This window comes from Amnibacterium sp., assembly GCF_036559085.1.
Taxonomy (GTDB): Bacteria; Actinomycetota; Actinomycetes; order Actinomycetales; family Microbacteriaceae; genus Amnibacterium.
This window is the reverse complement of the sequence record NZ_DATBTU010000019.1, coordinates 1-54,688: the sequence shown is the minus strand read 5'-3', so window position 1 is coordinate 54,688 and position 54,688 is coordinate 1. Positions and strand designations below refer to the sequence as shown.

Annotated in this window: 57 protein-coding genes, 1 tRNA gene and 1 pseudogene (1 of these 59 cut by a window edge); 28 read left to right on the top strand and 31 right to left on the bottom strand. The window is 71.3% G+C overall.

Annotated features, from left to right (window positions below; translation table 11 throughout):
- Window positions 1-789, bottom strand: partial view of an MFS transporter gene (locus VIG76_RS03290; RefSeq protein WP_331951014.1) — the 5' portion only. Its footprint begins 486 nt before the window's first position; the window shows 789 of its 1,275 coding nt (coding positions 1-789); it begins with the start codon at window positions 787-789; the stop codon falls past the left edge of the window.
- A gap of 357 nt (window positions 790-1,146) precedes the next feature.
- On the opposite strand from VIG76_RS03290, the gene VIG76_RS03285 reads away from it, so the two are divergent.
- Complete coding sequence (locus VIG76_RS03285) at window positions 1,147-2,868, top strand: alkaline phosphatase family protein (protein WP_331951012.1); 1,722 nt, start codon at window positions 1,147-1,149, stop codon at window positions 2,866-2,868.
- A gap of 274 nt (window positions 2,869-3,142) precedes the next feature.
- Here VIG76_RS03285 and VIG76_RS03280 read toward each other — a convergent pair whose 3' ends face one another.
- Together VIG76_RS03280 and VIG76_RS03275 are read right to left on the bottom strand one after the other, a co-directional pair.
- Window positions 3,143-5,827, bottom strand: a complete 2,685-nt coding sequence (locus VIG76_RS03280) for a molybdopterin-dependent oxidoreductase (RefSeq protein WP_331951010.1) — start codon at window positions 5,825-5,827, stop codon at window positions 3,143-3,145.
- A complete protein-coding gene (locus VIG76_RS03275; RefSeq protein WP_331951008.1) occupies window positions 5,824-6,627 on the bottom strand; it encodes an FAD binding domain-containing protein in 804 nt (267 codons plus the stop codon). Before VIG76_RS03275 ends, VIG76_RS03280 begins: the two co-directional genes overlap by 4 nt.
- Window positions 6,628-6,762: 135 nt before the next feature.
- Between VIG76_RS03275 and VIG76_RS03270 the strand changes: the two genes are divergently transcribed.
- Both VIG76_RS03270 and VIG76_RS03265 read left to right on the top strand, forming a co-directional pair.
- Window positions 6,763-7,077 carry a hypothetical protein gene (locus VIG76_RS03270; protein ID WP_331951006.1) on the top strand — a complete coding sequence of 105 codons (315 nt, stop codon included), beginning with the start codon at window positions 6,763-6,765 and terminating at the stop codon, window positions 7,075-7,077.
- A gap of 3 nt (window positions 7,078-7,080) precedes the next feature.
- Window positions 7,081-7,893, top strand: coding sequence for a nitroreductase family protein (locus VIG76_RS03265; protein ID WP_331951004.1), 813 nt, complete (start codon window positions 7,081-7,083; stop codon window positions 7,891-7,893).
- Window positions 7,894-7,897: 4 nt separating this feature from the next.
- Here VIG76_RS03265 and VIG76_RS03260 read toward each other — a convergent pair whose 3' ends face one another.
- On the bottom strand, window positions 7,898-8,209 hold the full coding sequence (locus VIG76_RS03260; protein ID WP_331951002.1) for a hypothetical protein: 312 nt from the start codon (window positions 8,207-8,209) through the stop codon (window positions 7,898-7,900).
- A gap of 191 nt (window positions 8,210-8,400) precedes the next feature.
- Here VIG76_RS03260 and VIG76_RS03255 point away from each other — a divergent pair, with 191 nt between their 5' ends.
- The 5 genes from VIG76_RS03255 to rplL all read left to right on the top strand — a co-directional run bounded on the left by VIG76_RS03255 (window position 8,401) and on the right by rplL (window position 11,743).
- Window positions 8,401-9,144 carry an endonuclease/exonuclease/phosphatase family protein gene (locus VIG76_RS03255; RefSeq protein WP_331951000.1) on the top strand — a complete coding sequence of 248 codons (744 nt, stop codon included), beginning with the start codon at window positions 8,401-8,403 and terminating at the stop codon, window positions 9,142-9,144.
- A 9-nt stretch (window positions 9,145-9,153) separates the two neighbouring features.
- Complete coding sequence (locus VIG76_RS03250) at window positions 9,154-10,005, top strand: aldo/keto reductase (RefSeq protein ID WP_331950998.1); 852 nt, start codon at window positions 9,154-9,156, stop codon at window positions 10,003-10,005.
- Window positions 10,006-10,094: 89 nt separating this feature from the next.
- Window positions 10,095-10,436, top strand: coding sequence for an avidin-fold protein (locus tag VIG76_RS03245; RefSeq protein WP_331950996.1), 342 nt, complete (start codon window positions 10,095-10,097; stop codon window positions 10,434-10,436).
- Window positions 10,437-10,747: 311 nt separating this feature from the next.
- A complete protein-coding gene (rplJ, locus tag VIG76_RS03240) occupies window positions 10,748-11,257 on the top strand; it encodes a 50S ribosomal protein L10 (RefSeq protein WP_331950994.1) in 510 nt (169 codons plus the stop codon).
- 99 nt (window positions 11,258-11,356) lie between these two features.
- Window positions 11,357-11,743, top strand: coding sequence for a 50S ribosomal protein L7/L12 (gene rplL, locus VIG76_RS03235; protein ID WP_331950992.1), 387 nt, complete (start codon window positions 11,357-11,359; stop codon window positions 11,741-11,743).
- Between the two features lie 334 nt (window positions 11,744-12,077).
- Here rplL and VIG76_RS03230 read toward each other — a convergent pair whose 3' ends face one another.
- The 5 genes from VIG76_RS03230 to VIG76_RS03210 form a co-directional block, all read right to left on the bottom strand.
- On the bottom strand, window positions 12,078-13,151 hold the full coding sequence (locus VIG76_RS03230) for a LacI family DNA-binding transcriptional regulator (protein WP_331950990.1): 1,074 nt from the start codon (window positions 13,149-13,151) through the stop codon (window positions 12,078-12,080).
- Window positions 13,152-13,173: 22 nt separating this feature from the next.
- A complete protein-coding gene (locus tag VIG76_RS03225) occupies window positions 13,174-13,401 on the bottom strand; it encodes a hypothetical protein (protein WP_331950988.1) in 228 nt (75 codons plus the stop codon).
- Window positions 13,401-14,321, bottom strand: a complete 921-nt coding sequence (locus tag VIG76_RS03220; protein ID WP_331950986.1) for a carbohydrate ABC transporter permease — start codon at window positions 14,319-14,321, stop codon at window positions 13,401-13,403. The genes VIG76_RS03225 and VIG76_RS03220 overlap by 1 nt, the downstream gene beginning before the upstream one ends.
- Window positions 14,318-15,364: a carbohydrate ABC transporter permease gene (locus tag VIG76_RS03215; RefSeq protein WP_331950984.1), complete on the bottom strand. Its 1,047-nt coding sequence runs from the start codon at window positions 15,362-15,364 to the stop codon at window positions 14,318-14,320. The genes VIG76_RS03220 and VIG76_RS03215 overlap by 4 nt, the downstream gene beginning before the upstream one ends.
- A gap of 92 nt (window positions 15,365-15,456) precedes the next feature.
- The gene (locus VIG76_RS03210) at window positions 15,457-16,734 is read right to left on the bottom strand and encodes an ABC transporter substrate-binding protein (RefSeq protein WP_331950982.1); all 1,278 of its coding nucleotides are present in this window, start codon (window positions 16,732-16,734) and stop codon (window positions 15,457-15,459) included.
- A 304-nt stretch (window positions 16,735-17,038) separates the two neighbouring features.
- Between VIG76_RS03210 and VIG76_RS03205 the strand changes: the two genes are divergently transcribed.
- From VIG76_RS03205 to VIG76_RS03185, 5 genes are all read left to right on the top strand, one after another.
- Window positions 17,039-18,937, top strand: coding sequence for an ABC transporter ATP-binding protein (locus VIG76_RS03205; protein WP_331951103.1), 1,899 nt, complete (start codon window positions 17,039-17,041; stop codon window positions 18,935-18,937).
- A gap of 83 nt (window positions 18,938-19,020) precedes the next feature.
- Window positions 19,021-20,292: a bifunctional glycosyltransferase family 2/GtrA family protein gene (locus VIG76_RS03200; protein WP_331950980.1), complete on the top strand. Its 1,272-nt coding sequence runs from the start codon at window positions 19,021-19,023 to the stop codon at window positions 20,290-20,292.
- Window positions 20,289-22,343, top strand: a complete 2,055-nt coding sequence (locus VIG76_RS03195; protein WP_331950978.1) for a glycosyltransferase family 39 protein — start codon at window positions 20,289-20,291, stop codon at window positions 22,341-22,343. The genes VIG76_RS03200 and VIG76_RS03195 overlap by 4 nt, the downstream gene beginning before the upstream one ends.
- Window positions 22,344-22,403: 60 nt before the next feature.
- Entirely contained in the window at window positions 22,404-23,519 is a 1,116-nt protein-coding gene (locus VIG76_RS03190) for a glycerate kinase (protein WP_331950976.1), read from the top strand.
- Window positions 23,520-23,637: 118 nt separating this feature from the next.
- A complete protein-coding gene (locus VIG76_RS03185) occupies window positions 23,638-24,924 on the top strand; it encodes a saccharopine dehydrogenase family protein (RefSeq protein WP_331950974.1) in 1,287 nt (428 codons plus the stop codon).
- On the opposite strand, the gene VIG76_RS03180 is transcribed toward VIG76_RS03185, so the two are convergent.
- Genes VIG76_RS03180 through VIG76_RS03170 form a run of 3 tightly spaced genes read right to left on the bottom strand, consistent with a single transcriptional unit; the run spans window position 24,911 to window position 26,238 of the window.
- Complete coding sequence (locus VIG76_RS03180; RefSeq protein WP_331950972.1) at window positions 24,911-25,543, bottom strand: hypothetical protein; 633 nt, start codon at window positions 25,541-25,543, stop codon at window positions 24,911-24,913. The genes VIG76_RS03185 and VIG76_RS03180 overlap by 14 nt on opposite strands.
- 60 nt (window positions 25,544-25,603) lie before the next feature.
- Window positions 25,604-25,825 carry a helix-turn-helix transcriptional regulator gene (locus tag VIG76_RS03175; RefSeq protein ID WP_331950970.1) on the bottom strand — a complete coding sequence of 74 codons (222 nt, stop codon included), beginning with the start codon at window positions 25,823-25,825 and terminating at the stop codon, window positions 25,604-25,606.
- Window positions 25,822-26,238 (bottom strand): hypothetical protein, encoded by a 417-nt coding sequence (locus tag VIG76_RS03170; RefSeq protein ID WP_331950968.1) that lies wholly within the window; start codon window positions 26,236-26,238, stop codon window positions 25,822-25,824. Before VIG76_RS03170 ends, VIG76_RS03175 begins: the two co-directional genes overlap by 4 nt.
- Window positions 26,239-26,367: 129 nt before the next feature.
- Between VIG76_RS03170 and VIG76_RS03165 the strand changes: the two genes are divergently transcribed.
- Window positions 26,368-26,541 (top strand): hypothetical protein, encoded by a 174-nt coding sequence (locus VIG76_RS03165; protein WP_331950966.1) that lies wholly within the window; start codon window positions 26,368-26,370, stop codon window positions 26,539-26,541.
- 39 nt (window positions 26,542-26,580) lie between these two features.
- Here VIG76_RS03165 and VIG76_RS03160 read toward each other — a convergent pair whose 3' ends face one another.
- From VIG76_RS03160 to VIG76_RS03150, 3 genes are read right to left on the bottom strand one after another with little or no spacing between them, the layout of a single operon-like run.
- The gene (locus VIG76_RS03160) at window positions 26,581-27,489 is read right to left on the bottom strand and encodes a cation diffusion facilitator family transporter (RefSeq protein ID WP_331950964.1); all 909 of its coding nucleotides are present in this window, start codon (window positions 27,487-27,489) and stop codon (window positions 26,581-26,583) included.
- A 53-nt stretch (window positions 27,490-27,542) separates the two neighbouring features.
- Window positions 27,543-28,124, bottom strand: a complete 582-nt coding sequence (locus VIG76_RS03155; protein WP_331950962.1) for a hypothetical protein — start codon at window positions 28,122-28,124, stop codon at window positions 27,543-27,545.
- 9 nt (window positions 28,125-28,133) lie between these two features.
- Window positions 28,134-29,282 (bottom strand): zinc-dependent alcohol dehydrogenase, encoded by a 1,149-nt coding sequence (locus VIG76_RS03150; RefSeq protein WP_331950960.1) that lies wholly within the window; start codon window positions 29,280-29,282, stop codon window positions 28,134-28,136.
- Window positions 29,283-29,427: 145 nt separating this feature from the next.
- Between VIG76_RS03150 and VIG76_RS03145 the strand changes: the two genes are divergently transcribed.
- The 5 genes from VIG76_RS03145 (at window position 29,428) to VIG76_RS03125 (ending at window position 32,634) form a co-directional block, all read left to right on the top strand.
- A complete protein-coding gene (locus VIG76_RS03145) occupies window positions 29,428-30,030 on the top strand; it encodes a helix-turn-helix domain-containing protein (protein WP_331950958.1) in 603 nt (200 codons plus the stop codon).
- A complete protein-coding gene (locus tag VIG76_RS03140; protein ID WP_331950956.1) occupies window positions 30,023-30,754 on the top strand; it encodes a B3/B4 domain-containing protein in 732 nt (243 codons plus the stop codon). Before VIG76_RS03145 ends, VIG76_RS03140 begins: the two co-directional genes overlap by 8 nt.
- A gap of 1 nt (window position 30,755) precedes the next feature.
- Window positions 30,756-31,421, top strand: coding sequence for an FMN-binding negative transcriptional regulator (locus tag VIG76_RS03135; protein WP_331950954.1), 666 nt, complete (start codon window positions 30,756-30,758; stop codon window positions 31,419-31,421).
- Window positions 31,418-32,308, top strand: a complete 891-nt coding sequence (locus tag VIG76_RS03130; protein WP_331950952.1) for an EamA family transporter — start codon at window positions 31,418-31,420, stop codon at window positions 32,306-32,308. Before VIG76_RS03135 ends, VIG76_RS03130 begins: the two co-directional genes overlap by 4 nt.
- 107 nt (window positions 32,309-32,415) lie before the next feature.
- On the top strand, window positions 32,416-32,634 hold the full coding sequence (locus VIG76_RS03125; RefSeq protein WP_331950950.1) for a hypothetical protein: 219 nt from the start codon (window positions 32,416-32,418) through the stop codon (window positions 32,632-32,634).
- Window positions 32,635-32,777: 143 nt separating this feature from the next.
- Here the strand turns inward: VIG76_RS03125 and VIG76_RS03120 are convergent, their stop codons facing one another.
- Genes VIG76_RS03120 through VIG76_RS03105 form a run of 4 tightly spaced genes read right to left on the bottom strand, consistent with a single transcriptional unit; the run spans window position 32,778 to window position 35,051 of the window.
- Window positions 32,778-33,542 carry an ABC transporter permease gene (locus VIG76_RS03120; RefSeq protein WP_331950948.1) on the bottom strand — a complete coding sequence of 255 codons (765 nt, stop codon included), beginning with the start codon at window positions 33,540-33,542 and terminating at the stop codon, window positions 32,778-32,780.
- Entirely contained in the window at window positions 33,539-34,333 is a 795-nt protein-coding gene (locus VIG76_RS03115) for an ABC transporter ATP-binding protein (protein ID WP_331950946.1), read from the bottom strand. The genes VIG76_RS03120 and VIG76_RS03115 overlap by 4 nt, the downstream gene beginning before the upstream one ends.
- Complete coding sequence (locus VIG76_RS03110; protein WP_331950944.1) at window positions 34,330-34,698, bottom strand: DUF1048 domain-containing protein; 369 nt, start codon at window positions 34,696-34,698, stop codon at window positions 34,330-34,332. The genes VIG76_RS03115 and VIG76_RS03110 overlap by 4 nt, the downstream gene beginning before the upstream one ends.
- 2 nt (window positions 34,699-34,700) lie before the next feature.
- Window positions 34,701-35,051, bottom strand: a complete 351-nt coding sequence (locus VIG76_RS03105; RefSeq protein ID WP_331950942.1) for a PadR family transcriptional regulator — start codon at window positions 35,049-35,051, stop codon at window positions 34,701-34,703.
- A 220-nt stretch (window positions 35,052-35,271) separates the two neighbouring features.
- Here VIG76_RS03105 and VIG76_RS03100 point away from each other — a divergent pair, with 220 nt between their 5' ends.
- From VIG76_RS03100 to VIG76_RS03085, 4 genes are all read left to right on the top strand, one after another.
- The gene (locus VIG76_RS03100) at window positions 35,272-35,697 is read left to right on the top strand and encodes a VOC family protein (protein WP_331950940.1); all 426 of its coding nucleotides are present in this window, start codon (window positions 35,272-35,274) and stop codon (window positions 35,695-35,697) included.
- 95 nt (window positions 35,698-35,792) lie between these two features.
- The gene (locus VIG76_RS03095) at window positions 35,793-36,026 is read left to right on the top strand and encodes a DUF4287 domain-containing protein (RefSeq protein ID WP_331950938.1); all 234 of its coding nucleotides are present in this window, start codon (window positions 35,793-35,795) and stop codon (window positions 36,024-36,026) included.
- Between the two features lie 228 nt (window positions 36,027-36,254).
- Entirely contained in the window at window positions 36,255-37,409 is a 1,155-nt protein-coding gene (locus VIG76_RS03090) for a fatty acid desaturase family protein (RefSeq protein WP_331950936.1), read from the top strand.
- A gap of 107 nt (window positions 37,410-37,516) precedes the next feature.
- Complete coding sequence (locus VIG76_RS03085; RefSeq protein WP_331950934.1) at window positions 37,517-37,720, top strand: hypothetical protein; 204 nt, start codon at window positions 37,517-37,519, stop codon at window positions 37,718-37,720.
- A 177-nt stretch (window positions 37,721-37,897) separates the two neighbouring features.
- On the opposite strand, the gene VIG76_RS03080 is transcribed toward VIG76_RS03085, so the two are convergent.
- From VIG76_RS03080 to VIG76_RS03070, 3 genes are all read right to left on the bottom strand, one after another.
- Window positions 37,898-38,668, bottom strand: a complete 771-nt coding sequence (locus tag VIG76_RS03080) for a DUF4386 family protein (RefSeq protein WP_331950932.1) — start codon at window positions 38,666-38,668, stop codon at window positions 37,898-37,900.
- Window positions 38,658-39,140 carry an SRPBCC family protein gene (locus tag VIG76_RS03075; RefSeq protein WP_331950930.1) on the bottom strand — a complete coding sequence of 161 codons (483 nt, stop codon included), beginning with the start codon at window positions 39,138-39,140 and terminating at the stop codon, window positions 38,658-38,660. Before VIG76_RS03075 ends, VIG76_RS03080 begins: the two co-directional genes overlap by 11 nt.
- A gap of 288 nt (window positions 39,141-39,428) precedes the next feature.
- Entirely contained in the window at window positions 39,429-39,659 is a 231-nt protein-coding gene (locus tag VIG76_RS03070; RefSeq protein ID WP_331950928.1) for a hypothetical protein, read from the bottom strand.
- Between the two features lie 226 nt (window positions 39,660-39,885).
- On the opposite strand from VIG76_RS03070, the gene VIG76_RS03065 reads away from it, so the two are divergent.
- Window positions 39,886-41,505: a glycosyltransferase family 39 protein gene (locus VIG76_RS03065; protein WP_331950926.1), complete on the top strand. Its 1,620-nt coding sequence runs from the start codon at window positions 39,886-39,888 to the stop codon at window positions 41,503-41,505.
- A gap of 179 nt (window positions 41,506-41,684) precedes the next feature.
- Here VIG76_RS03065 and VIG76_RS03060 read toward each other — a convergent pair whose 3' ends face one another.
- From VIG76_RS03060 to VIG76_RS03030, 7 genes are read right to left on the bottom strand one after another with little or no spacing between them, the layout of a single operon-like run.
- The gene (locus VIG76_RS03060) at window positions 41,685-43,022 is read right to left on the bottom strand and encodes a glycosyltransferase family 87 protein (protein WP_331950924.1); all 1,338 of its coding nucleotides are present in this window, start codon (window positions 43,020-43,022) and stop codon (window positions 41,685-41,687) included.
- Complete coding sequence (locus tag VIG76_RS03055) at window positions 43,015-44,373, bottom strand: polysialyltransferase family glycosyltransferase (protein ID WP_331950922.1); 1,359 nt, start codon at window positions 44,371-44,373, stop codon at window positions 43,015-43,017. The genes VIG76_RS03060 and VIG76_RS03055 overlap by 8 nt, the downstream gene beginning before the upstream one ends.
- Window positions 44,370-45,317, bottom strand: coding sequence for a glycosyltransferase family 2 protein (locus tag VIG76_RS03050; protein ID WP_331950920.1), 948 nt, complete (start codon window positions 45,315-45,317; stop codon window positions 44,370-44,372). Before VIG76_RS03050 ends, VIG76_RS03055 begins: the two co-directional genes overlap by 4 nt.
- A gap of 25 nt (window positions 45,318-45,342) precedes the next feature.
- Window positions 45,343-46,218, bottom strand: coding sequence for an N-acetylneuraminate synthase family protein (locus VIG76_RS03045; RefSeq protein WP_331950918.1), 876 nt, complete (start codon window positions 46,216-46,218; stop codon window positions 45,343-45,345).
- Window positions 46,215-47,402, bottom strand: coding sequence for an acylneuraminate cytidylyltransferase (locus VIG76_RS03040; protein ID WP_331950916.1), 1,188 nt, complete (start codon window positions 47,400-47,402; stop codon window positions 46,215-46,217). The genes VIG76_RS03045 and VIG76_RS03040 overlap by 4 nt, the downstream gene beginning before the upstream one ends.
- Window positions 47,399-47,788: a hypothetical protein gene (locus VIG76_RS03035; RefSeq protein WP_331950914.1), complete on the bottom strand. Its 390-nt coding sequence runs from the start codon at window positions 47,786-47,788 to the stop codon at window positions 47,399-47,401. The genes VIG76_RS03040 and VIG76_RS03035 overlap by 4 nt, the downstream gene beginning before the upstream one ends.
- Complete coding sequence (locus tag VIG76_RS03030) at window positions 47,785-48,450, bottom strand: hypothetical protein (RefSeq protein ID WP_331950912.1); 666 nt, start codon at window positions 48,448-48,450, stop codon at window positions 47,785-47,787. The genes VIG76_RS03035 and VIG76_RS03030 overlap by 4 nt, the downstream gene beginning before the upstream one ends.
- Between VIG76_RS03030 and VIG76_RS03025 the strand changes: the two genes are divergently transcribed.
- From VIG76_RS03025 to VIG76_RS03010, 4 genes and pseudogenes are all read left to right on the top strand, one after another.
- Window positions 48,449-50,506 carry a glycosyltransferase gene (locus VIG76_RS03025; protein ID WP_331950910.1) on the top strand — a complete coding sequence of 686 codons (2,058 nt, stop codon included), beginning with the start codon at window positions 48,449-48,451 and terminating at the stop codon, window positions 50,504-50,506. The genes VIG76_RS03030 and VIG76_RS03025 overlap by 2 nt on opposite strands.
- Window positions 50,507-50,638: 132 nt before the next feature.
- Window positions 50,639-50,743 (top strand): annotated as a pseudogene (locus tag VIG76_RS15230) (tyrosine-type recombinase/integrase); the annotation flags it as partial.
- A gap of 348 nt (window positions 50,744-51,091) precedes the next feature.
- Window positions 51,092-51,343, top strand: coding sequence for a FitA-like ribbon-helix-helix domain-containing protein (locus VIG76_RS03015; protein ID WP_331950907.1), 252 nt, complete (start codon window positions 51,092-51,094; stop codon window positions 51,341-51,343).
- A complete protein-coding gene (locus VIG76_RS03010; RefSeq protein ID WP_331950905.1) occupies window positions 51,340-51,762 on the top strand; it encodes a type II toxin-antitoxin system VapC family toxin in 423 nt (140 codons plus the stop codon). Before VIG76_RS03015 ends, VIG76_RS03010 begins: the two co-directional genes overlap by 4 nt.
- Before the next feature lie 1,010 nt (window positions 51,763-52,772).
- Here VIG76_RS03010 and VIG76_RS03000 read toward each other — a convergent pair.
- Both VIG76_RS03000 and VIG76_RS02995 read right to left on the bottom strand, forming a co-directional pair.
- Complete coding sequence (locus tag VIG76_RS03000) at window positions 52,773-53,771, bottom strand: SdrD B-like domain-containing protein (protein WP_331950903.1); 999 nt, start codon at window positions 53,769-53,771, stop codon at window positions 52,773-52,775.
- A 660-nt stretch (window positions 53,772-54,431) separates the two neighbouring features.
- Window positions 54,432-54,516, bottom strand: a tRNA-Ser gene (locus tag VIG76_RS02995).
- Window positions 54,517-54,688: the final 172 nt, after the last annotated feature.

The window sequence follows — 54,688 nt, the reverse complement described above, 5'->3', positions numbered from 1 at the left end:
GCCCGCGCCCAGCCGTCCGGCGAACGCCGGCATCACGGCCTGCAGCGAGGCGCCGACGAAGAAGGAGCCGAGTCCCGCCAGCGCCATCATCGACAGGAGCGTGCGGTCGCCGACCACGAACCGGGCGATGCGGCCCAGCTCGCGGAAGCCGAACCGCACGGTGTCGCCGACCACGTCGCGGGTGTGGCCCGTCGCGCGGGTGCGGAGCAGGAAGAGGATCAGCGGCACGTAGAAGAGCGCGTTGACGAAGATGCCCGCCTCGGGGCCGAGCCCGACGAGCAGCAGGCCGCCGACGACCGGGCCGAACAGGATCCCGAGGCTGCGGAACGTGGAGTTGAGGCGCACGGCGCTCGGCAGCTCGTCCGGCCCGACGAAGTCGTGCAGCATCAGCTGCTCCGCCGGTCCCCAGAGGGCGCCGGCCGTGCCGTGCAGCACGAGCAGCACGCACGCGGCCTGCACGGTCAGCGTGTTGGTCGCGAAGAGCACGCCCCAGGCGATCGACACGGCGGCGAAGAGCAGCTGGCCGGCCTGGATCACGCGGCGGCAGTCGAACCGGTCCGCGAGCGCCCCGAACGGGATCGACAGCAGCAGGAACGGCAGCCAGTGGCTGAACACCTCGAAGCCGGCCAGCACCGGCGAGTGGTAGCGCTGCCACAGCACCCAGTACGTGATGACGTGCTCGATGTTGTCCGCCATCATCGCGAGTGCCCCGCCGATGAGGTAGGTGCGGCAGTCGGCCACCCGCAGGGCCGCGAACCGCCGAGGGGCGGATGCGGCGGCAGCGGTCACCCGTCCATTCTCCCGCCCGAATTCGTTGCCGCCGACGACGAACCGGCCCGGCCGGGGGCCGCCCACCCGGGCCCGCGACCGCCCCCGGGGCCGCCCCGCGACCGCTGCCGAACCCCGCAGCCGCCGTCGCCACCCACGTCTGCTGTCCGCACGGACAACTGTTCGCGTTTCAGCGGCAGCAGTTGTCCGCACGGACAGCAGTCGGGCGGATGCGGGCATCCGCCGGGCGGCTCGGCGGGGCCGGGCGGCGCGACACCTCCCGTTCACCGGGCGGACACCGCCGCGCTCGGAACGCGTCCCGCGGCGCCCGTACAACCGGATTCGAGCATCCACCTGGGATGCCGGAAGGAGACGCTGATGCATCGGCGAAGGATCGTACTCACCAGCGGCGTCGCGTTCGGGCTCGTCGCGGCGCTGGCCGCGCAGGGCGCGCCCGCGATCGCCCACACGCGCCCCGCGCCGTCGAAGCACGTGCTCGTGCTGTCCGTCGACGGCATGCACCAGGCGGACCTCACCTGGTACGTGAAGCAGCATCCCCATTCGGCCCTCGCGGCCCTCACCCGCCACGGCCGCGACTACACGAACGCGGCCACGACGTTCCCGTCCGACTCCTTCCCAGGGATGGTCGCCCAGTTCACGGGCGCAGACCCCGGCACCAGCGGGGTGTTCTACGACGACACGTTCAACCACGCCCTGCTGCCCGCCGGCACGACGGACTGCCGCACGACGGCCAAGGGCGCGGAGGTCTCCTTCACCGAGGCGGCCGACGTCTCGCAGAACCCGATCACCCTCGACGCCGGTCAGGGCATCGGCTCCCCGGCGCTCGCCGCACTGCCGACGAACACGCTCGCGCAGACGCTCGCAGCGAAGAAGGCACTCACCGCCTCGATCCTGAAGCTCACCCCCAAGGCGGTCTCGCTGCTGAACCCGGCCGCGCTCCCGGTGAACCCGAAGACGTGCACCGCCGTGCTGCCCCACCAGTACATCCGGACGAACACCGTGTTCGAGGTCGCGAAGCAGGCTGGGCTGCGCACCGCGTGGTCGGACAAGCACCCCGCCTACGAGATCCTGAACGGGCCGTCCGGCACCGGCATCGAGGACCTCTTCACGCCCGAGATCAACAGCGTCGCCGACGCCGCGGGCGACGACTGGACGACCGACAACGCGCTGACCGCCGAGTACGACTCGTTCAAGGTCGCTGCGGTGCTCAACGAGATCAAGGGTCGTGACCACTCGGGCACGAAGTACGTGGGCACCCCTGCGGTCTTCGGGATGAACTTCCAGACCGTCTCCACCGCGGAGAAGCTGCCGACGTCCGACGGGCTGACGGGTGGCTACACGAAGGCCGGGACGCCGGGTCCGCTGCTCACGCGGGCGCTCGGCTTCGTGGACGCGCAGGTCGGCCGGATGCTGCAGGGGATCCACCAGCGCCACCTCGAGGGCAGCACCACGATCGTCCTGTCCGCCAAGCACGGCCAGTCACCGATCTCGCCGGCGGCTCTCCGCCGCGTCGACGACGGAGCGATCATCGACGCCCTGAACGCGGGATGGACGAGCGCCCACCCGGGTGCGAAGCCGCTCGTGGACTTCGCGGTCGATGACGACGGGATGCTGATGTGGCTCTCGAACCGGTCCGCTGCGGCACGCTCCTACGTCACGCACTACCTGCTGACGCACTCGGCGCCCGCGAACCTCATCACGGACCCCAAGGGCACCTTCTCGTCCACTGTGCAGTCCTCGGGGCTCACCCGGGTGCTGACCGGCGCGGCGGCGGACCGCTTCGTCGACGCGAAGCCCGGCGACCCGCACGCCCCCGACCTGATCGGGATCGGGCAGTACGGGGTCGTCTACACGGGCAAGGTCGGCAAGATCGCCGAGCACGGCGGCGACGCCACGGCGGACCGGCACGTGCCGCTCGTCGTGGCCGGCGCCGGTGTGCGGCACGGTGTCGTCGGAGCGCACGTCGCCACGACGCAGATCGCGCCGACGATCCTCCGCCTGCTGGGGCTCGACCCGAAGGCGCTCGCGGGCGTCCGGATCGACCACACCGCGGTGCTCCCCGGCGTGATCAAGCACTGACACCCATCCGTGTCTGCTGTCCGCACGGACAACTGTCGGCGTTTCGGCGGCAGCAGTTGTCCGTGCGGACAGCAATCAGCGGATGCGGCCGGGCCGCGCGGCCAGTGACGGCCAGTGACGGGCACTGACGCGCATCCGTGTCTGCTGTCCGCACGGACAACTGCTCGCGTTTCGGCGGCAGCAGTTGTCCGTGCGGACAGCAATCAGCGGATGCGGCCGGGATGCGCGGCAACTGACGCTGGCCTGACAGGTGGGGCGGGTGAGAGCGGCTCGGTCACTCCACGGGCTGCTGGAGGCGCCAGAGGCGGTCGCGGGTCATCGGCAGCTCGTGCGGCCGCACGCCGACCGCGTCCCGGATCGCGTTCGCCAGCGCGGGCGCGACCGGGTTGTACGGCGCCTCGCTCATCGACTTCGCGCCGAACGGCCCGTTCGGATCCGCGGTGTCGGTGAACAGCACCTCGGTCTCCGGCACGTCCGCCATCTGCGGCAGGTGGTAGTTGCGGAGGACGCGGGAAAGCACCTGGCCGCCGGACGTGCGCACCTCCTCGTAGAGGGCGCTGCCGATCGCCTGGGCGGTCCCGCCCTCGACCTGCCCGCGGAGCTGCTCCGGGTTGAGCACGCGCCCGGCGTCCACCGCCTGGACGGACTTGAGGATCCGCACCTCGCCCGTGACCGGCGAGACCGCCACCCGGAACGCGTGCACGTTGAAGGCGAGGCCACGAGGGGTGCCGTTCGCGGATCCGGGGGCCGTCAGCGGCGCGAACGCGGCGAGCGGCCGCACCGCGCCGTCCACCGAGACGGCGCCGCCGACCAGATGGGCGCCGGGACCGGCCGCGGCGAGCACCGCGTCGCGCAGCGCGAGCGCCGCTCGGTGCACCGCGGCTCCCGCCACCACGGTGCCGGCGGACCCGAACGCGCCGGTGTCGTAGCGCGCCGCATCCGTGTCGGACTGGCGGATGCGGATGGCGCCCATCGGCACGCCGAGCACCTCCGCGACGAGCTGCGCGTGCACCGTGGTCGTGCCGTTGCCGAACTCGGCGGTGCCGACCTCGAGCACGAGGGCCCCGCCGGCCTCGAGCGTGAGCCGCACGTCGCTGAAGTGGCCGCGGGGCGGCATGGTGGCGATCATCGAGGCGGCCATCCCCTCGCCGATCCGCCACGGGCCGCCATCCGCCGGCGCCGGGTCGCCGGGCTCGAGCATCGCATCCTCGGCGAGGTCGAGCGCCTGGTCGAGGCCGTAGCCGCCGTACTGCAGGTCGTTCACCTCGTCCGGGTCCGTGACGACGACCGGGTCGCCGGGCACGATCACGTTGCGTCGGCGCAGCTCGTACGGGTCGATGCCGAGGCGTCGCGCCAGCTCGTCCATCGCGGACTCCACCGCGAACATCACCTGCCCGAGGCCGTAGCCGCGGAATGCGCCCGACGGCGGGTTGTTCGTGTAGACCGACTCCGCCCGCACGCGCCGGTTCGGCACGCGGTAGACGCTGACCGACTCGTGGCTGCCGTGGAAGAGCACCCCGGGGGCGTGGTTGCCGTACGCGCCGGTGTCGGCGAGCACGTCGAGGTCCATCGCCGTGAGCACCCCGTCCGCGGTCGCGCCGAGCGCCACGGACACGCGCTTCGGATGCCGCATCGGCGCGACCGTGAACTCGTCCTCGCGGGTGAACTCGAGCTGCACGGGTCGCCCGGTCGCGAGCACCGCGAGGGTGACGAGGTCCTCCGTCAGCAGCTCCTGCTTGCCGCCGAAGCCCCCGCCGACGCGCGCGGTGATCACGCGGACGCGGTCCTCGCCGAGGCCGAAGATCCGGCAGATCTCGTCCCGCACCAGGTACGGCACCTGCGAGCTGGTGCGGAGCACGAGACGGCCGTCGGCGTCGAGCCAGCCGCGGGTGGCGTGGGTCTCGAGCGCCGCATGCGCGACGCGGCCCGTCCGCCAGGTGCCGGACACGACGACGTCCGCCGCCGCGAGGGCCGCGTCGACGTCGCCCATCTCGCCGTGCTTCAGCGCGGCGACGTTGCGCCCCGGCTCGGCGATGCGGCTGGCCGCGGCGTCCTTCTCCCCGTGCAGCAGCGGTGCGCCGGGGGAGCGGGCCGCCTCCGGGTCGAAGACCGCCGGCAGCACCTCGTAGTCGACCTCGATGGCTGCGGCCGCGGCCTGCGCCTCCGCAAGCGTCTCGGCGACGACCGCCGCGACCCGCTGCCCGGCGAAGCGCAGCACCGGATCGAGCACGAGGGTGTCGTCGGGGTCCTCGAGCCGGCTCTGGTGCCGGCCCGTCGAGAACAGCACCGCGGGCGCATCCGCCGCGGTCAGCACGGCGAGCACGCCCGGCATCGCGCGGGCCGCGGCCGTGTCGATGCGGCGGATGCGCGCGTGCGGATGCGGGCTGCCGAGCACCGCGAGGTGGGCGAGCCCGGTCGTGACGAGATCGAGGGTGTACGGCTCCGCGCCGGTGACGATCCGCTCGGCCGCCGGTGGCTGCACCGAGCGGCCGACTCCGGCGGCGCCGTCGCGCGGCACGGTCCGACGAACGCCGTGGACCGCGTCCCGGATGCTGCGGTAGCCGGTGCAGCGGCAGAGGCTGCCCTTGAAGAGGCGGGGCAGGTCCTCGTCGTCGGCCGCGGCGACCTCGTCCGTCGACGCCGTGACGACCATGCCCGCCGTGCAGAAGCCGCACTGGAAGGCCCCCGCGTCGACGAACCGCTGCTGCACATCCGCGAGGCCGCCCGCGTCGTCGCCGAGCCCGGCGACGGTGGTCACCTCGCGGCCCTCCGCGCGGTGGGCGGGCACGATGCAGGAGTGCACCGGCCGGCCGTCGAGCAGCACGGCGCATGCGCCGCAGTCACCCGCGTCGCAGCCCTTCTTCACGGCGAAGCGGCCGGCGTCGCGCAGCACGGTGCGCAGGCACTGCCCCGGGCCGGGATCGGCGTCGATCGCGCCGCCGTCGACGGTGAACCTCATGCGGCCAGCTCCTCGCGCACCGATTCCGCGAGCGTGCGGGTCATCGCGGCCCGCCAGTCGGCGGCGCCGTGCGCATCCGTGAACCACGAGCGGATGGAATCGATCGCCGCGAGCAGGTGCTCCGGTCCGGGCGGCTCGGGGAAGCGCAGCACCTCCGGCCGCGCGGTGCCACCGGTGATGCTGAGCACGGTGGTCCCGCCGGCGTCGCGGCGGCCTGCGACGACGGTCCCGGCGCGGCCGAGCGGCGAGAGCGCGATGCGGCGGAACGCCGTGCGGGCGGCGAGCGGCGCCGGTCCGATCTCGATGGACCGGAGCACCTCGCCGCGCGCGAGGGAGGTCGCCCGCTGGCCGAGCACGAACGCTTCGACGCGCTGCCGGCGCTCACCGCCGTCGGCGGTCCAGATCACGAGCTCGGCGTCGAGCGCCGCGGTGACCCCGATCAGGGCCCCCGCCGCGAGCGCCGTCACGATGTTGCCGCCGATGGTGGCGGTGTTCCAGACCTTGAAGGACTGCAGCAGCGACTCCGCGCCCTGCCGGAACAGGCGCACCGCCGGCCTGTCCGAGTCGGGGATGCGCACGAGGTCGACGACCGCGCAGGTCGCGCCGATCGAGAGCCCGCCGTCCACCCGCTCGGTCCAGTCCGGCCAGCCGAGCGTCGTCAGGTCGACCAGCCCGGTGAGGTGCGTCTGCGGCTCGGAGTACAGCCAGGTGCCGCCGGCGAGCGGCGCCTCACCCGCCGCGAGCGCGAGGTCGGATCGGTCCCGGGCGAGCCGCACGCCGGTCAGGTTCGGCAGGTCCATCCGCCCATTCTCCCCATCCCTGGGAACGCGCAGCCGTCCCACGGCGCACGGGGGCGTCCCTCCTGCACCTGAGCCCGACCGGAGGATGCCCTTGTCCTGAGGAGCGAGAATGCGTCCCCGACGGAAGGAGGGACCATGCGAGCGGACGCCCTGGTCGCCGCCGCGACCGGCGCCTACGCGGCCAACGTGGCCCTCGGGGTCGCGACCGCGACCCGCGTGGTCGACACGTCCCGCTTCCGCTGGGTGCATCACGCGCTCTACATCGTGACGGCGTCACTCACCGTCGTCGCCGTCGCCACGAACGTCCGCAGCGTGCCGGGCCGCCGCCTCGTCCCCGCCCTCGTGCCGCTCGCCGTCATCCCGTACGCCGGCACGCACAGCCGGCGGCACTACGCGGTGGCCGCCGCCGCCGCGCCGTTCTACGCGCTCGCCGCGCTCGCAAGGAGCTGACCGTTGGACCTGCTCGACGCCATCCGCCGCCGCCGCACGACGAACGGGCCCCTGCTGCCCGACCCCGTGTCGGAGGAGCACCAGCGGCTGCTCATGGAGGTCGCGGGCCGCGCGCCGTCCCAGCTGAACAGCCAGCCGTGGCGGTTCGTCATCGTCGAGCGGCGGGAGACGATCGAGGCGATCGCCGACATCAGCGGCGAGAGCATGACCGAGGCGATGAGCAACGGCACGTTCTTCGAGCGGTACAAGCCGTACTTCCGGTTCAGCAAGGCGGAGATGGAGCTGCAGCGCAGCGGGATGCTGTTCGACCGGCTTCCCGCGCCGCTGCGGCCGTTCACCGGCCAGGTGTTCACGTCGCGCGGGCAGAAGCTGATGAACGCGATGCGGGTGCCGCAGACCCTCGGCGCCGAGAACCGCAGGCTCGTCGCCGGTGCTCCGCTGCTGCTCGCGGTGCTGCTCGATCGCGCGGAGTACCGGCCGGGGGAGCTGTCGTCGTTCTACTCCGTCTTCAGCATGGGCGCCGCGATGGAGAACATCTGGCTGACGACGACGGAGCTCGGGATGGGGATCCAGTTCGTCTCGTTCCCCATGGAGGTGCCGGGGCAGTGGGGGCGGATCGAGCGGCTGCTGCAGGTGCCGGACGACCTGGAGCTGATGGCCGTGTACCGCCTCGGCTACCTGCCCGACGAGGAGCGGCGCCCGGCGATCGACTGGACGAGCGCCGAGCGCAAGCGGCCGTCGCAGTACGTGTTCCGGGAGACCTGCGCGACGCCGCAGGACGGCTGGGACGACGTCGCGGCGACCGAGCGCCGCTGAGCCGCTACGCCTCGAGGATCCGCTCCCGCGCCGTCGCGCGCTCGGCGGCGCTGATCGTCCCGTTCGCGGCGAGCACGTCGAGCTCCGCCAGCCGCTCGGCCTTCGACGGCGTACGCCGCAGTACATCGGACTGCATCACCTTCACCGCGAGGTCGGAGTCCAGCGTGAGCGGGTTCACGCCCTGCCGGCGGAGCCGCACCCCGCGGTAGATGGCCGTCCCGAGCACCAGCACGAACACCGCCACCACGAGGGTGAGCACGATCGCGAAGAAGACGCCGAAGAGCGGCATCCCGGGCATGGACGGGTCGTCGGGCATGAGGGCCTCCTCGATCGGCTGCTCGCAGCGTATGGCGGCCGATCGGCCCTCAGGCGGGACGCGGCCGATGTCCGCTTCCGGGACCCCGGTCCGGGGCCGTCGCCGGTGGGATGACGTCCCGAATCCGTTCAGCAGCCGTCCCGGATTGGGACAGGACTCACCCGGCAGCGCTCCGCCAGACTGTTCCGGCCATGCGAATCACCTCGCTCAACCTGCAGGGCTTCACCGACTGGGAAGCCCGGATGCCGCGCGTCGTCGCCTACCTGAGATCGATGGCGCCCGACGTGATCCTGTTCCAGGAGGTCGTCTGGCTGCCCGAGATCGCGCCGGTCACGCAGCTCGACCTGCTGTCACGCGAGATGGACTACCCGTACCGGCACCAGTCGGTCACGCGCCTGCAGCGCGGCCGCGTGACGGCCGACTACCGCGAGGGCCTCGGTCTGCTCAGCCGGCATCCGGTCCCCTCGACCGAGGCGCTCGTGCTGCACCACGAGCAGGGCGACCCGCACCAGCGGATCGTGCAGCTCGCGGACGTCGACGTCGACGGCACGACCTGGCCCCTGATGAACGTCCACCTCTCGGTCCGGGACGACTTCGCCCTGCACCACCTCGAGGAGGTGCTGCGGATGCAGGAGGCGCGGCACGAGCGGCGCATCCTCGGCGGCGACTTCAACGTCGACCACCTGGAGCGGCACCGCGAGCTCTGGCGCGGCTGGGCGAGGCTCACCTCGGAGCAGCTCGACTACCTCTCACGGCCCCTCTCCCGCGAGACCGACGACTACTTCCTGGTCCCCGATCGCTACGAGATCGCCGCCGTGCAGATCTCGGGAGACGGCCTCTCGGACCACCGCGCCCTGACGGTGGACCTCATACCGGCCCTGACGACAACCGGCTCGAAGCCGGCGCCCGGGAGGCGCTCAGAGCCCGCCGCGTAATCTCGCAGCATGGCTACGACGACCACGACCACGGTTCCCACCATCACGCTGAACAACGGCGTCGAGATCCCGCAGCTCGGGTTCGGCGTCTTCCAGATCGAGCCCGAGAACACGAAGGCCGCGACGCTCGCCGCCCTCGAGGTCGGCTACCGGCACATCGACACGGCCGAGATGTACGGCAACGAGAAGGAGGTCGGCCAGGCGGTCCGCGAGTCCGGGATCGACCGCGGCGAGATCTTCGTCACCAGCAAGCTGAACAACGGCTTCCACGACCCGGAGGACGCCGCGCGCGCCTTCGAGCAGTCCCTCGAGGTCCTCGACATCGGCCACATCGACCTCTTCCTCATGCACTGGCCGCTGCCGGGCGTGGGTGACTACGTCGAGACCTGGAAGGCGATGGAGAAGATGTACGAGGGCGGCAAGGTCCGCGCCATCGGCGTCTCGAACTTCAAGCAGCACCACCTGAACCGGCTGTTCGCCGAGACCACCGTGGTGCCGGCGGCGAACCAGATCGAGATCCACCCGTACCTCACGCAGGACGATCTGCGCGACTTCGACGCCCAGCACGGCATCGCGACGGAGGCCTGGTCGCCGATCGCGCAGGGCAAGGTGCTGCAGGACCCGGTGCTCGTGCGGATCGCGAACCGGGTCGAGCGGACGACCGCGCAGGTGACGCTCCGCTGGCACATCCAGCGCGGCGACATCGTCTTCCCGAAGTCGGTGACCCGGGAGCGCGTGCAGGAGAACTTCGAGCTGTTCGACTTCGAGCTGAACGACGCCGACATGAGCGACATCACCGCTCTGAACAAGGACGAGCGCACCGGGCCCGACCCCGACACGTTCAACTACATCCCGAGCTGAGTCCGGTTCCGCCGCTCCCGTGCCGCCTCCCGCCCCTCACCGCTCGGTCGAGGGGCGGGAAGCGGCACGTCCGCGTTTGAATGACGATCATGGTGTCCCTCGACGGTCGCGTCTTCGACATGGTCTCCTCCACCGCCAGCCGCGTGGATCCGGATGCGCCGACCCGCTTCGTCTACCACGAGGCCGACGGCGTCCTCTGGGGCGAGTACACGGGCGACACCGTGACGACCGGCCGCTTCGTCGGCACCCGATCCGGCGACCGGATCGACGTGCGGTTCGTGCACGCGCTCGTCGCCGGCGGCACGCCGGTCGCAGGCGAGGCGGCCTCGCGCGTCGAGCAGGACGACGACGGCCGTCTCCGCCTGATCGAGGACTTCGAGATCGACGGCGAGCCGCACGTCAGCGTGTGCGCGGAGGTCCGCCGTACCTGACGGCCTGACTGTTGCCACTTTTCGCGACCTTGAGGCCGCCATGCCCGCAGAAAGTGGCAACCGTCGAGGTGGACGGGAGCCATCAGGGGATCCGCTACACTGGACGACGCCGAAGACCGCCGGTCGTCGTCATGCCCTCGGGCGTGATGACCGAAGGTCCGGGTCCGCGAGGATCCGGCGACCTGCGCAGGTGACATGAGCAGCACGTCCGATCCGTCGGACGGTCTGGCCCCGTGCGCCTGCGCCGGGGCTTTTTTGTTGCCCCGACGGTGTCGGCACCGACGACTTACCGACATACGAAGGAGGTGCACATGGCGACGAAGGAAGCCACTGTGGCCGAGCTCACGGACGGGTTCAAGAACTCGAACGCGACTCTGCTCACTGAATACCGCGGCCTCACCGTCGCGCAGCTGAAGCAGCTGCGCACGTCGATCCGTGAGCACGCCACGTTCGCCGTGGTGAAGAACACGCTCACGAAGATCGCCGCGAACAACGCCGGTATCACCGCGTTCGACGCGGAGCTCGCCGGGCCGTCCGCGATCGCGTTCGTGCACGGCGACACCGTCGCGGTCGCGAAGGCGCTCCGCGACTTCAGCCGCGCGAACCCGCTGCTCGTCGTGAAGAGCGGCTACTTCGACGGGGCTGCCCTCAGCGCCGCCGAGGTGACCCGCCTCGCGGACCTCGAGTCCCGCGAGGTCCTGCTCGCCCGCGCCGCGGGTGGGTTCAAGGCGTCGCTCACGCGTGCCGCCTACGCGTTCAACGCCCCGCTCTCGAAGGCCGTCCGCACCGTGGACGCCCTTCGCGAGAAGCAGGCCGCTTGACGGCCTGCGCCTGACAAGCGCAGCGCAGGCCGCGTAGCCCAGAAGACCTCGGGGCGTCCGCCCCGAATCGACCCACTCATCAACCCCTAGGAGGAACCTATGGCCAAGCTCAGCACCGACGAGCTCCTCGACGCGTTCAAGGAGCTCTCCCTCATCGAACTGTCCGAGTTCGTCAAGAAGTTCGAGGAGACGTTCGACGTCACCGCCGCCGCGCCCGTCGCGGTGGCCGCTGCGGGTGGCGGCGCTGCTGCTCCCGCGGAAGAGGTCGAGGAGAAGGACTCCTTCGACGTCATCCTCGAGTCGGTCGGCGACAAGAAGATCCAGGTCATCAAGGAGGTCCGTGCGCTGACCTCCCTCGGCCTCGGCGAGGCGAAGGCGCTGGTCGACGGCGCTCCGAAGCCCGTGCTCGAGGGTGCGAACAAGGAGACCGCCGACAAGGCCAAGGCTCAGCTCGAGGCCGCCGGCGCCACGATCACGCTCAAGTAGTCGTCCGCAGACGAACGCCGAAGGGCGCCATCCCGCACGGGGTGGCGCCCTTCGGCCGTTCCGGGGACGACGGATGGTCTCGTCCTCGCAACCAGCGAGTCGATCTCGCTCCGCCGGATCCTCCGCGTGCCGCGGCTGGTGGTCTCGGTTCGTGCCGCCGAGGCTCGCTCGCCGACGGCACGAACCGAGACCACGGTGACGGCCCGCCCCGGATGGTCGCAGCTCGTGCCGCTCGATGCAGTCCGCGAACGGCACGAACTGAGACCACGGGTCCCGTGAGGGGGCTCGGCCCATCGGCGATGCGTGGGCAGGCCGTTCCGGGCGGTGGCGCGCGTCAGGTGGGCTCGAGCACGCCGACGGAGCGCACCGCGGCCGGTGGTGCGCTCAGCGGCTCCCGATGCCCGGATGGGGGAGCGGCGGTCGTGCGGCGCAGCACGAGCGAGCACTCCGCCCGCACGACCCGCTGCCGGGTGTGGATGCCCTGGAGCTCGTCGAGCACGATCCGCGCGGCCGTCACGCCCTGGGCCTGCGGATCCTGCCGGATCGTCGTGAGCCCGAACGCCTCGCTCCACGCGTGGTCGTCGATGCCGATGACGGAGAGGTCGTCCGGCACCTTCAAGCCGAGCTCACCCGCGGCGAGCAGCACGCCGAAGGCCATCTCGTCGGATCCCGCGAACACCGCGGTCGGTCGGTCGGGCCGGTCGAGCAGCACCCGCGCGGCCACCTTCGCCGGAGGCATCTGGAAGCCCGCGGAGATGAACCAGTCGTCCCGAGCCTCGACGCCCTGCGACCGCAGCGCGGCGCGCCACGCGTCCCGCCGCACGAGCGCGACGGTGTAGTCCATCCCGTACTCGTTCTCGCCGCCGATGTGGGCGATGCGGGTGTGGCCGAGGGACATGAGGTGGCCCATCGCGAGCCGCGTGGCCGCCTCGTCGTCGATCCCGACGGTGCGGAGTCCGCGGACGGGTGCGCCGACGACGATGGCGGGCATCTGGAGCGAGCGCAGCTCCCGGCGCTCCTCCTTCGAGAAGTCGATGCCGAGCGCGATCACCGCGTCGGCGCGCTTGCGGAGCAGCGCGTTGTGGAAGAGCCGCTCCCGGGCGCCAGGACCGGCGCCGAGGTTCACGAGGAAGGCGTCGTAGCCCTCCCGGCGAAGCACGCTGTCGGCGCCCTCGACGACCTCGGTGTAGAACCAGCGCCCCATCGACGGGATCACGACGCCGATGGCGCGATGCCGTCCGCTGGAGAGCCCCGCGGCGGAGGGGGAGGGCACGTAGCCGAGCTCGGCCGCCGCGGCCTGCACGGCCTGCCGCGTCTTCGGGGAGACGTTCGGCAGGCCGCGCAGCGCGCGGGAGACGGTCGCGGTGGAGACGCCGGTGTGCCGGGCGACATCGTGGATGCTGGTCATCCGCTGCCCTCCGCGACTGGGATCAGGAGCCGTCCGGCCGGTCCGGGCGGTTGAGGACGCTCCGGCGCAGGAGCCAGAGGCCGAGTTCGAACAGGAGCAGCACGAGCGCGGTCAGCGCGGAGATGAGCGCGTCCCGCTTCGTGATCTCCAGGTAGAGGGTGATGGCGACGAAGGCGACGGCGAAGAACCCGATGAAGCCGAGACCGAGGTCGAAGGTCTCCTTCAGGTCCCGCCGCCGCCTTCCGTCCATCAGCCCTTGACCCCGCCGGCGGTCAGACCGGCGACGATCCGGCGCTGGAAGAGCAGCACCATGATGATCAGCGGGATCGTCACGACGACACCGGCCGCCATGGTGGCCGTGTACGGCACCTGGTGCGGCTGGCTGCCCGTGAACTGGCCGATGACCGTCGTGACCGTCTGCGTCTGGTTGCTGTGCAGCACCGACGCGAGCAGGTACTCGTTCCAGCTGGCGATGAAGGCGAGGATCGCCGTCGTGAACACCGCGGGCGCCGCAAGCGGGAGGATCACGATGCGGAACGCCTGCGCCTTCGTGCAGCCGTCGATCCGCGCCGCCTCCTCGAGCTCCCAGGGCATCTCGCGGAAGAACGAGTTCAGCGTGTACACCGTCAGCGGCAGGGCGCCGGAGATGTACGGGATGATCAGCGCCTGGTAGGTGCCGTTCCAGCCGATCTGCGTGAAGAGGCCGAACAGCGGGGTCAGGAGCGCGACGCCGGGGAACATCGAGGCGCCGAGCACGAAGCCCATGACGAGGCCCTTCGCGGGGAACGTCATCCGGGCGAGCGCGTAGGCGGCGAAGACGCCGACCACGAGCGCGATGATCGTGACCGTCGTGCCGATGAACAGGCTGTTGGCGAGCCCGAGCGCGAGCTGGTTGTTGGCCGGGTCGAACGCCGTGTAGTAGTTGTCCAGAGTCAGGTGGCTCGGCAGCAGATTCGTCTCGTACGTGTACTGCACGTCCCGGAACGAGGTGACGATCATCCAGTAGAACGGCAGCAGGCACCAGATCACGATCAGGGCCGCCTGGATGGCCGTCCTGGTCGCCGCGCCCGCGGTCTTCCTGCGACGGGCTCGCACACGCGAGAGCGTGTACTCGTCGAACGCCGGACGCTCCGCGGCCGCGGTGGCCGGCCCTGCGACTGTCGAGCTCATACTTCCTTCGCCACCTTTCGGGCCTTCTTCTCGCTGCCGGTGATGTTCGCGCCGAGGAGGCGGATGAACACGAACGCGACCGCGAAGATGATGATGAACGTGATCGTGGAGAGTGCGGATGCGCTGTTCTGGCCATTCGTGCCGCCCAGCTGGTTCACCACGAGGATCGACAGCGTGGTGGTCGCGTCGCCCTTGCCGCCGCCACCACCGGTGAGGATGGCGGGCAGGTCGTACATGCGGAGCGCGTCGAGGGTGCGGAACAGCACCGCGACGACCAGCGCCGGCTTCAGCAGGGGCAGCGTGATGCGGAAGAAGGTCTGCACGGTCGTCGCACCGTCCATGCGCGCCGCCTCGTAGGTGTCCTCCGGGATCAGCTGGAGGCCTGCGAGCAGCAGCAGGGCCATGAACGGGGTGGTCTTCCAGGTGTCCGCGATGACGATCGCGAAGCGGGACGCCCAGAGGTCGGACCCCCAGATGATCTGCGCGTGCAGGACGGCGTTGACGATGCCGTCCGTCGCGAAGATGAAGTACCAGAGCTTGGCGGTCACCGCCGTGGGGATCGCCCACGGCACGAGCACCGCCGCGCGGAGGATGCCGCGGCCCTTGAAGTTGCGGTTCATGATGAGCGCCATCCAGAGACCGAAGATGGTCTCGAGGGTGACGGTCACGACCGCGAAGAAGAACGTGTTGAAGACCGACGTCCAGAAGCTGGCGGCGAGCGAGCCCGGCGCGCAGGGGACGGTGCCGCTCGCGCCGTTGCACTGCTGGAGGAGCCAGTGCGTGTAGTTGCTCAGGCCGGCGAAGCCGCCGGTCACCGCGAAACCGGTGGCCGGGTCGATGTGCGCGTCCAGCTGGAACGAGTTGATGACGGACAGGACGATCGGATAGCCGACGACCACCGCCATGACGACGATGGTCGGGGCGAGCAGGAGGTACGCGGAGCGGACCTCCTTGCGCCGGGTGGCGTCGAGGCTGTCGCGCCCCGGTCGCCGTCCGTCACCGGGGGACGGAGCTATCGCGGTGGATGGATCCGCGGTGGTCATGATGCCTCCTTGCAACTGTGACCGGGGGGAGAAAGCGAGAGGCCCGGGTGCCGACCGGGTGGTCGGCACCCGGGCCTCGTCACCGGATGGGATCAGCCGTTACCGGCCTGCTTGATGGCGTTCGTCATGTCGGCCAAGGCCGCGTCCACCGTCTTGCTGCCCTTGAGGGCCGCGTAGGCGTTGTTCTGGATCGCTGTGGTGACCGCCTGGTAGTACGGCGTCGCGGGCCGCGCCACGGCGCTGTCCAGCGAGGCCTTCAGGGTCGGCAGGTACTTGTACGTGCCGGTCAGGGACGAATCCGTGTACAGCGCGCTCAGCACCGGAGCCGCGGACGACTTCTGGATGGCGAACTTCTGGACCTCGGGCGTCTGGAACCACTTCAGGAACTCGAGCGCGGTGCCCTTGTGCTTGGAGAAGTTGCTGATCGCCCAGTTGTGGCCACCGAGGCTCGACTTGCCCGGGAACCCGGCGATGCCGAGGGCGTCGGGCTTCGCCTTCGCGAAGGAGCTCGCGTCCGTGGTGGTCAGGCTGTAGGCGTACGGCCAGTTCGTGTAGAAGAGCAGCTTGCCAGCCTCGAATGCGGCGCGGCCCTGCTCCTCCTGGTACGTGATCGCGGCCGGGGGGATGTCCCCGTTCTTGAACGCGTCCACGAGGGTCTGCAGGCCCTGCTTCGCCTGCGGCGTGTCGAGGGTCGGCTTGCCGGACGAGTCGACGACCGTGCCGCCGGCGGAGTTGACCGCCTCGGAGAAGTTCACGGTGAGGCCCTCGTACTTCGCGAACTGGCCCGTGTAGCAGCCGATGCCCTTCGCCTTGGCGATGGAGCAGTCGGCGAACATCTCCGCGTAGGTGGTCGGCACGGGCTTCGAGCCGAGCAGGTCCTTGCGGTAGTAGAGGATCTGCGAGTCCGTGGCCGCCGGGGCCGCGTACTGGATGTTGTGGTAGGTCGAGGTGGCGAGCACGGCCGGGACCACCGCCGACTCGTCGAGCTTGTAGGCCCCGGTCAGCGGCTGGAGGTACTGGTTCGACGCGAGCTGCTGCGTCCAGACCACGTCCGACGAGACGACGTCGTAGTCCGTCGACTTCTGCTGGAAGTGGAGCAGGAGGTCCTGGAGCTGCTGGTCGGCCTGGTCGGACTGCTGCTTGAAGGTGACGGGCTCCTTCGGGTGGGCCTTGTCCCACATCGCCTTCAGGAGCGGCAGGGTGCCGTTGTTGTCCTTGCCCTGCACGACCGTGATGGGGCCGTACGCGGACTTGTCGATCTTGGTGCTGCTGCTGCTTCCGCCGCCGGAACCCGAGGTCGACGTGCTCGAGCACGCGACCAGGCCGAAGGCGGTGAGGGCGAGCGTCGCGCCTGCTGCGGCGACGCGCATCGCTGTTCTCATTGGACTCCTCTTTGAGTAGGGAACACAGGGTGCTGTGACCAGGGCACTGCTGCGTGCCCCTGCGTCACCGTAGACGATGCCCTGTGAGGTGGCAAGGCGGAGTGCAAGCGTTTGCAGCAACCGTTGCGATCCTGTTTCCCAAGCGGTGCCGCCCCCGGGACGGGTGACGCGCTCAGGGCGGAAACGCTCACCCGTACCGGCGCCGACGGGGCGCCTGGCCAGCGCAGGGTTCCGCCCTCGGCGGACCGCGCAGCCCCGTCCCTGTGCGCACCTACCCTTGGCTCTCGTGAGCATGGCGCGCGGCGGGCACCGGGGTGGGGTGGGTGCGCGCGACGCCGCGGTGGCGCGGGACGAGATCAAGGCCTCGCCGAAGATCCCGGATCTCGGTCGCCGGATCGTCGAGCTCTTCCGGCCGCATCGCGCCCGGCTCGCGCTCACGATCACGCTCGTGCTGATCACCGCGGCCCTCACGGTGGTGCCGCCGCTGCTCACCCAGCGCGCGTTCGACGAGGGGCTCTTCCCGCCGTCCGGGCATCCCGACCTGCCCGTGCTCGCGGAGATCGTCCTCGGGATCGTGCTCGTCTGGGCGGTCTCGCAGGGTCTCGGCGTCTGGCAGACCTATCTCACTGCCACCGTCGGCAACGGCGTGACCGCGTCGCTGCGCGTGAAGCTCTTCTCGCGCCTGCAGCAGATGGAGCTCGGGTTCTTCACCCGCACGCGCACCGGCGTGATCCAGTCACGGCTCGCCAACGATGTGGGCGGCGTCTCGAACGTGCTCTCCAACACGGTGTCCAGCGTCGTCGGCAACACGGTCACGGTGCTCGCCGCGTTCGTCGCGATGGTGCTGCTCAGCTGGCAGCTCACGATCATCGCGCTCGTGCTGCTGCCGTTGCTCGTCGTCGTGCAGCGCCGCGTCGGCCAGCGCCGGGCGCGGATCGCCACGAAGACGCAGGAGTCGCTGTCCGAGCTGTCCGCCATCACGCAGGAGGCCCTCAGCGTCTCCGGCATCCTGCTCGCGAAGGCCTTCACCCGCCAGGCGAGCGAGACCGCGCGGTACGCGGAGGAGAGCGAGCGGCAGCTGCGCCTGCAGATCCGCCAGGAGATGACCGGCCAGGGGTTCTTCGCGATCCTGCAGGTGTTCCTGCTCGTCATCCCGGCGCTCGTCTACCTCGTCTCCGGGATGCTCATCCAGAACGGTGCCGCCATCACGGCCGGCACGATCGTCGCGTTCACCACCGTGCAGTCGCGGCTGACGTTCCCGCTGCTCGGGCTGCTCCGCGTCGCGCTGGACCTGCAGACCTCCTCCGCTCTCTTCGCGCGCATCTTCGAGTACCTCGACCTCGCGCCGGCGATCAACGACGTGGCCGACGCCGTCGACGTGCCGACGGACGAGCGCCTCGGGCTCGTGGAGTTCGACGACGTCTCCTTCACCTATCCGCCGGCCGCCGGCGAGACGGAGCCGGTCCGGATCCTCGACGGGGTGAGCTTCACCGTGCAGCCCGGCCGCTTCACGGCGCTCGTCGGGCCCTCCGGCGCCGGCAAGACGACGATCGGGTACCTCCTGCCGCGGCTCTACGACGCCACGGGCGGCGCGGTGCGCTTCGCGGGGGTGGACGTGCGGCGGCTGAAGCAGGCGTCGCTGCTGTCGCAGATCGGCATCGTGAGCCAGGAGACGTACCTCTTCCATGCGACGATCCGCGACAACCTCCGCTACGCGAAGGCGGACGCGACGGATGCGGAGATCGAGGTCGCCGCGCGGGGGGCGAACATCCACGAGACGATCGCCCGGTTCCCGGAGGGCTACGACACCGTGGTCGGCGAGCGCGGCTACCGCCTCTCCGGCGGGGAGAAGCAGCGCGTCGCGATCGCGCGGGTGCTGCTGAAGAACCCGCCCGTCGTGCTCCTCGACGAGGCGACGAGCGCGCTCGACTCCGTGTCGGAGCGCATCGTGCAGGAGGCGCTCGACGCGGCGTCGAGCGGGCGCACGACCGTGGCGATCGCGCACCGGCTGTCCACGGTGATCGACGCCGACGAGATCCTCGTCGTCGACGCCGGGCGCATCGTCGAGCGCGGCACGCATGCGGAGCTCGTCCGGGCCGGCGGCCTCTACGCCGAGCTGGCCTCGGAGCAGGGCGTCGACTTCGTCGACGGTCCCTTCGCGGACGGTCCCTTCGACGCGGCGCCGGCCTGACCGCATCCGCTCGCCGCCCGCTTCGTCCCCGGGTCATCGAACGGTCATAGGGGTGCCATAACGCCCGATCCGACGATCCGTCCATGACCTCATGGAGCGGGCGCACCGACGTCGAGATCGTCGTCCCGGTGCACGACGAGGAGCGGGTGCTGCAGGAGAGCATCTGGCGGCTGCACCGCTACCTCAGCCTGCACCTGCCGATGGAGTGGCGCATCACGATCGTCGACAACGCCAGCACCGACGGCACGCTCGCCATCGCCGAGGGGCTGGCCGGGTCGCTGTCCGACGTCCGCGTGATGCGCCTCGACCGCAAGGGCCGTGGCCTCGCCCTGAAGGCCGCGTGGGGCGAGTCGACCGCGCAGGTGCTCGCCTACCTCGACGTCGACCTCTCGACCGACCTCGACGGCCTCGCGCCCCTCATCGCGCCGCTGCTGTCCGGCCACTCGGACGTCGCGATCGGCACCCGCCTCACCCGCACCAGCCGCGTCGTGCGGGGCACGAAGCGCGAGTTCATCTCCCGCTCCTACAACGGCATCGTCCGCACCGTGCTCTCGACCTCCTTCACGGATGCGCAGTGCGGGTTCAAGGCGATCACGCGCGAGGCCGCGCAGCGGCTGCTGCCGCTCGTGCAGGACGACGGGTGGTTCTTCGACACCGAGCTCCTCGTCCTCGCCGAGCGCTCGGGTCTGCGGATCCACGAGGTGCCGGTCGACTGGACGGACGACCCGGACAGCCGGGTCGACATCCGGCGGACCGCGGTCGAGGACCTCAAGGGCATCTGGCGGCTGCTGAACGATCTGGGGCGGCACCGCCTCCCCGTCGAGGCGATCGCGGAGGAGCTGGGCCGCGGCCCGATCGGGCCCACCGCGCCGCCGCGCTTCGGTGCGCAGGTGCGCCGCTTCGCCGTCGTCGGGGTGCTGTCGACGATCGCGTTCGCGCTGCTGTTCCTCGTGCTGCGGCCGCTGTTCGGCGAGCAGGCCGCGAACTTCCTCGCGCTGCTCGTCACCGCCATCGCCAACACGGGTGTGAACCGCTGGTTCACCTTCGGCGTCACCGGCCGGGTGGGTGCGGTGCGGCATCAGGCGCAGGGCCTGGTCGTGTTCGCGCTCGCCTGGAGCATCACCTCGGGCTCCCTCGTCGCCCTGCACGCCGCCATGCCGCACGCGTCGGCGGCCGAGGAGATCCTCGTGCTCACGGCCGCGAACCTGCTCGCGACCGTGCTGCGCTTCGTCCTGCTGCGCGCCTGGGTGTTCCGCGCGCGCCGCGCCGCCCCCGAACCCCGGCGCGGCCGCGCCCGCCGTCCCGCACCCCGGGCCGCCACCGACCACCCCGAGCCGATGGAGATCGCGCAATGACCTCGACCCTCTCCGGATCCGATGCGGCGGTCCGGCCCGCAGCCCGCCCCTCCGGCCGCCCCGTCGCATCCGCCGTCCGCTGCCTCTGGCGCGGCCGGGCGACCGACGCCGCCTGGGTGCGCCCGTCGTTCCTCGGCCTGCTCGTGCTCGCGGCGGTCCTCGACATCTGGGACCTCGCCGCCAGCGGCTGGGCGAACGCGTTCTACTCCGCCGCGGTGCAGGCGGGTTCGAGCAGCTGGGAGGCGTTCCTCTACGGGTCGTCCGACCCCGGCAACTCGATCACGGTCGACAAGCCGCCCGCCTCGCTCTGGGTCATGGACCTCTCGGTGCGGATCTTCGGGCTGAGCGCCTGGAGCATCCTGCTGCCCGAGGCCCTGATGGGCGTCGCGACGGTGGCGCTCGTGTACCTCATCGTGCGGCGCCGCTTCGCGCCGGGCGCGGCGCTGATCGCGGGCGCCGTCACCGCCCTCACGCCCGTCGCGGTGCTGATGTTCCGGTTCGACAACCCGGACGCGCTGCTCGTGCTGCTCGTCACCCTGGCGACCTATCTCACCCTGCGGGGGATCGAGGACGGGCGCGCCCGCTGGATCCTCTGGGCCGGCGTCGCGATCGGCTTCGGCTTCCTCACGAAGCAGCTGCAGGCGTTCCTCGTCGTCCCGGTGCTCGGCGGCGTCTACCTCTTCGCCGCGCCCCGCCGCATCGGCGTGCGCCTCACGCACCTCGCCGCGGCGCTCGGCACGCTGCTGGTCTCCGCCGGCTGGTGGGTCGCGATCGTCGAGCTCGTGCCCGCGAGCATGCGGCCCTACATCGGCGGCTCCCAGGCGAACGACTTCCTCGAGCTGTCCTTCGGCTACAACGGCTTCGGCCGGCTCACGGGCCAGGAGACCGGATCCGTCACCGGCGGCGCGGCCGCCGGCGGCATGTGGGGCGCGACCGGCCTGCTGCGGCTGTTCGGCAGCGACTTCGCGACCCAGATCAGCTGGCTGCTGCCCGCGGCGCTCGGGATGCTCGTGGTGGGTCTCGTCGTCACCTGGCGGCGGCCCCGCGTCGACGCTGCCCGGGCGACCGTGCTGCTGCTCGGCGGCACGCTGCTCGTCACGGGCCTCGCGTTCAGCCTCGGCGCCGGCATCATCCATCCGTACTACTCGGTGGCGCTCGCGCCGGCGATCGGCGGCCTCGTCGGCGTCGGTGCCGCGCTGCTGTGGGCTGCCCGCGGTGCATGGTGGGCCCGCATCGTGTCCGCGGTGATCGTGCTCGCGAGCACCGCCTGGGCCGTCGTGCTGCTCTCCGCGGCGACCACCTTCCTGCCGTGGCTCACACCGGTCGTCGCCGTCGCGGGCCTGCTCGGGGCGGCGGCCCTCCTCGTCGGACCGCGGATCGCAGCTCTCGCGCCGATCGCGATCGTCGCGTCCCTGATCGCCGGGCTCGCCGGACCCGCGGCCTTCGCCGTGAACACCACGCTCACGCCGCACACCGGCTCGCTGCCGACCGCGGGCCCGGCCGTCTCGCTCGGCTCCGCCGGCGGGCGCTTCGGTGGGACGGGCTTCGGGCATCGCTTCGGCGGCACGAACGGGTTCACCCCGCCGCAGGGCGGCTTCGGTGGGAACGGGTTCGGCGGGTTCGGCGGTCGTGCGGGCGGCGGCCTCGCCGGGGCCCTGCTCGGCGGCGACACGACCGTGAGCTCGGCGGTCATGGCGGCGCTGAAGGCGAACGCCTCCGACTACACCTGGGCCGCGGCAGCCGTCGGGTCGCAGAACGCGGCCTCGTACCAGCTGGCGACGGGCCTCGCGGTGATGCCGATCGGCGGCTTCAACGGGAGCGACCCGTCGCCGACCCTCGCCGAGTTCGAGCAGGACGTGGCCGCGGGCAGGATCCATTGGTTCATCGCCTCCGGGCTGCGTGGCGGCATCTCGAACGGCGGCTCGAACTCGTCGGCGGAGATCGCCGCGTGGGTCGAGGAGCACTTCACCGCGCAGACCGTGGGCGGGGTGACGCTGTACGACCTGTCGGGCGCCGCGGCGTCGAGCACGAGCGACTCGTCCAACGCCTGACCCCCGTGCCGGGCGCCACCGAGGTGGCGGCCGGCGCGCTCGTGGGGAAGGCTGCGGGCTGTGGCTGTCGTCGTGCTCGCTCCCAACGCGTTCAAGGGCACGATCGGGCCGCTCGCCGCCGCCGAGGCGCTCGCCGCCGGATGGGCGAGGATCCGTCCCGCGGATGCGCTGCGCCTCGTGCCGATGGCTGACGGAGGCGACGGCACCCTCGAGGCGCTCGGTGCCGCGGGCCCCGCGGCGGCCGAGTCCGCCGTCGTGCCGGGGCCGGTCGGCGGTGTCGGCCCGGCCCGCTGGCTGCGCTCGGCCGACGGGACGGCGATGCTCGAGCTCGCGGCCACGGGCGGGCTGGCGCTGCTCGCCGGCTCGCGCCTGCCGTCCCGGCGCCGCGCGGCGGAGGCCACGACGGCCGGCTTCGGCACGGCCGTGCGCATCGCCCTCCAGCGGGGTGCCGCGGAGCTGGTGCTCGCGATCGGCGGCAGCGCCTCGACCGACGGGGGAGCCGGGTTCCTCACCGCCCTCGGCGCGCGGCTGACCGATCGTGACGGGGATCCGATCCCGCCGGGGAACACCGGACTGGCTGCGCTGCACCGGATCGACCTCGCGGGCCTCGTGCCGCCGCCGGCCCGCGGGGCGGTGGTGCTCACCGACGTCACGAATCCGCTGCTCGGGACGGCCGGCGCCGCAGTCGTCTTCGGGCCGCAGAAGGGCGCGGCTCCGGAGGACGTGCCGGTGCTCGAGGCCAACCTCGCGCGCTTCGCCGCCCGGCTGGCCGAGGTGGTGCCGGTCGAACCCGAGCGGCCAGGCGCAGGCGCGGCGGGCGGGCTCGGCTTCGGGCTCGCCGCCTGGGGTGCGCGCATCGTCGACGGCGCCGGGGAGATCGCGAGGCGGGTGGGGCTCGGCGCCGCGCTCGCCGGTGCCGACGCCGTGATCACGGGGGAGGGGCGCTTCGACGACCAGACCGCCGGCGGCAAGGCTCCCGCGCGCGTGCACGCCCTCGCGGCGGCGGCCGGCGTCCGTCCGCTGCTCGTGGCCGGCCGCATCGACGCGGCGACCAGCGGCTGGGCGGATGCGGTGGCGCTCGTCGACCTCGCTGCGGACCCTGCTGAAGCGATGCGCGATCCGGCCCGCTGGCTGGCCGAGGCCGCGGCGACCCTGGCCACCCGCTTCCCGGCCTGACGCCGCCCGCGACTTCGATCACGCCGCCCGACCCCGCGACGGATGTCGTCGTCGTGCAACCCACTCACGGAGGAGATCCGCAGTCGACGGGCCTGGGAGAAACCGATACCGTCGCCGCATGCGGATCCTCGTCGTCGGTGCCGGTGGAGTGGGGGACGCGATCGCGAAGATCGCGGCGACCCGGAGCTTCTACGAGGCGGTGATCGTCTCCGACTACGACGTCTCCCGGGCGGAGCGCACCGTCGCGTGGATCGCCGAGCGGCACGGCGCCGAGGTGGCGGCCCGCTTCTCCGCCGCGCGGATCGACGCATCCGACCCCGAGGGCGTCGCCGCCGTCGCCCGCGAGAACGGCGCCACCCACGTGATGAACGCGGTCGAGCCGAAGTTCGTGCCGTCGGTGTTCGCCGGCGCGCTCGCCGCCGGCGCCGACTACCTCGACATGGCGATGAGCCTCTCGGAGCCGCATCCGACGGATCCGTTCCGGCAGCCCGGCGTGAAGCTCGGTGACGACCAGTTCGAGCAGGCGGGGGACTGGGAGGCCGCCGGCCGCCTGGCGCTCGTGGGCATGGGCGTGGAGCCGGGCCTCAGCGACGTCCTCGCCCGGTACGCCGCCGATCACCTCTTCACGGAGATCGACGAGCTCGGCACCCGCGACGGCGCGAACCTCGTCGTGCGCAACGAGGCCGGCGAGGAGATCTTCGCCCCCTCGTTCAGCATCTGGACGACGCTCGAGGAGTGCCTGAACCCGCCAGTCATCTGGGAGCGGGACTCGGGCTGGACGACGACCGCGCCGTTCTCCGAGCCGGAGGTCTTCGACTTCCCCGAGGGCATCGGGCCGGTCGAGTGCGTGAACGTGGAGCACGAGGAGGTGCTCCTCATGCCCCGGTGGCTGGACGCGAAGCGCGTCACCTTCAAGTACGGCCTGGGCGCCGAGTTCATCGGCATCCTCCGCACCCTCCGCGACCTCGGGCTGGCCTCGACGGTGCCGCTGCGCGTCCGGAGCGCCGCCGGCCCGGTCGAGGTCGCCCCGCGTGACGTCGTCGCCGCCGCGCTGCCGGATCCGGCCACGCTCGGCCCGCGGATGGAGGGCAAGACCTGCGCCGGCGTGTACGTCACCGGCATCGGCACGGACGGCACCCCGCGGGCCGTGTACCTGTACCACGTGGCCGACAACGCGGACACGATGCGCGAGTTCGACAGCCAGTGCGTGGTGTGGCAGACGGCGCTGAACCCCGTGATCGCCCTCGAGCTGCTCGCGACGGGCGTGTGGTCGGGCGCCGGGGTGCTCGGGCCGGAGGCGTTCCCCGCGGACCCGTTCCTCGAGCTGATGGCGCGCAGCGCCGCGGACGGCGGCTACGGCCAGCCGTGGGGGCTGTCGGAGCGGGAGCCCGTCAGCCGATCGTGAGCGTCGCGGTGAACGCGATGCTCACGCAGCAGACGAGGCCGAGCGCGACCGCGATCGTGCCGCCGCCCCAGGGGTGACGCTCGGTCCAGCGCAGCAGCGCGGGCCGGGTCTGCCGCAGGTCGCGGAGGGTCATCGGGGTGTCGACGGTCTGCACGAGCACGTCGAGGTGCCGCAGCACGGTGCTCATGTGCTGGTCGCTCCAGGTGCCGCCGCTCATCCGGAGCAGGGTGTGCTCATGCTCGTCCACGATGAAGAGCTGCCGCCGGGTCTGCACGCTCTGCGGGTCGTAGAGGGCGAGCGTCACCGCACCGGCGACCGCCTCGCGGGGGATCGTGCGCGGGCGGCTGAGCAGGCCGTGCTCGACCATGCCCTGCGGATCGAGGACCAGCTTCGCCCGTGAGAACCGCCATGCCACGAGCGCCGCGACGATCAGCGTCACGCCGGCGGCGATGGTCACGGGCAGCATGTTGCCGCCGGTGCTGCCGATCTCGAACGCCGTCGCGTAGACGGGGACGACGGCCGCGACGAGCGATCCGACGATGGGCAGCCAGTACCGCTGCCGGAAGGGCTTCAGCGTCACCGTGCCCACCGCGCGCGCGGTCGACGCGGTGATGGTCATGCCCGGCACAGTACGGGGGCCGCGCGGTCGGTCGCAGCCCCCAGAACGGAGCGCAGCGGCTCAGCGCCCCTGCCGGGGGACCGCCGCATCGTCGTCGGGTTCGAAGATCGCCTCGATCGGCTGCTCGAACACCCTCGCCAGCCGGAACGCGAGCGGCAGGCTCGGGTCGTACCTGCCGGTCTCGAGGGCGTTGACGGTCTGCCGCGAGACGTCGAGTCGGTCGGCGAGGGCGGCCTGCGTCAGCCCGCGCGCCTCGCGCAGCTCCTTCAACCGGTTCCTCACCGGCGGGCGGCCACGCCGCTGCCGATCGCCCACGAGACCATGCCGATCCCGTAGACGATCCAGGGTGCGCCGGGAACCACGAGGCCGGCGGCCGCGAGCAGACCGAGCGTGACGCTGCCGAGCATCGCGAGCGCGAATCCGACGGCGATGCCTTCGAGCAGGATGCGCCGCTGGTAGTCGTCGATCCGCCGGACGTGCCGCAGCACGGCCCAGGCGACGCCCGCCGCCGGTACGGCCGGCAGCACGGCGAGCGCGAACCGCGCCGGATCGTGCCCGTGCAGACCGCCCCAGACCGTGACGGCGACCAGCACGACGACGTATGCCGCCATGGCCGCCCCGAACTCGCGGAGGTACGCGCGGGAGCGAGCGCGATCGCCGCGACTCGCGCGGCCGGTGTCAAGTTCGCTTGTCATGATGCGATCCTGCTCGCCGGCCGCGGAGTTGTCAAGGACCCTTGTCATCGCGCCGTCGAGGCCTGGGGAACTCCTCCGAGAGGGCTGGGGCCACAGGGAACGCCGGGGAGCGCCTCGTACCGTTCCGGCATGCAGGACGCCCCCGTCGCGATCGGTACACCCGCACTGCGGACCGGCCGGCGGGCTCATCCGTTCGAGGAGGTCCTGCTCGCCTGGGCGCTGTCCGGGACCTTCTTCGCCGTCGCCGCAGGCGGTCTCGGTGTCTTCCTGCACGTGATCGGGGTCATGCCGCTCCTGCCCTGACGGGCATGCTTCGCGCGCCTCCGGGAGCGCGGAGGCGCGTCACGCGTGCGGCGTGTGCTCGTGCGCCAGGTGTGCAGCCGGTTCCAGCTGGAACGTGGAGTGCTCGATGCTCACCGCGAAGTGGTCGGCCACGCAGGCCTGCAGCCGGTCGAGCAGGCCCCTCGTGTGGCCCGAGGTGAAGCACTCGTCCTCGACGACCACGTGCGCGGTGAGCACCGGCAGGCCACTCGCCACCGTGGTGACGTGCAGGTCGTGCACCTCGAGCACGTGGTCCAGCTCGAGCAGGTGCCGGCGTACCTCGTCCAGGTCGAGGCCGGCCGGTGTCGACTCGAGGAGCACGTCGACGGTCTCCCTCAGGAGCACAGCGGCGCGCGGCAGGATCAGGATCCCGATGATGATCGCCGCGACGGCGTCGGCCCGCTCCCAGCCGGTGGTGATGAGCACGACGGCCGCGACGATCACGGCCAGTGCGCCCAGTGCGTCGTTCGCCACCTCGAGGAAGGCGGCCCGGAGGTTGAAGCTCGACGATCGGCCACCCGCGAGCACCACGAGCGAGACGACGTTGCCGATCAGGGCGATCACGCCGAACAGCAGCAGGCCTGGGCCCGACACGTGCGGCGGGTCGATGAGCCGCCGCACCCCCTCGACGAGCACGAAGAGGCCGACCGCCAGCAGCACCGCGGCCTGGGCGGTGGCGGCCAGCACCTCCGCTCGCGCGTAGCCCCAGGTGCGGCGAGCGGTGGCGGGCCGGCGGGCGATGCGGGCAGCGGTCAGCGCGACGGCGAGCCCACCCGCGTCGGCCAGCACGTGGCCGGCGTCGACGACGAGCGCCAGGCTGCCGGTGACGAGGGCGCCGACGATCTCGACGACCAGCAGCGCGACGGCGATCGCGAGGGCGACCGCCAGCCGTCCGCTGTCCGCCCGCCGCCTGTCGTGGTCGTGCGCCATGTCGCCCTCCCGTCACCCAATGGTTCCACCAGCGGGCGACGGTCGCGCCCGGATCAGCGGCGGCGAAGGATCCTCCGGAGCAGGCCCAGCCCGATCCAGCCGGTGAGCACCCAGGGACCCACGACGAGCAGCGGGTCGATCCAGCGGTGGTGCGTGTCCGCGCGATCGGACCGCAGCGCCGAGGCGCCGCCGGCGGTGAGCTCGGTCCGCACCCCGGTCTCCGTGATCGGGTCGTCAGGGCGAAGCGAGGCCATCGAGCGCAGATGCGCCCCGGCGGCCTCGACCCGGTCGCCGAGGATCAGCAGCAGCCAGTGCGCGAGCCGCGCCTCGCTGAAGCGCTTGTACGCCGTCCGGCGGATGATCCCGGACACCCCGTGGAGCGGGGCGACGGTCCCGAACACCGGCGGCAGCATGCCGTGCTCGATCGACCGCTCGCGCGGGTAGGTCTCCTTCTGGCGGTCCGGGAACTCCCAGTGCGCCCCGGTCGCGCCCGGATCGAACCGCTCACGGGGGTAGGACGGGCGATCCTTCGGGTCGAGGTCGGCGCCCCAGCCGGGGATCCGCGCCTGCAGCTGCTCGTTCGACTCGCGCTTCGCGGGCTTGTCGGCCACGTAGGGCCGGTTCACGTCGGTCATGGTGCTCCTTCAGTCCGTTCCCGGCTCGACGAGCACCTTGATGCAGTCGTCGAGCTTCGCCGAGAAGAGGTGGTACCCGTCGGCGATGTGCTCGAGGGGCACCCGGTGCGTGACGATCTCGCTCGGCTTCAGGTAGCCGGCCTGGATGTGCTCGAACAGCCGCGGCCACTGGCGCTTCACGGGTGTCTGGTTCATCCGGAGCGTCAGCCCCTTGTTCATCGCGTCGCCGAACTTCACGGCGCTGAAGACCGGCCCGTACGCCCCGGCGACCGACACCGTGCCGCCCTTGCGCACAGAGTCGATCGCCCAGTTCAGCGCCACCGGCGACCCGCCCTGCATCTTCAGCTTCGCGCTCGTCACCTGCTGCACGAAGCTGCCGTCCGCCTCCGCGCCGGCGGCGTCGATCACGACGTCGGCGCCCAGGTAGTCGGTCGTCCTCTTCATCTCGAGCACCACGTCGTCGACGTGCGTGAAGTTCACCGTCTCCGCGTACGCGAACTCGCGGGCCTTGTCGAGGCGGTAGTCGAGCTGGTCGATCACGATCACGCGGCCGGCGCCCATGAGCCACGCGGATCGGGCGGCGTAGAGCCCGATGGGCCCGGCGCCGAACACCACGACGGTGTCGCCCTCGGTGATGTCGCCGAGCTGCGCGGCGAAGTAGCCCGTGGCGAGCGCGTCGGTCAGCAGCACCGCGTCCTCGTCCGCCATCCAGTCGGGGATGATCTGCGGGCCGACGTCGGCGAACGGCACGCGCACGAACTGAGCCTGCCCGCCGTCGTAGCCGCCGGTCGTGTGCGAGTACCCGTAGATGCCGCCGACCGCCGTCGCGTTCGGGTTCACGTTGTGGCAGTTCGAGTACAGGCCGCGGGCGCAGAAGTAGCAGGAGCCGCAGTAGACGTTGAACGGCACCATCACGCGGTCGCCCCGCTTGAGACGCTGCACCGACGAGCCGACCTCCTCGACGACGCCGATGAACTCGTGGCCGAAGGTCGTCCCGATCCGGGTGTCGGGCATCATCCCGTGGTACAGGTGCAGGTCGGAGCCGCAGATCGCGGCGAGCGTGACCCGCACGATGGCGTCGTTCGGGTGCTCGATCCGAGGCACGTCCTTCTCCTCGACGCGGATCTTGTACGGGCCGCGGTAGACCATCGCGCGCATGGGTGCTCCCTTCGCGCCCCAGGGCATGAGGCGGATCCCCGACAGGCTGCTTGCGCAAGCCGTGCGATTCATGGGGCTGCGGTGAGTGCGGGCTGGCTGCCGCATGCCGATCGGGAAGCACCTCCGGTGCACTATCCTGCACTTCATGGATGAGGGAGCGGTCGGCCTCGCCGCGCTGATCGGGTCGCGCATCCGGCACGAGCGTCAGGCGCGCCATTGGACCCTCGATCAGCTGGCGGACGGCTCCGGGGTCAGCCGCCGCATGCTCGTGAACGTCGAGCAGGGCGCGGTGAACCCCAGCGTCGGCACGCTGCTCCGCCTCAGCGACGCCCTCGGGGTCGGCCTGCCCGCGCTCGTCGAGCCGCCGAAGCCGCGGCCGCTCAAGGTGGTGCGGCGCGGCGAGGGTGCGGCGCTCTGGAGCAGCGAGGCAGGGGGAAGGGGCGAGCTGGTCGCCGGCACGGAGCCGCCGGACGTCGCCGAGCTGTGGGACTGGACGCTCGCGCCCGGCGATCACCACGTCAGCGAGCCGCACGCGCCCGGGACCAGGGAGCTGCTGCACGTGCAGGAGGGGACGGCGACGATCGAGGTCGGCGGCGAGGCGCTCGTGCTCGCGACGGGGGACGCGGTGACCTTCGCCGGCGACGTGCCGCACTCCTATCGCAACGACGGACCGGATCGTGCCCGCTTCACCCTCGCGGTCTTCGAACCCGGCGTGGGCTCCTCGTCGAAGTCGGCCCGGGATGCCTGACGCGGGGGAGCTCGAGCGGTTCCTCGCGGCTGCCCGCGTGGATCCGGCCGTCTTCGCGCTCCGGCCCGACTACCGGGCCGCGCTCGTCGCCGTGGACGGCATCCCGGCCGGGGGAGGCGAAGGCGGCACCGCCGCGCTGGTCGCCGACGCGGAGGCGTACGCCCGCGAGCTGCTCGCCGCATCGCCGGTGGACGAGCTCCCGCACGTCGCGGCGTGGCGCGAGGCCTACCGCGCATTCGGCGCGAAGCCGCAGCGCACCCGCAACAGCCTCGAGGCGCTGCTCCGGCGAGCGGCCGCCGACGGCCTGCCCCAGGTGAACCCGCTCACCGACCTCTACAACGCCGTGTCCGTGCTGCACCAGGTGCCGCTCGGCGGCGAGGACCTCACCGGCTACCTCGGCGCCCCGCGCCTGATCCGTGCCGTCGGGGACGAGCCGTTCGACACCGTCGCCGCCGGCGAGGACGTCGTGGAGCACCCGGAGCCCGGCGAGGTCGTGTGGTGCGACGAGGTGGGCGTCACCTGCCGGCGCTGGAACCACCGGCAGGGCCGCCGCACCCGGCTCACCGAGGAGACCTCGCGCGCGCTCTTCATCCTCGACGCCCTCGCGCCCCTGACCGACGAGGCGGTCGCCGCCGCGGTGCAGGCGCTCGTCGACCGCATCGCCGAACTCGGGCCGGGGATCACCGTCACCACCCGCGTGCTCGCCCCCGAAGGAGACGACTGACGTGCTCATCCACCCCTGGGACGCCGCCCTCGAGCCCGCCGAGTGGCAGCAGTGGCTGGCCACGACCGATCACTTCGGCCTGCTCGCCGTGAACAACCTCGACGCCGCGCAGGCGCCGTGGGTGCTGCCCAGCCACTTCACCCCGGCCGGCGACGAGCTGCTGATGCACCTCGCCCGCCCGAATCCCGTCTGGCCGCACCTCGAGGCGGCCGTCGAGGTGCGGCTGGCCGTCGTGGGGGACTGGGCGTACGTCCCCACCTACTGGCGCGCGGCCGAGGGGATCCCTGTCGACGAGGGCGTGCCGACGAGCTACTACTCCGCGGTGCAGTTCGTGTGCCGCCCGACGGTCATCGACGACCCCGCGGAGAAGGCCGCCGTGCTGACCGCGCAGCTCGCCGACCTGCAGCCCGAAGGCCGCCATGGGGCCGTCTCGCCGGACGACGGGCCGTATCGGCGGATGCTGTCCGGCATCCGTGCGATCCGGCTGGCGGTGCTGCGCGTCGACGCGAAGTTCAAGTACGACGACGCGAAGCCCGTCGAGCACCGGGAGCGGGTCAGCGCGGCGCTCGAGCAGCGGGACGAGGGGCTCGACGCGGCGGCCGCCGGGCAGCAGCGACGCCGGCTCGCGGCGATCGGGGAGTGGCGCGCTCGCGAGCGCGACGCATGACGACGCTCCGTGCCCGCGGTGCTGCCGTGCCGCCGTGGACGCTGGCGGTCGCGGCGATGCTGGCGGTGCAGCTCGGCTCGGCGCTCTCGGTCGGGGTCATCGCGGCGATCGGCGCCGGCGGGACCGCCTGGCTGCGGCTCGGCATCGGCGGCGTGATCTTCCTGCTCGTCGCCCGCCCGCCGCTCCGCTCGATCGCGCGCCGCGACGTGCTGCCGCTCCTCGGCCTCGGCGTGACGACCGGGCTGCAGACCGTCGCGTTCCTCGGCGCGATCGAGCGCGTCCCGCTCGGCACGGTCGTCGCGATCGAGTTCCTCGGGCCGCTCACCGTCGCGGCGCTGCGCAGCCGCACCCGCCAGGCCCTGATCTGGCCGTTGACGGCGCTCGCCGGGGTCGTGCTGCTGACCGAGCCCTGGGTCGGCGCCGTGGATGCCGGGGGCATCGCCCTCGCCGTGCTCGCCGCCGTCGGATGGGGCGTCTACATCGTCCTGACGCAGCAGGTCGGTGACCGCTTCAGCGGTGTCCGCGCCCTCTCGCTGACCGTGCCCGTGGCGGCGTTGACCGCGGCGGTCGTCGGCATCCCGCAGGCGGTCGGGCACATCACGGTCGCGGTGCTGATCGCATCCGTCGGGCTGGCGCTGCTGCTGCCCGTGCTGCCGTACACCTTCGAGATGCTGGCGCTGCGGCGGATGACGCCGGCGGCGTTCGGCACGTTGATGGCGCTCGAGCCGGCGATCGGGGTCGCACTCGGCATGCTGGTGCTGCATCAGACGCCCACGCCCGTGCAGATCGTGGGCATCGCGCTGGTCGTGATCGCGGGGGCCGCAGCGCAGCGGGGCGGCCGGCGCGAAGGCGGCCTCGAGCAGCTCCAGCCCGAAGCGGGGGGATGACGCCGCTCAGCTCGTGGGCGCCGCTCCGGCAGGAGCGGGGGAGCGGCAGCCCGACAACGGCCGGGCTCGCGCGTAGCGACCTGCGCGGCCGCCGCTAGGTTGAGCGCGTGAACAGCCGCGGTCTTCGTCTCGCCATGATCGTGGTCGGCGCGATCTCCATCATCGTCGGAGCCATCTGGATCTTCCAGGGCCTGAACGTGCTCCCCGGCAGCTTCATGACCGGCAGCCCGACCTGGCTGGGCATCGGCCTGATCCTCGCGCTCTTCGGCTTCGTGCTCGTGGTGCTCGGCATCCGCGGTTCGGCCGGCAGGCGTTCACGTCCCTGAGGAGCGGCCGCCGCATCGTCCGACGCGGAAGAACCAGGAACTCGCGGGGTGGCGTGAACGTGAGTTGCCACTGCTGGCCCTCGAACGGCGCGTTCAAGGGCCAGAAGCGGCAACGCATGGGTCTCGGAGGATCGCCGTGCCGGTCAGCTGACGCGACGGCGGTACTGCCCGATCGCGAGTGCGTAGGCCACCACGAGGATGCCGACGAGCCAGGCGAGCGCCACCCAGATGTCGCTGCCGACGGGCTGCCCGGCGAACAGGGCCCGCATCGTGTTCACGATGGAGGTGACGGGCTGGTGCTCCGCGAACCAGGCCACCGGGCCCGGCATGGACTCCGTGGGCACGAAGGCTGAGCTGATGAAGGGGAGGAAGATCAGCGGGTAGCTGAAGGCGCTGGCGCCGTCCACGGTCTTCGCCGAGAGCCCGGCGATCACCGCGAGCCAGGTCAGGGCGAGGGTGAAGAGCACGAGGATGCCGACGACGGCGAGCCAGGCGCCCACCGAGGCGCCCGTGCGGAACCCCATGATCAGGGCGACGCCGATCACGATCGCGATCGAGGTGAGGTTCGCGACGAGCGACGTGAGCACGTGGGCCCAGAGCACGCTCGGCCGGGCGATCGGCATCGACTGGAAGCGCTCGAAGATGCCGCCCTGCAGGTCGAGGAACAGCCGGTAGGCGGTGTACGCGATGCCGGATGCGATCGTGATCAGCAGGATCCCGGGCAGCATGTAGTCGATGTACGAGCCGCTGACGCCGGTATGGATGGCGCCGCCGAGCACGTAGACGAACAGCAGCATCAGCGCGACCGGAGTGACCGCTGTGGTGATGATCGTGTCGGGGCTGCGGAGGATGTGGCGCAGCGAGCGGCCGGTGAGGACGCCGGTGTCGCCGAGCGCGTGGGTGGTCATGACGGGTCCTTCCGGTCGGTCGCGGCGCCGGCGGCGTCGACGCGCGAGGTGAGCGCGAGGAAGACCTCCTCGAGCGTGGGCTGCTTCTCGACGTACTCGACGGTCGCGGCCGGCAGCAGCCGCTTCAGCTCGGCGAGGGTGCCCTGCTGGATGATCCGGCCCTCGTGCAGGATCGCGATGCGGTCGGCGAGCTGCTCCGCCTCGTCGAGGTACTGGGTCGTCAGCAGCACGGTCGTGCCGCGGCCGGCGAGCTGCTTCACCGTCTGCCACACCTCGATCCGCCCCTCCGGGTCGAGGCCGGTGGTGGGCTCGTCGAGGAAGACGATCGGCGGGTCGCCGATGAGGCTCATCGCGATGTCGAGGCGGCGCCGCATCCCGCCCGAGTAGGTGCCCGCGCGCCGGCCGCCGGCCTCGGTGAGCGCGAACCTGGCGAGGAGGTCGTCCGCGATCCGGCCGGGGTCCGGCACGTGGCGCAGCCTCGCGACGAGCACGAGGTTCTCCCGGCCGGTGAGCACCTCGTCGACGGCGGCGAACTGCCCGGTGAGGCTGATGGATTCGCGCACGTCGCCCGGTTGCGTCGTGACGTCGGCGCCGTTCACCGTGGCCGTGCCGCCGTCCGGCTTCAGGAGGGTCGACAGGATCCGGATGAGCGTCGTCTTGCCGGCGCCGTTCGAGCCGAGCAGGGCGACGATGCTGCCCGCCTGGATCTCGAGGTCGACGCCGCGCAGCACGGGGACGGCCTTGAAGGACTTCTCGATGCCGCTCGTGCGGATCGCGACGGTGGCGCTCATCGCGGCGCCATCCCTTCCGCGTCGTCGATCGCCTTGACGAGGCGGGCGCGCTCCTTGTCGATCCACTGCTTGCCCAGGTAGGCGCGGGCGAACGACTCGGCGAACTCCACCGGGTCGTCGCCGACGATGTCGCGGACCGGCGTGCCGTCGGCTGCGGCGCGCTCCCACAGGTCGGCCAGGTCGCCGAACATCGTGATGAGGGTGTCCCCGTCGACGATGCCGCCGGAGTACATGAGGTAGCGGTGCAGGGCCTTCGCCGCGGCGCCGTAGGGGTCGGGCAGGGCGTCGATGCGCGCCTTGTCCTGCTTGTACTGCTTCTTCTGCTCGAGCGACCCGGTGAGGGTCTCGATCCACTTCGATGCCATGGTCAGCCTTCTTCTGTCTGCGGGTCTCGGTCGTGCTGGTGGAGCTGCTGGATGCGGTCGGCGAGGAAGGTCCACGACCGCCAGAACTCGTCGAGGTACTCGGCGCCCTGCGCGTTGATCGCGTAGACCTTCCTGGGCGGCCCCTTCTCGGACGGCACCTTCGTCACGTCGACGAAGCCGCGCTGCTCGAGCCGGATGAGGAGGGCGTAGACGGTGCCCTCGACGATGTCGGCGAAGCCCTCGTCACGGAGCCGGGCGGTGATCTCGTAGCCGTACGCGGGCCGCCCCGCCAGGAGTGCGAGCACGATCCCCTCGAGCGTGCCCTTCAGCATCTCGGTCATGAGCTTCGCCATGGCGCTCCTTCCCCTACTCGGTGTCACTGAGTACTGGTAGATAGTGACACCGAATAGCCGCAGGCGCAAGCATGAGCTCGAGACGAGGTCTCCGGTTGGGGCGTCGATCCGACTCGGGGGAGTCCGGCTGCTTCGAGGCACCGGGCCGCTCCGCTCCGACTTGCTCGGCGCGGCCGCCGAGCCCACTACCGCTCCGCCCCACGAGGCGGGACGATCGCTCATGATCCGCAACCGCTCGGCTCCTCCGTTCAGCGTGACGCCGGTGCTCAGCTATCCGGATGTCCTCGCCGCCGCGGCGTGGCTCGAGCTCGCCTTCGGCTTCGTCGAGCACGTCCGGATCGGCGACCACCGGGTGCAGATGGGCGTCGGAGACGGCGCGATCGTCCTCACCGACGCCACGAACGGCCGCACCGCTCCCGAGGCCGAGTCCAGCCACTCGGTCATGGTCCGCGTGAGTGACATCGACGCCCATCACCGCCGGACGATGGCGGCGGGCGCCCGGGTTCTCTCGAACCCTGCCGATCACCCCTACGGCGAGCGGCAGTACTCGGCGATGGACCTGGCCGGTCACCACTGGACGTTCACCGAGTCGATCGCGGACGTCGCGCCGGAGGAGTGGGGCGGAACGACCGTCACGCCGTGGTAGCGACCCACGGGAGAGGAGATGCACATGACTGTGCTGACGGGTCGCGACCTGGACGACGAGACCCTCTCCGGCCTCGAGCGGAGCAGAATCCCGCCGTGACGTTCCAGGCCTACCTCGACAACATCCACGCGAAGACCGGGATGTGGCCTGACGACTTCCTGCAAGCGGCGCGGGCCAAGGACCTCATCCGACCCGATGTGAAGGTGGGGCAGCTCGTCGACTGGCTGAAGACGGATTACGGGCTCGGCCATGGCCACGCCATGGCGATCGTGCAGGCCTTCCGGATCAGTAGCGACGTGGCGCCCGCTCCGAAGCGGGCCGGCGGATGAGCGTCGACGACGACCCGGCGTCTGAGATGTGGACCGGCTGAGACACCGGAGACGTATCGCGCGCCCGGAGGCGCATCGCAGCCCTACGCAGACGTGACCGGGCGGCCGTCGCCGTCACCGGGTACTTGCTGGGGGGAGGCGGGGTGCCGTGGCCCGGGCTTGCTACCCTTCGTGAGCGGCCCGAGTCCCCGGCCGCGATTCCGATCGGATGGACTCGGGGGCTCAGCGGTGGCACGGCAGCTCGTCTCGACGCCCGGAGCGTCTTCGCCCGGCGCCTCGTCGTCCGTCCGGACCACGAGGCCGAGGCCTCCCGGCAGCAGCGCCGCTTCCCGTGCGAGCGACTACACCGAGCTCGCGGTGCGGGTGAAGTCGGCCGGTCTGCTGGACCGGCGGCTCGGCTGGTACGTGATGCGGCTGACCGCCCTGCTGGCGATGTTCGCGGTCGCGCTGGTGCTCGTGTTCGCGCTCGGGCGGACCTGGTGGCAGCTGCTCGTCGCCGCGCTCTTCGGCGTGCTGTTCACCCAGACCGCATTCCTCGCTCACGACAGCGCCCACCGGCAGATCTTCACCTCGGGGCGGCGCAACGAGGTGTTCTCGCGGATCATCGGGAACCTGGGTGTGGGCCTCAGCTACGGGTGGTGGATGACCAAGCACTCGCGGCACCACGCGAATCCGAACACGGTCGGGAAGGACGGCGACATCCGCCCGGGCGCGCTCGTGTTCACCCCGGAGGACGCCGCGCGACGGACCGGCGTGGCGGCATGGCTGACGGCGCGCCAGGGCTGGTTCTTCTTCCCGCTGCTGCTGCTCGCGGGGGTGGATCTGCACCGCAACGCGGCGCTCGCGATCCTCCGGAGAGAGGTGAAGGACCCGCTGCTGGAGGGGGTGCTGATCGCCGTCCGGCTCGTGGGCTTCACCGCGCTGGTCCTCGTGGCCCTCGGCCCCGTCCTGGGCGGCGCCTTCATCGGCGTCCAGGTCGCCGTGTTCGGCTTCACGATGGGGGCGACGTTCGCGCCCAACCACAAGGGCATGCGGTTGATCGCGCCCCACGAGCGGATCGACTACCTGCGCAGGCAGGTGCTGACCTCGCGGAACATCACGGGCGGCTGGTTCATCCGCACGGGGATGGGCGGCCTGAACTACCAGATCGAGCACCACCTCTTCCCGAGCATGCCCAGCGTCAACCTCCGCCGGGTGCGGCCCATCGTGCGGGCCTACTGCGCCGAGCTCGGGGTTCCCTACACCGAGACGTCGCTGCTGCGGTCCTGGATGATCGTCGTGCGGTACCTGCATCGGGTGGGTATCCGGCATGCCGACCCGTTCGACTGCCCGGCGGCCGCCGCGTTCCGCACGGCGGGCGGGAGCCCGGGCGCAGGGGTCTGAGGCGCGATGCCCCGACTCGTGTGACGGCAGCGGATCCCCCGACCTGGATGCGTGGCGTCGTCCTCCTCGTGCCGACCGTTCAGGTGGTCCGTCCTACCGTTCCCACCATGAGTGATGAAGCGATCGCCGGTCCGCTGCACGTGACCGTCGAGGCGGACGTCCGTGTGGCCGACCCCCGCCGGCTGGGCGGAGGCGCGCCGGCGGAGCTGGCGGGAGTGCTTGCCGGGCTCATCCGGCGGCATGCGTGGGAGGCCGGGCTCGAGATCGTGGATCCCGAGTCCGTCCGGGTGATCGTCCGCCCGATCTCCTGAGGCAGGTCCTCGCGCTCCCGGCCGGAACGCATCGGACGTCGCACGAGCGGCAGGGAGACCGGGGTTCGACGGGCGGCTCAGCGTCGAGCGCCGGACCCCGGTGTGCTCGTCGGCCCGTCCCTGGTCGAGATGACCGCTGCGGAGCTGGCCCTGCTGGCGTGGCGTGCGCAGGAGGGACTACCGACGAGACGACCGAGGTACTTCCGGCTCCGCGTCCGCAACAGGCTCGCGGTTCTGCTCGCCGACGGTCATCCGCGCAACCTGAAGCAGGTGCGGGACGAGCAGGATCAGCCATGCGGCGGTGGGAAGCAGGGACACCATCGCGACGATCAATCCGACGGGGCCGGCGTTCGCGGGCACGAGCATCGTCAGTCCGGTGAGAAGGCCCACCAGGCCGGGGAGCCGGCCGAAGATGTGGTGGCGGACCATCACGGCCGAGAAGAGCAGGGTGCTGACCGCTCCGAGGATGTAGCTCGTGGCGAAGGTGCCGCCGTTGTAGACCGTGAGCATCGTCATGCCCGCTGCCAGCAGTGCCGCCTTCTGGGCGGTGGAGGTCGCCGCCGCGTACTGGTCGCTCAGCATCCACATGGAGAAGGTGGCTTCGCGTGAGACGACGAAGAGCACCAGGCTGAACAGACCGGTCACCAGAGCCAGCAGTGCCCAGGCGGGCGCGACGCGGCGGACCACCACGTACAGCGCCAGGTAGAACGGGATCATGACGAGGTAGTCGAGGGTCAGCAGGAGATCGAGGTCGAGGAGCCCCTTCACCGGGTTCTCCTGGAACAGCGCGAAGAAGCCCTGGGCCGTGCTGGGTGGTGGGCTGAGGATGAAGACGGCCGCCTGCAGCGGGATCATCACCACCACGAACACCGCTGCCGCGGCGCCCAACCGGAGCAGTCCTCCCCATCCGGCCCCGACGGGCGGGATCCCGGTCGGTTCAGCGGACATTCCTTCGACTCCCGCCGAACGTCCCGTCGGTGGATGCCGGTGTGGGCTGGACCTCGAGCTTGCGCTTCAGGCCGGCCCAGATGCGGCGCTCCTGGCGCCGACCAAGGGGTCCCACCAAAGGGCTGAGCGCTCGGAACCAGCCCTTGGGGCGCACCTGCCAGTCCCAGGCCATCAGCGTGGCGCCGGCCTCGGGGGTGAAGGTCACGGTCCCGGAGGTCTCCATCATCGAGCTCGTGGTGACCGAGGCCAGCCGGTGCGGCCGGTCGAACTCGGTGAGCTCCACCACCATGTCCATCCGGCCCCTCCCCATCCGAGCGCGGAACTCGGAGCCGAGCCGGACGGGCTCGGGGGTCAGCAGCTCGGCCTCGGTCATGGCGGGGTTGAAGGAGGGCTCGTTCCGTGAATCCGCGACGGTGTCGAAGACCTGCTCCAGGGGAGCGGCGATCCGGACGCTTCCTCTCACGCGAGCCATCGGGTCAGGCTCACGCATCGGGGTGGGACGCGCGCGGGCCAAAAGGCCCGAAGGATCGCAGGCGGCGGCCGAGCGCCGTGAACTGCCTATCGGGCACGTCGGGCCCGCGAGTTCGACCTCGAGCTCGGCCAGGACGAGGCGAGCACGCGCCCATCGACCTCGGCAGAGATCTCGAAGCGCGATGCCGGCGACCGGGAGCTTCCGGGCGGATCATCAGCGACATGTCGCGATCTGACGCCTGCGACGTTGTAGCGAGGCGAAGCAAGTGCCCCGACGGATCCCTTGAGGTCAGTCGATCCCGAGATCCAGCCGGAGCCCGTCCTCGTCAAGAGCGTCGCCCGGCGCAGGAGGCTTGAAACGTGCGGAGCGTGCGACGGGCTTCATCTCGGGGGCATCTCGGTCGATTCCGGACTCCTCGTCCGTCCGGTCGAGTTCAGTTCGGTCGTCGGCCGGCAGCACACCGGCGGCGGGCTCAGCGCCAGGATCCGGTACGGGCAGGAACGGGTCAGCGGTCGACACCACTCGATCGTGCGGCACCAGGATGACCGACGGGTGAACCCTGACCCTCGCCACGGCGCCGGCACAGGCGCGGTCACAGGGCCTGGTTGGCCGCCCCATACCGGGCCTCGGGCATCCGCGCACTGGCAGGTCTGCCCCCGCATGTTCACCTGACCGCAGCACGCCCGCTCACGCGGGAGCGGCGCCCGGCCGTGCCTCGTTCACCCCGTGCTGTTACTCAGGATCGATGATCCCCGTTGATGGCGTCGCCGTGCCTGCGCAGCGACGCGCGCTGGTCACCAGCGCGGTCGCGGCGCGATTCGCGCCCCTGCTGGTCGGTCTCGCCGGGACGCTCGTCACCGGCTGGCACGTCGGCGTTCCCGCCCTGTGGCGCGACGAGGCGGCATCCGTTGGTGCGGCCCTCCGCACATGGCAGGCGCTCGGCGCGATGGTCGGGCACGTCGACGCTGTGCACGCGGTGTACTACGCCTTCCTGCACCTCTGGTTCGCCGCCGTGGGCTACACGCCGATGACGCTCCGGGCGCCGTCCGTGCTCGCCGCGGGCGGCACCGCGGCGCTCGTCACGGTGCTGGGTACTCGCCTCGCAGGGACACGTGCCGGCATCGCGGGGGGCGCGGTCGCCGCGTTTCTCCCCTCGCTCGTCTGGGCCGGCGGCGAGGGCCGGTCCTTCGCAATGAGCGCATTGCTCGCTACGACCGCGACGCTCGCGCTCCTCCACGCGCTCGGACAGCACCACAGCCGTGCCGCCGCGATGGCCAGTTGGGCCGGTCATGCCGCGCTGCTCGCGCTCGCTTCGGCGCTGTTCCTCGACAACCTGCTGCTCGCCGCCGCACACGCCGTGACCGCGTTGCTGCTTGGTCGCGGAGCGAACCGGTTCGCTGGTCTCGCTTCGGCCGCTGCCGTGACCATCGCCGTGCTGCCACTGATCCGGCTCGCCGCCGGGCAGAAAGGACAGGTGGGCTGGATCGCCGCCGACGCCCCGGCGTCGCCATGGCATCAGATAGCCGTCGAGCAGTGGTTCCGGTCCGACCTTGTGGCGGCGACGGTCCTCGTCCTGCTGGTCGGAAGCGGGATGCTCGCCGCAGTGCGCCACCGCGTCCCCGCCCGCGCGCTGGCCGTCGTGATCCCGTGGGCGGTCGTCCCTCCGGTCGCGCTGCTCGCCGCCGGGCTCGTCACCGCGCCTCTCTACTGGCCGCGCTACGTCACGTTCACCGCTCCGGCGGTCGCGCTGCTCGCCGGCATCGCCGCAGCCTCATTACCCCGGCTGCTCGGTGTCGCCGCCGTGCTCACCATCGCCGCCACCGCGGTTCCGCAGATCGTCGCCGATCGTCAGCCGCGTGCGAAGGCGCACTCCGAGATGGCGCTCGTCGCCTCGCTTGTGTCAGCGGAGAGGCGGACGTCCGACGGTCCGTCGGGGATGGTCTTCGGACAGTACGGGGGGATCCGCGGCGCCACCACCCGGATCGAGGCGATCGCCTATCCGGCCGACTTCCGCGGCCTCGCCGATCTCACCGCAGCGGTGCCGCTGACCGACAGCAGGGCCCTGTTCGGCTCCGACATCGGCACGACGGCCGCGGTGCCCCGGATGCGGTCACTCCGGACGGTGTGGTTCCTGCTCGACACCGGTTCGACCCCGAAGACCGTGGTCCCGGCCGCAGCTATGAAGGCGGCCGGCCTCACGCAGACCGGCACGTTCCGCACCAACGGCTACGTGCTGCTGCGCTTCAGTCGAGTCCGTGACGACGGGCAGGGGCGGCTGTCCACGCTTGGTGGTCACCCGGCCGCCGCCTCCCTGCCGCCAGCCCGATCAACCACCCATCCGACTCGCGCTGCGGCCGGACGTTGACCAGTGCGTTGCGGCCCGCGTGGTCGGCCTGGTCGAGCGTGGCTCGCGCGGCATCCGCGCGCGGGGCTTCTCGGAAGCTCGGGCTGCGCGGCGCCGTCCGCGAGCTGTCGAAGCTGGAAGAGCGATCAGCCCGATCAGGGCCGCGAGATCCGCAGCGTCGGATGCGATCTGCCGGAACATCACACGCTTTCCCCGCTCGGTGGCGAGAACCCCGTCGTTGCACCCCTTGTCGGCTGCGACAAGTCCGGCGAGGGGGTCTTGGTCGATTTGCCCCGTGGCGGCCTGCTCCGTCGCCCGGCGACGTAGGAGAACCACCTCTGCTGGGCTTGCGTTCGTCGGAGTAGGAGGAGTTGGAGGAGCGCCCAGGCGAGGAGCGCGAGCTCGAGCAGGTCTCGAAGATCGAGCACCGCAAGGAGTGCGGGATCCGCTCTCAGTACGAGCGGGTAGGCGGTCGGATAGATCACCTGCGTCAGCAGAGCGGTGGCGGGCACGGCGACCGCCGGGAACCACCACTGCCGACCCATGGTGATGAGGCCGAGCACGACGGGTGCGACGTACCAGGTGATGTATTGGGGTGAGCCGACCTTGTTCAGGGCGATGACCGCTGAGAGCAGGCTCATGGCGGTGAGGGCGAGAACGTGGTCGGAGGGGGCACCGCGTAGGCCTCCTCGAACGGCGAGGCCGAGGATGATGAGTACCCCAGCGGCGAGGATCGGTGTGGCGATGATCGCGGCGATGTGGGTTCCCGATGCGGCGACCTGCTCGGTGAGCAGCGTCTTGTCGAAGTAGATGCGCGCGCCGTGCTGCCCGGTCGCGACGCTCCACAGGAAGGGCGCGGCGGCTGGGGCTTCGATCTGCAGGCCGCGGGAGGACTGGGTGCCGATGAACGAGAACAGCGTGCCGCCGCTCGCGCCGAGCGCGACGGCCGATCCGATCACGACTGTGCAGGTGCCTGCGGCCGCTCCGAGGACGGCGAGCCGGCGCCGCCCGGCGACAAGGAGGGCGATGACCAGCAGGGCGGGCCAGACCTTGATCCAGGCGCCGAGCGTGAACAGTACGGCGGCGAGTGCCGGCCGGCTTCGGATGAGCAGGACGCCCCCGACGGTGAACGGGAGGACGACCTCATCGATGCGGGCATGCGTGACCGGCCCGAGCAGCAGCACGACGAGCAGGAACCACCAGCCGAGAGCGAGGTCCCGTCTGGCGAGCAGCACGACGACGACCGCGTCGCTGGCAGTGGTGATCGCTACCCACACCACGAGATAGGCAGCGCTTCCGAACACGCCGGCGAGCAGGATCGGCGGCGACGCCAGCACGGGATACACCCACGGATGTGTGATGCCGAGAAGATCCCCCGTCACGAAGCAGTGCGCAGCCCAGCCGCTGTAGGTGCGGACATCACCCAGCCCGTGGAGCTGGAGGGCCCGCCATCCCACCACCGCCTGCACGACGAAGAACGCGACCCCTAACGCGTACCGGTTTCCGATCAGCCGGCGCAGCGGCGCGTCGTCAGGCATCAACGAGACGGCGGAGACCACGCTGCAGGGCGAGCTGCCGAGCCCGAAGACCCACGAGCAGTCCCAGCGCGTGACGGAAGGCGCTCCCGTCCACGACCATCGGCACGCCGCCCGGGAGAAGCAACGTCAGCAGCCGTCGTCGCGGCACGAAGGCGTGCACGATGTGCCGGCGGTCAAGCAGGTGCTGCACGGCGTCGTCCCGGTAGGCGTGCCGCGCGCGCCATTGCATGCAGTACGCGATGGTGGCCACGATGCGCTGTAGGGCGGGGACGCCGAGTCCGGGCGGAGGGACGAGGTCGAACCCTCGGTCGACGGCGAGCTTCGGCACGGTGAGATCGATCAGCAGGAGTGGGATGCGGTTGCTGTCCTCGAAGCGGGGGAGGGACGCCAGGACCTCGCGGGTGCCCGTGCATGCGACCGGGATGTTCCAGTACCGGGCGGCTGTGACGATGCCTGTCGAGAAGCAACCGAGGACCAGCGCGGGCCGCCGGCGTTCGTAGAGCACCTCGGCGGGGAGCGGATCCGTCTCGACCTCGAACCCGATGCCGCGCCTCTCGGCGTGGCGCCGGAGCGCCTCCGTGTACGACGGTGGGGCGCTCGGATGCGGCTTGTAGAGGACGAGTCCGATCTTGCAGGCGGCGGCGGCGTCGATGCAGCGTCGGTAGAGGTCGGCCTCCTCCTCGGCGGAGGAGAGGCCGAGGTCGGCGAGGTACTGCCCGAGTACCAGTGCGTACGGCTCGACGATCGTCTGCGGCGACCCGGAGAGCTCCGCGACGACTGCCCGGAACGCTGTCGGATCGATGACCTCGGCCTGGACCCCGTACTCGCTGAGCAGGATCGGTTCGAGCCCTTCGACCAGGTCGAGATGGAGCAGGCGCTGCAGCCGGGCCCAGGCTTGATGGGGGAGTGGGTCGCGGGTCGGCCCGTAGCTCATCAAGCCCTCGGCATAGACGGTGACGGGGGACTCGGCGAACACGTTGAGGATGGTCCGGGCCGGTGGTGTCTGGATCGACTCGAGGACGAGCTCGATCAGATGGTCGTCGGGGATGCCGAGCTCACGGCGGAACGCTCGCTCGAAGAGCGGGAGCTCGTCCGGTGGGGGCCGGAACCCCTTCGGATGGAGGGGGAAGATCAGGTCGTTGAACGAGGCCACCGAGTCGAACCGGGACAGCAGCGGAGCGATGGCGAGGTCGTCCTCCAGGCGCCCGGCGACCTCGGGAACCGCCGAGTTCGACGAGGTGAGCAGGATCCGCCGTTCGGCCGGAGGGAAGGCCCCCGAGTCCAGCGCCGCGGCGAGCACCATCAGCTGGTACGACGCCGACGCCTCGAAGATCTGCGTGACCGGGCTCATGCGAGGGTCGAGAGGACACGGGCGCGGGCCGGATCCATCGACCGGATCGACTCGGCCACGAGGTCGGGCGGCAGCGCGCCGATGGTCTGACGTGCGCGGCGCCGGAAGGTGCGGTGCACGCCGCGGTGCAGGCGTGCGCGGCTCGTCTCGTGGTGCGCGATGAGCCCGAGGTAGGAGCGCACGAACTTCGCCTCGAAACGTTCGAAGTGCTCGCTCGCCGTCAACTCCTCGCCGATCGCGTCGAAGGAGTCGAAGAAGTGGAGCTGGCGCTCGTCGCCGATGGTGGTCAAGGAGCCGGCGACGTCACGCCGGTAGAAGTACCCCAGCAGCCCGACGACCGCGTAGCTCCTCGCCCAGAGATGCAGGCGCCAGGCCATCAGCCGGTCCTCGGCCGTCTTCAGCCTCGGGTCGACCGTCAGCAGTCCCTCGTCGCGGAGTCGGACGTCGTACACGGCGGACCAGGCGTACGGGTAGTCGACCATCGTCGTCCGCTCCGGCTGCGTCCCGATCCCGTCGTGCGGGTCCAGGCGACGGCCGCGGCGGGTCTCCGGCGCCCGGTGGGTGCTCCTCCTCGTCCCGGAGGTCTGCACGTGGTCGACACGGACGAAGTCCACGCCCAGCTCCTCGATCGAATCCGCGAGGCGCGGGAGGTACCCCGGCGTGTACCAGTCGTCGGCGTCGAGGTACGTGACGTACCGGCCCTTCGCCGCCGCGGTGCCGACGTTCCTGGCACCGGCGAGACCCAGTGCGGAGGGGTTGGTGATCACTACCGTCCGCCCGAGGCCAGGATCGAATCGGTTCAGGATCTCGGCCGTGTCGTCCCTGGAGCCGTCGTCCACAAGGATCCATTCGATGTCGCCCGCGGCGTTCGCGCGCATCGCCGCCGTCGTCGCAGGGAGGAACCGGGCGGCGTCGTGGCACGGCACGACCACGGACAGGCGCACCGCAGTGTCGCCTCTCAGCGAGCCGTCAGCCATCGACACGGCGCAGCTTCGACAGCGGAGCGAGCTCGCCGGGGAAGACCCGCTTGACGCCGTCGCCGCGGGCGGTACCGATGATCCGGATGTCGCGGACGAGGCTCATCAGGCCGTGCGGCTCGAGTGAAGCGGCGTGGTCGCTGCCCCACATGGCGCGATCGAGCGTGATGTGCCGCTCGACGGCGACGGCGCCCATGGCGACCGCTGCGATCGAGATCTGCAGCCCCGGCTCGTGACCGGAGTACCCGACGGGCACGTCGTAGCGCTCCTTCAAGGTGTCGATCATGAGGAGGTTCGCCTCCTGAGGCGGCAGCGGATAGGTCGACGTCGCGTGCAGCATCAGCAGGCGGTCGGTGCCGAGGATCTCCACCGCCGCGTCGATCTGCTCGAGCGTCGACATGCCGGTCGACAGGATCACCGGCTTGCCGGTGGCGGCGAGCCGCCGCAGCAGCCCCTTGTCGGTGACCGACGCGGAGGCGACCTTGTGGGCGATGACGTGCATCAGCTCGAGGAAGTCCACCGCGGGCTCGTCCCATGGGGAGGCGAACCAGTCCAGCCCACGGCTGTCGGCGTAGGCGGCGATCTCCGCGTACTGCTCCTGCTCGAACTCGACCCGGTAGCGGTACTCGAGATACGTCATGGTGCCCCACGGCGTCTCACGAGGGACCTCCTTCATGTGCTCCGGGGTCGAGATGGCGGGGGTGCGCTTCTGGAACTTCACCGCCTGCACGCCGGCCACCGCGGCGACGTCGATCAGCTTCTTCGCGATCTCGACATCACCGTTGTGGTTGAGGCCGATCTCGCCGATCACGTAGACGGGCTCGCCGTCTCCGACGGTGTGCCGCCCGATCTGAACCGTGTTCGTCATGCCTTCGTGCTCCTTTCTTCGTGTGCGGACAGGACGAGCTCCGCCACTTCTCGGACGGCCCCGTGGCCGCCGGGTCTGGTGAGGACGAGCCGTGCCGCTGCGCGCACCGCCGCGTGCGCATCCGCGACCGCGATCGGCCAGCCCACGATCCCGAGCGCCGGGAGGTCGTTGACGTCGTTGCCGACGTACGCCACCCTCGCCAGGTCGATGCCCGCTTCGGCGCACCACCGCTCGACGGCGGCGGCCTTGTCCTCGACGCCGTGCAGCACCGGGATCCGGAGCTTCGCCGCCCGTGCGGCGACGACGCCGTCGCGCTCCTTCGAGACGATGAGCACGGGGATGCCTGCCGCCAGCAGCCGCTCGACGCCCATGCCGTCCGAGCGGCTCACTCGCACGGATTCGACCCCGTCGGTGGTGACGCCCGCCGTGTCGTCGGTGTGCACCCCGTCGAAGTCGGTGATCAGGGCGTCGACGTCGACGCCCTCGACCGTCGGATCGAGGAGCGGCGCGAGCCTCCGGGCCAGCTCGAGCTGCTCGATCGCATCGATCTCGAGCGCGCGGGACTCGCTCACCGGCTCGAGCACGGTCCGGCCGAAGAAGCGGTGTCGGTGCTGCCGGAACAGGTCCGTGCGCAGCACGTAGAAGGCGCCGGTCTCCTGGTAGTGAGGCTCCCGGTCCTGCCGGCGCGGCCGGTAGGCGGCGTCATGGTTCACCGCGGCCGCGGCGCCGTGCCCATCGACCCGCCACAGGAACGCGTACGTCTCGAACGCCGCGAGCACGCTGTCGGCGGCGCCGCTGAGCACACGGTCGGCCGCGCGGCGGAGGGCGGCCGGCTCGAGGAAGGGCGACGTCGCCTGCAGGAACGCGACGGCGCGCGGCACGACTCCCTCGGACTCGATCACATCGAGTGCGTGGAGCAGCGCGGCTTCGGAGGACGCGGTGTCGCCTGCGAGCTCGGCGGGGCGCTCGATGATCCTCGCCCCTGCCGCGGTGGCGGCCGCACCGATCGCGGCGTCGTCGGTCGAGACGCGCACGTCCTCGATGCCGGCGGCCAGCGCGGCAGCCACCGCTCTGGCCACGAGCGGGACGCCACCGATCCGTGCGATGTTCTTGCCGGGGACGCCTTTCGAGCCTCCCCGAGCCGGGATCAGGGCGACGATCTCGGGTGCGCGCAGCGCGTTCATCCGTTCTCCGTCCCGTCACGCGACGTTCCCCGACGCGTCGTCCGGGTCACCGCGTCGCGCGCGTGTCGGAGGCCGGCACGGGCCTCGAGCGCCGTGATCCGGTGCTCGTAGAAGGCGACCGCGGCGAGCCGCACGGCCTCGACGGACGGTGCGGGCCGGGCCTCGCCGGGAACGGCTTCGGTGAGTGCGGCGACGTGAGCGGCGATCAGGGCGTGATCGCGTTCGAGCTCCGCGACCCGGTTGCGTAGCGCCCGCACCTCGTCGGCCAGGGCGGCGGCCCCACGGATGCCGAGCACGCCGGCCTCCACGGCACGGGTGATGCGCGGACGCCGCTTGCGGAGAACGTTCCAGCGCCCCCGCGCCCATCGCTCGGCATCCCCGGTCACGGGGCCACCTCGAGCCAGCCGTCGTCGCGCCACGAGGTGAGCAGTGCGCCCTCGCGTGCCGGTCGGTGCTCCGGGGTGAGCGTCATCGCGGGTCCCCAGTGGTGTGCGAGCGGCGCGGCATCCCGTGGATCGCGATCCAGCAGGCTGGTGCCGGTGAGCAGGATCCGTGCATGCGGGAACAGTCGGTGCGCGAGGTGAACGGCGAGTGTCCCCGTCGTGGGCCAGGAAGGGCTCCGGCGGCCGTAGCCGAGCAGGGCGCGTAACCGGTCGGTGAACTCCCGATTGCCGATCGGGACGAGCTCGAGATCCCGCGGCCACCACGGCGGCACGGTCTCGGGCTCCCAGTGATCCCGGCCGGGCTCGGCGAGCAGGTAGAGCCGTCCCCGGTAGCCGGCGAAGGTCGCCGGACCCGCCACCAGGCCTCGATGGAGCACCACAACGTCGGTCCTCCGGCCGACGGCCGGAACGTCGTCGTCGACCGCGAAGGTGGTCATCCGCACCACGAGATCGCTGCTGTCGATCCGCTCCGCGCGGTCGGCGGAGGTTGCCAGGGGAGCGTTGCCGACCACCGCGACACGGCCCGGCTCACGGCCGTCCGTCCGGGCGAGCAGCAGGGCGCGCAGCATCCCGGTCTGGTCCGAGAACGGCGAGGCGGCGGTCATGGCGCGGATCGTAGGGGGCGCCGATGGCCTGCTGGCATCCGGGCCGGAACCGAGGGCAGCGAGGGGTACGGCTTCGTCAACGGATGTTCACCTGCTGGTCGCGGCGGATGCGCCGACCGGACCGGATCCGGCACACCGGGCGCCTTTAGCGTCGAAGGCGATGGATCTCGATCGTTCGCTCACGACCTCTCCGCCGGTGCCTCGCACCGGGCTGTGGCAGCGCGTCCACGACGTCGTCGGCCCGCTCGCGGATCGCCGCGTACCGCCATCGCTGTACCTGACTGGCGGCCTGCCCGGCGCCGTGCGCGCGACTCGTTCCGGCCGGCGACACGATCTCGTCGTGCCGGCCGGCAGCACCGCCGACCTCGGCAGCTACTTCAACGCCTTCCCTGCCGCCTACTGGGCGGCAGGGGCCGGGTCGGCGCGGGTCCGACTCGGGATCGAGGTGGACGGCGCCGCCGTGCTCACCGTGCGCCGCACGGTCGACGGAGTCCCGTCGGTCGTCGACTCGCTGCTGCTCGAGGCCGGTGAGCCAGGTGTGGTCGATGTGCCGATCGCGGCGTGCTCACCGGGAGGGATGGTCTGGTTCGACCTGCAGGCGGGCTCGCAGCAGGTACGGATCGTCGATGCGGCCTGGTATGTGGCGGAGCAGCCGAAGCGCGCTCCCGGACTCGTCGTCGGCATGCCGACCATGGGTCGCTCGGACGCCGTCGCGCTCAACGTGCGGCGCATCGCCGCCGCGCGCGCCCTCGTGGATGTGCTGCGTCGCGTCCTCGTCGTCGATCAGGGACCGATGCCGCTCGACGCGACCGGCGCGTGTGCCGCGCTTCCGGCCCTGCTCCGGGTGTTCCGTCAGCCCAACGTCGGAGGTTCTGGCGGCTACTCCCGAGTGATGCATGAGGCTGCAGCCGAACTGGACGCGGGCTTCGTCACCCTGCTCGACGACGACATCGAGCTGGAACCGGCGTCCCTCCTCCGCGCCTACGAGTTCGGCCTGCGGACCACGGCGAGCTCGATCGTCGGGCTCCAGATGTTCGACACCACCGCACCGTCGGTGCTCGAGGTCGGCGCCGAGCGCGTGGAGCGGCGCAGCTTCTGGTGGCACGCCACCGACGCGGCGCTGCCCCGATCGGACCTCGGTGCCGTCCGGGCCGTGGATCAGCCGGGGCTGCGTCACCGGAGCGAGGCCGATTTCGCGGGCTGGTGGGCCTGCCAGATCCCCGTTGAGACCGTCCGGCGAATTGGCTACGCGATGCCGTTCTTCCTCAAGTGGGACGACGCGGACTACGGTCTCCGCGCCGCCGCGGCGGGCATCCCGACGGTCAGCCTGCCGGGGGCCGCGGTGTGGCACGAGACCTGGCGCACCAAGGACGACTTCCGATCGTGGCCGGCGTTCTTCCACGCCCGCAACCGGGTGATCACCGCGTTGCTGCACGGCGACCGGGGCACCCGGACCGGCGTGCTCGGGGCGAGCTTCGCGCTCGACCTCAAGCAGGCGCTCGCGATGCAGCACTACGCGGTTCGCTGTCGCCACGACGGGCTGCTCGCTGTGCTCGCCGGCCCCGCCGCGCTCGGGCCCGCCCTCACGAGCGCGCTTCCCGAGCTGCTCGCCCTCGCTGCAGACGCCCCCGAGCAGCGCCGCCATCGTCCCGACGAGCTGCCGGCGGTGCCGTACGCCCCGATCACGGGCCTCACGCCGGTCGCGGCTCCCCGCGGTCCCGCCCTCGCGGTGTGGGCCGCGATCGCGACGGCACGGCACCTGCTGGTGCCCCCCGTCGTGGACGGTGGGCCCGACACGCGGCTCTCGCCCGAGCGCGGCACGTGGTGGGTGGTCCCGCACCACGACAGCGTGCTCGTGCCGACGGGTGACCGGGCCGCGTACTACTGGCATCGCCGCGACCGGCGTCGGTTCGCGACGGCACTTGGCGCGAGCATCCGCATCCACGTCCGGCTGTGGCTCCGGTGGGGTCGGCTCGCCCGCGACTACCGCCGCGCCGCGCCTTCACTGGTCTCGGCAGCCGCGTGGCTGCCGCATTTCGGCGAGGGCTCCGACTGAGGTTCGAAGCGCCCCCGCCGTCGCGCGACGCTCTTGCGGGTGTCACCCGACGAGGAGAGGTCACGCATCCGCGCCTCGGGTAGGGGAGCGGAGGCCGGGGATATCCGGTCGGTGGCACGTGCGGTCCCGCATGCGGTGCAGCGGATGCTCGGCCACGCCTCCGCCGCGATGACGCTCGACACCGACGCGGACCTCTTCGACGATGACCTGGACGCCGTTTCAGCACGCCTCGAGGACGTCAGGGCCACAAACTTGTGGGGGATTCTGCGTCGGGCAGCGACGAAGACCCCCGGAAGCAAGCGGATCTCAGGGGTCGAAGGTAGCGGAGGGTGGGGGATTCGAACCCGAAGAGGCCCCTTGGAATACTGCCTTGACCAGGCAAAAAGCCCGAAGACATGCGGATCTTGGACTGCCTCGGATGACTCGGGCGCACGCGGTTTCTCTGCGGTTGTGGAGTTTCTGTGGGGGCTGAGCGGGCTGAAGGGTCGCCAGTGATGCGGCCTTCGCGCAGGACGCTTCCGGCTCGCTCGCCTGATGGTCAAGACTGCATGCGTTTTGCTAGCATCGGCGCGGAAGGGGAGAAACGTGACTGTTTTGACTGTTCGCAATCTGGATGACGAGACCCGCGCCGGCCTCAAGGAGCTGGGTGTCGAGCACGGCCGCTCGATGGAGGCGGAAGCGCGCGCCATCCTCGCCCACGCTGTTCGCGCCCGTCAGAAGCCGTCGGGCGGGACGGGACTGGGCAGCCGGATCCACGAGCTGTTCGCTGACCTCGACTGGCCAGGCGTCGAACGGCACGAGCAGCGTGCTCGAGCGGCTTCGTTCGAGCAGTCGTGATCGTCCTCGACACCAACGTGGTGTCGGAAGTGATGCGGCCCGTGCCCGACCCCGCCGTCCTCGAGTGGATGAACGCCCAGCAGGCCGGTGAGCTGTACCTGACCTCGATGACGACCGCGGAGCTGCTCTACGGCGTCGCTCGCCTGCCCTCAGGGAGACGGCGTGAGGACCTTGCGGAGAAGGTCGGGCGGCTCGTCGACGAGCTGTTCGAGGGGCGGATCCTTCCATTCGACTCCGCCGCCTCGATCGACTCCGCGCGCATCGCGAGTGCCAGGGAGCGCGCCGGCAACCCGATCGGCTCGGCCGACGCGGTCATCGCTGCGACGGCTTCATCTGCAGGTGCCGATCTCCTCGCGACTCGGAACGTGAGCGACTTCTCCGGCACCGGGCTGTCCGTGGTCAACCCGTGGAGTGCCTGAGGGGCACGGTCCTCACGTGCAAGCATCCATCGACGAAGCGGGGAGAAGGTCGAACCCCGTCCGTCTGTTTCAAGGAAGTGCCTCTCCCTGACGGACGTCGAAGGCCCGGACGAGCTGCCGCCCCTCGAGTGCCGGGTGTCCGGGGACATTTCTCTCTCACTCACGCCGGACGGGGGGATGTGCGGCGGTATCAGCGAAGCGGGAAGATCCCGATGGGCGTTCCACCCAAGCGCCTCACCTTCGCAGCTGCCAGCACGCGTTCGGGGCCGGATAGACGAACCGGCGGTAGGAGGCTCGCGGCTTCTTCCACGGCTCGACCCGCGCGACGCCGGCGTCACGGAAGATCCGCGACAGCGCCGCCGTCCACGGAACCGGCTCCAGGCGGACGGACCGCATCTTCTCGTGAACGCTGATCGGCCCGTCATCCAGACCCGAGGCCTGCGAGGCCGCCCGGACCCGCAGCGCTTGCCGTTTGATCTCGTCGGCGAGGCGGTCCGACTCAGGTCACGACCGGAGGGGCAGCGGCTACCTCGACGTGATCAACGGGGCAACCGGAGTGCTCCCGTCGAAGTACACCTACACGAGCGGCGGCTATCCGGTAGTCGACCTCTCGATCTCGACGGTTGAGCTGCACCGCCGATCGGCCAGCACTACGACCTACGCAACCACAGGTTGGCTGCCGCATGGCGCTCAGGCTGTGAACGGCGCGACGCACAAGGTGTACTCAGCGGATCAGTCGAACGTCTACATCACGACCCGCACCGGGTGAGGGTTGCGCTGGGCACGCGCAGACGCGTCAGCTACGAGTTGGCCGATCCATTCGAGACGGCCGGGCCGGCGGTAGTCGCGCATACGCGCAGGCCAGAGGTCCGGCCGCTCCGACACGTCCACCCCGTCCGCGTGGACGGTGAGCAGGGGTGGCCGCATCCCGGCGTCGATGCACGCCTGGCAGACCGTGAGGGTCTCCCGAAGCTGGTGGGCGTGTACGACTCACGCCGGTCCACTGCCAGTCAGGAGAGCACGTTGAAGCGGTCGCTGTCGTTGTCGTCTCCGGTGAGGTCGAGGAACGAGTGGGTGTTGGAGATGTGCTGGCACTGCTGGGGGAGGGCTGGGGCGGTGCAGAATGCGGAGTCGGTGTCTAAGGAGCCGTTCTGCTCAGCGGTGATGCCGGCGTGGCCGACGATCTGCGTACCGGGGGTGCCGTGGGCGAGTAGATCGGTGGACAGGACCGCGACTATTCCGGCCGGTGGGACGGTTCCGAGGATGGTGAAGGTGATGGTCGTGTAGTTGTCGGCCGTCGCGGCTTGGCCGGGCGGCCTGGGGCCCTTGGCCGGAGTGACTTTCACATCTGACAGGCCGGTTACCTGGGGTGAGGAGCCGCTGCGCAGGATCCGCAGGGTCTTGTGTTCTTCCCCCCAGGGGAGCTGCATGACGCCTTTGATGCCAGAGACAGAGGTCAGGCCGGAGTTGGCGATGTAGAGGGTTTGTGCCACGGTTTGGCCGATGTGGCAGCTGACCCCGTTCGCCGTGGTGTTGCAGCCCTGGGCCTCGTCATCGGTGAAACGTGCGGTGAGATCGACGGGGTGCGCCTTGGTGAGGTCGGGCGGGTAGCCGGTGTAGCGCGTGGAGTGGATGGTGATCACGTGCTGGCCGGCGTCGGGGATGAGACCAACGTCGAACTGGTGGGCTGCCTTGCCCGTGACGGGTGGCGAGTAGATCCATTCGGGGCCAGCGCGGACGTTGTCACCCGGGCCGCCGGAGGGGCAGGTCAGCCCGGGGCACTGGGTTCGGAACCACCCAGTGCGGAAGAGGACACGGAACGCGTACTTGTGCCGCGGGGTCAGTGTGTAGTGCCCCTGCGAATCGGTGCACGTTGATGCGCTCTTCTCCGTCGCGGGGGTCTCGGAGTCTGCGCTGCTGGACAGGTACACCGGGATGCCGGCCAGTCCCGGCTCGCCCGGGTCCTGGCGGCCGTTTTGGTTCTTGTCGTAATACACGGTGCCGGTCACGGGCCGACCGGTGGCGGTCGTGGCGGAATTCGTAGGGCATGACGCGGCCACCAGTGCAACCCCGCTGGTGGGGACAGCCACCGGGGACTGCTCCACGCTGCCGGATGGCGTGCCCGTCGGTGCGGGCGTGGCGGGGGCCGCGCAGCCACTCAACACAAGGAGCAGCAAGGAAGTCGCGCTCACGACAATGGACGACTTCGTCGCGTTCCGCGCCTTTGAGGGGGTCTTTCGGTACGTCACGGGGCCTTCTGCCGACCGTAGAAACGTTCCTGACCTGCCCGTCGAGATGTGGACGGGTCCGACTTTCTGGTTGAACCGCGGGCCCGCTGCGTCGTAGGTGATGCCTTTGCCGAGGCGGACGCGGAAACGCATGACGGAGAACCTAGTCCGATGCCGAGACGCTCCGCAGGGTGACACCATCTCCTGCCCGGTCGCCCGCAACGGTCGGACTGAGACCGACAGCCTGTTGCTCGGGCTAGCGAGCCAGATCGCCCTCACCGAGAACGACGACGCTGGGCTCGAAGCCGTGGGAGTGGCTGACGTCGACGAGGTCCTGCGGGACCTGAAGGCGCGCGCGGACTGCATCACCCTTCGCGCGGCGGAATCCTCACCGAGCCCGAAGAGGGCCCTTCGAACACCGACCCGATCGGGCAAAGGGAGCGGAGGATGGGGGATTCGAACCCCCGAGGGCTTTCACCCAACACGCTTTCCAAGCGTGCGCCATAGGCCACTAGGCGAATCCTCCGGTGCCCCGCGCAAGCAGGGCCAGAGCATCATACCGGCCGCGGGACGCCGACACCCACCCCCGGCGGGTCGCCCGCCCGCCGCGTCGCCTCGTACACTGGACGCCGGCTCCCCGCGTGGCGCCATCCAGGCCAACTCCCCCAGGGCGGAAACGCAGCAAGGGCAACCGGGCT

Bases quoted from the DNA above. Each gene is read 5' to 3' on its own strand.
- VIG76_RS03230 (WP_331950990.1), bottom strand. From the start codon at position 13,151: ATGACCAGCATCCACGATGTCGCCCGGCACACCGGCGTCTCCACCGCG.
- VIG76_RS03280 (WP_331951010.1), bottom strand. From the start codon at position 5,827: ATGAGGTTCACCGTCGACGGCGGCGCGATCGACGCCGATCCCGGCCCG.
- rplL (WP_331950992.1), top strand. From the start codon at position 11,357: ATGGCCAAGCTCAGCACCGACGAGCTCCTCGACGCGTTCAAGGAGCTC.
- VIG76_RS03110 (WP_331950944.1), bottom strand. From the start codon at position 34,698: ATGGCATCGAAGTGGATCGAGACCCTCACCGGGTCGCTCGAGCAGAAG.
- VIG76_RS03285 (WP_331951012.1), top strand. From the start codon at position 1,147: ATGCATCGGCGAAGGATCGTACTCACCAGCGGCGTCGCGTTCGGGCTC.
- VIG76_RS03245 (WP_331950996.1), top strand. From the start codon at position 10,095: ATGGTGTCCCTCGACGGTCGCGTCTTCGACATGGTCTCCTCCACCGCC.
- VIG76_RS03055 (WP_331950922.1), bottom strand. From the start codon at position 44,373: ATGAGCCCGGTCACGCAGATCTTCGAGGCGTCGGCGTCGTACCAGCTG.
- VIG76_RS03220 (WP_331950986.1), bottom strand. From the start codon at position 14,321: ATGAGCTCGACAGTCGCAGGGCCGGCCACCGCGGCCGCGGAGCGTCCG.
- VIG76_RS03065 (WP_331950926.1), top strand. From the start codon at position 39,886: ATGATCCCCGTTGATGGCGTCGCCGTGCCTGCGCAGCGACGCGCGCTG.
- VIG76_RS03255 (WP_331951000.1), top strand. From the start codon at position 8,401: ATGCGAATCACCTCGCTCAACCTGCAGGGCTTCACCGACTGGGAAGCC.
- VIG76_RS03225 (WP_331950988.1), bottom strand. From the start codon at position 13,401: ATGGACGGAAGGCGGCGGCGGGACCTGAAGGAGACCTTCGACCTCGGT.
- VIG76_RS03275 (WP_331951008.1), bottom strand. From the start codon at position 6,627: ATGGACCTGCCGAACCTGACCGGCGTGCGGCTCGCCCGGGACCGATCC.
- VIG76_RS03150 (WP_331950960.1), bottom strand. From the start codon at position 29,282: ATGCGCGCGATGGTCTACCGCGGCCCGTACAAGATCCGCGTCGAGGAG.
- VIG76_RS03200 (WP_331950980.1), top strand. From the start codon at position 19,021: ATGACCTCATGGAGCGGGCGCACCGACGTCGAGATCGTCGTCCCGGTG.
- VIG76_RS03105 (WP_331950942.1), bottom strand. From the start codon at position 35,051: ATGGCGAAGCTCATGACCGAGATGCTGAAGGGCACGCTCGAGGGGATC.
- VIG76_RS03085 (WP_331950934.1), top strand. From the start codon at position 37,517: ATGAGTGATGAAGCGATCGCCGGTCCGCTGCACGTGACCGTCGAGGCG.
- VIG76_RS03170 (WP_331950968.1), bottom strand. From the start codon at position 26,238: ATGACAAGCGAACTTGACACCGGCCGCGCGAGTCGCGGCGATCGCGCT.
- VIG76_RS03195 (WP_331950978.1), top strand. From the start codon at position 20,289: ATGACCTCGACCCTCTCCGGATCCGATGCGGCGGTCCGGCCCGCAGCC.
- VIG76_RS03140 (WP_331950956.1), top strand. From the start codon at position 30,023: ATGCCTGACGCGGGGGAGCTCGAGCGGTTCCTCGCGGCTGCCCGCGTG.
- VIG76_RS03165 (WP_331950966.1), top strand. From the start codon at position 26,368: ATGCAGGACGCCCCCGTCGCGATCGGTACACCCGCACTGCGGACCGGC.
- VIG76_RS03210 (WP_331950982.1), bottom strand. From the start codon at position 16,734: ATGCGCGTCGCCGCAGCAGGCGCGACGCTCGCCCTCACCGCCTTCGGC.
- VIG76_RS03025 (WP_331950910.1), top strand. From the start codon at position 48,449: ATGGCGCGGATCGTAGGGGGCGCCGATGGCCTGCTGGCATCCGGGCCG.
- VIG76_RS03060 (WP_331950924.1), bottom strand. From the start codon at position 43,022: ATGCCTGACGACGCGCCGCTGCGCCGGCTGATCGGAAACCGGTACGCG.
- VIG76_RS03115 (WP_331950946.1), bottom strand. From the start codon at position 34,333: ATGAGCGCCACCGTCGCGATCCGCACGAGCGGCATCGAGAAGTCCTTC.
- VIG76_RS03260 (WP_331951002.1), bottom strand. From the start codon at position 8,209: ATGCCCGACGACCCGTCCATGCCCGGGATGCCGCTCTTCGGCGTCTTC.
- VIG76_RS03205 (WP_331951103.1), top strand. From the start codon at position 17,039: ATGGCGCGCGGCGGGCACCGGGGTGGGGTGGGTGCGCGCGACGCCGCG.
- VIG76_RS03250 (WP_331950998.1), top strand. From the start codon at position 9,154: ATGGCTACGACGACCACGACCACGGTTCCCACCATCACGCTGAACAAC.
- VIG76_RS03185 (WP_331950974.1), top strand. From the start codon at position 23,638: ATGCGGATCCTCGTCGTCGGTGCCGGTGGAGTGGGGGACGCGATCGCG.
- rplJ (WP_331950994.1), top strand. From the start codon at position 10,748: ATGGCGACGAAGGAAGCCACTGTGGCCGAGCTCACGGACGGGTTCAAG.
- VIG76_RS03215 (WP_331950984.1), bottom strand. From the start codon at position 15,364: ATGACCACCGCGGATCCATCCACCGCGATAGCTCCGTCCCCCGGTGAC.
- VIG76_RS03180 (WP_331950972.1), bottom strand. From the start codon at position 25,543: ATGACCATCACCGCGTCGACCGCGCGCGCGGTGGGCACGGTGACGCTG.
- VIG76_RS03145 (WP_331950958.1), top strand. From the start codon at position 29,428: ATGGATGAGGGAGCGGTCGGCCTCGCCGCGCTGATCGGGTCGCGCATC.
- VIG76_RS03120 (WP_331950948.1), bottom strand. From the start codon at position 33,542: ATGACCACCCACGCGCTCGGCGACACCGGCGTCCTCACCGGCCGCTCG.
- VIG76_RS03270 (WP_331951006.1), top strand. From the start codon at position 6,763: ATGCGAGCGGACGCCCTGGTCGCCGCCGCGACCGGCGCCTACGCGGCC.
- VIG76_RS03160 (WP_331950964.1), bottom strand. From the start codon at position 27,489: ATGGCGCACGACCACGACAGGCGGCGGGCGGACAGCGGACGGCTGGCG.
- VIG76_RS03130 (WP_331950952.1), top strand. From the start codon at position 31,418: ATGACGACGCTCCGTGCCCGCGGTGCTGCCGTGCCGCCGTGGACGCTG.
- VIG76_RS03030 (WP_331950912.1), bottom strand. From the start codon at position 48,450: ATGACCGCCGCCTCGCCGTTCTCGGACCAGACCGGGATGCTGCGCGCC.
- VIG76_RS03155 (WP_331950962.1), bottom strand. From the start codon at position 28,124: ATGACCGACGTGAACCGGCCCTACGTGGCCGACAAGCCCGCGAAGCGC.
- VIG76_RS03045 (WP_331950918.1), bottom strand. From the start codon at position 46,218: ATGACGAACACGGTTCAGATCGGGCGGCACACCGTCGGAGACGGCGAG.
- VIG76_RS03075 (WP_331950930.1), bottom strand. From the start codon at position 39,140: ATGGCTCGCGTGAGAGGAAGCGTCCGGATCGCCGCTCCCCTGGAGCAG.
- VIG76_RS03100 (WP_331950940.1), top strand. From the start codon at position 35,272: ATGATCCGCAACCGCTCGGCTCCTCCGTTCAGCGTGACGCCGGTGCTC.
- VIG76_RS03080 (WP_331950932.1), bottom strand. From the start codon at position 38,668: ATGTCCGCTGAACCGACCGGGATCCCGCCCGTCGGGGCCGGATGGGGA.
- VIG76_RS03040 (WP_331950916.1), bottom strand. From the start codon at position 47,402: ATGAACGCGCTGCGCGCACCCGAGATCGTCGCCCTGATCCCGGCTCGG.